Annotated in this window: 52 protein-coding genes (2 of these 52 running past the window's edge); 28 read left to right on the top strand and 24 right to left on the bottom strand. The window is 36.0% G+C overall.

What is annotated here, in order from left to right:
* The 5 genes from AC2A1G_RS08500 to AC2A1G_RS08480 form a co-directional block, all read left to right on the top strand.
* A protein-coding gene (locus AC2A1G_RS08500) for a reprolysin-like metallopeptidase (RefSeq protein WP_484046488.1) crosses the window boundary here: on the top strand, window positions 1-2,323 show its 3' portion. 689 nt of this gene lie to the left of the window's left edge; the window shows 2,323 of its 3,012 coding nt (coding positions 690-3,012); its start codon lies beyond the left edge, outside the window; the stop codon is at window positions 2,321-2,323.
* 106 nt (window positions 2,324-2,429) lie between these two features.
* On the top strand, window positions 2,430-2,810 hold the full coding sequence (locus AC2A1G_RS08495; protein WP_484046487.1) for a DUF5071 domain-containing protein: 381 nt from the start codon (window positions 2,430-2,432) through the stop codon (window positions 2,808-2,810).
* A 274-nt stretch (window positions 2,811-3,084) separates the two neighbouring features.
* Window positions 3,085-5,202: a methylmalonyl-CoA mutase gene (gene scpA, locus AC2A1G_RS08490; RefSeq protein ID WP_484046486.1), complete on the top strand. Its 2,118-nt coding sequence runs from the start codon at window positions 3,085-3,087 to the stop codon at window positions 5,200-5,202.
* Window positions 5,203-5,213: 11 nt separating this feature from the next.
* Entirely contained in the window at window positions 5,214-5,747 is a 534-nt protein-coding gene (locus AC2A1G_RS08485) for a hypothetical protein (RefSeq protein ID WP_484046485.1), read from the top strand.
* 78 nt (window positions 5,748-5,825) lie between these two features.
* Window positions 5,826-6,326, top strand: a complete 501-nt coding sequence (locus AC2A1G_RS08480; protein ID WP_484046484.1) for a hypothetical protein — start codon at window positions 5,826-5,828, stop codon at window positions 6,324-6,326.
* 59 nt (window positions 6,327-6,385) lie between these two features.
* Here the strand turns inward: AC2A1G_RS08480 and AC2A1G_RS08475 are convergent, their stop codons facing one another.
* Window positions 6,386-8,584 carry a S46 family peptidase gene (locus AC2A1G_RS08475; RefSeq protein WP_484046483.1) on the bottom strand — a complete coding sequence of 733 codons (2,199 nt, stop codon included), beginning with the start codon at window positions 8,582-8,584 and terminating at the stop codon, window positions 6,386-6,388.
* 85 nt (window positions 8,585-8,669) lie between these two features.
* Here AC2A1G_RS08475 and AC2A1G_RS08470 point away from each other — a divergent pair, with 85 nt between their 5' ends.
* Window positions 8,670-9,104 (top strand): META domain-containing protein, encoded by a 435-nt coding sequence (locus AC2A1G_RS08470; RefSeq protein WP_484046482.1) that lies wholly within the window; start codon window positions 8,670-8,672, stop codon window positions 9,102-9,104.
* Between the two features lie 89 nt (window positions 9,105-9,193).
* On the opposite strand, the gene AC2A1G_RS08465 is transcribed toward AC2A1G_RS08470, so the two are convergent.
* The 3 genes from AC2A1G_RS08465 to AC2A1G_RS08455 are packed head-to-tail and all read right to left on the bottom strand — an operon-like array spanning window position 9,194 to window position 12,623.
* Entirely contained in the window at window positions 9,194-9,613 is a 420-nt protein-coding gene (locus AC2A1G_RS08465; protein WP_484046481.1) for a hypothetical protein, read from the bottom strand.
* Window positions 9,614-9,619: 6 nt separating this feature from the next.
* Entirely contained in the window at window positions 9,620-12,139 is a 2,520-nt protein-coding gene (locus AC2A1G_RS08460; RefSeq protein ID WP_484046480.1) for a beta strand repeat-containing protein, read from the bottom strand.
* A gap of 4 nt (window positions 12,140-12,143) precedes the next feature.
* Complete coding sequence (locus AC2A1G_RS08455; RefSeq protein WP_484046479.1) at window positions 12,144-12,623, bottom strand: T9SS type A sorting domain-containing protein; 480 nt, start codon at window positions 12,621-12,623, stop codon at window positions 12,144-12,146.
* Between the two features lie 151 nt (window positions 12,624-12,774).
* Between AC2A1G_RS08455 and AC2A1G_RS08450 the strand changes: the two genes are divergently transcribed.
* The gene (locus AC2A1G_RS08450; protein WP_484046478.1) at window positions 12,775-14,778 is read left to right on the top strand and encodes a sensor histidine kinase; all 2,004 of its coding nucleotides are present in this window, start codon (window positions 12,775-12,777) and stop codon (window positions 14,776-14,778) included.
* Here AC2A1G_RS08450 and AC2A1G_RS08445 read toward each other — a convergent pair.
* Window positions 14,758-15,465, bottom strand: a complete 708-nt coding sequence (locus AC2A1G_RS08445) for a LytR/AlgR family response regulator transcription factor (protein ID WP_484046477.1) — start codon at window positions 15,463-15,465, stop codon at window positions 14,758-14,760. The genes AC2A1G_RS08450 and AC2A1G_RS08445 overlap by 21 nt on opposite strands.
* Window positions 15,466-15,688: 223 nt before the next feature.
* On the opposite strand from AC2A1G_RS08445, the gene hflX reads away from it, so the two are divergent.
* The 9 genes from hflX (at window position 15,689) to AC2A1G_RS08400 (ending at window position 25,501) form a co-directional block, all read left to right on the top strand.
* Window positions 15,689-16,903 carry a GTPase HflX gene (hflX, locus tag AC2A1G_RS08440; protein ID WP_484046476.1) on the top strand — a complete coding sequence of 405 codons (1,215 nt, stop codon included), beginning with the start codon at window positions 15,689-15,691 and terminating at the stop codon, window positions 16,901-16,903.
* Between the two features lie 433 nt (window positions 16,904-17,336).
* Window positions 17,337-17,963: a DUF4919 domain-containing protein gene (locus tag AC2A1G_RS08435; RefSeq protein ID WP_484046475.1), complete on the top strand. Its 627-nt coding sequence runs from the start codon at window positions 17,337-17,339 to the stop codon at window positions 17,961-17,963.
* A 15-nt stretch (window positions 17,964-17,978) separates the two neighbouring features.
* The gene (locus tag AC2A1G_RS08430; RefSeq protein WP_484046474.1) at window positions 17,979-19,256 is read left to right on the top strand and encodes a cation:proton antiporter; all 1,278 of its coding nucleotides are present in this window, start codon (window positions 17,979-17,981) and stop codon (window positions 19,254-19,256) included.
* 15 nt (window positions 19,257-19,271) lie between these two features.
* Window positions 19,272-19,982, top strand: coding sequence for a DNA alkylation repair protein (locus AC2A1G_RS08425; RefSeq protein WP_484046473.1), 711 nt, complete (start codon window positions 19,272-19,274; stop codon window positions 19,980-19,982).
* 21 nt (window positions 19,983-20,003) lie between these two features.
* Window positions 20,004-20,666, top strand: a complete 663-nt coding sequence (locus AC2A1G_RS08420; RefSeq protein WP_484046472.1) for a hypothetical protein — start codon at window positions 20,004-20,006, stop codon at window positions 20,664-20,666.
* Window positions 20,667-20,677: 11 nt separating this feature from the next.
* Complete coding sequence (locus AC2A1G_RS08415) at window positions 20,678-22,786, top strand: hypothetical protein (protein ID WP_484046471.1); 2,109 nt, start codon at window positions 20,678-20,680, stop codon at window positions 22,784-22,786.
* On the top strand, window positions 22,787-24,007 hold the full coding sequence (locus AC2A1G_RS08410) for a hypothetical protein (protein WP_484046470.1): 1,221 nt from the start codon (window positions 22,787-22,789) through the stop codon (window positions 24,005-24,007).
* A gap of 19 nt (window positions 24,008-24,026) precedes the next feature.
* Entirely contained in the window at window positions 24,027-24,365 is a 339-nt protein-coding gene (locus AC2A1G_RS08405) for a DUF6122 family protein (protein ID WP_484046469.1), read from the top strand.
* A 65-nt stretch (window positions 24,366-24,430) separates the two neighbouring features.
* On the top strand, window positions 24,431-25,501 hold the full coding sequence (locus tag AC2A1G_RS08400; protein WP_484046468.1) for a calcium:cation antiporter: 1,071 nt from the start codon (window positions 24,431-24,433) through the stop codon (window positions 25,499-25,501).
* A gap of 63 nt (window positions 25,502-25,564) precedes the next feature.
* On the opposite strand, the gene AC2A1G_RS08395 is transcribed toward AC2A1G_RS08400, so the two are convergent.
* A complete protein-coding gene (locus AC2A1G_RS08395) occupies window positions 25,565-25,945 on the bottom strand; it encodes a group III truncated hemoglobin (RefSeq protein ID WP_484046467.1) in 381 nt (126 codons plus the stop codon).
* A gap of 147 nt (window positions 25,946-26,092) precedes the next feature.
* On the opposite strand from AC2A1G_RS08395, the gene AC2A1G_RS08390 reads away from it, so the two are divergent.
* The 4 genes from AC2A1G_RS08390 to AC2A1G_RS08375 are packed head-to-tail and all read left to right on the top strand — an operon-like array spanning window position 26,093 to window position 28,251.
* Window positions 26,093-27,064 (top strand): ion channel, encoded by a 972-nt coding sequence (locus AC2A1G_RS08390; RefSeq protein WP_484046466.1) that lies wholly within the window; start codon window positions 26,093-26,095, stop codon window positions 27,062-27,064.
* A complete protein-coding gene (locus AC2A1G_RS08385; RefSeq protein ID WP_484046465.1) occupies window positions 27,064-27,552 on the top strand; it encodes a YkgJ family cysteine cluster protein in 489 nt (162 codons plus the stop codon). Before AC2A1G_RS08390 ends, AC2A1G_RS08385 begins: the two co-directional genes overlap by 1 nt.
* A gap of 40 nt (window positions 27,553-27,592) precedes the next feature.
* Window positions 27,593-27,970, top strand: coding sequence for a hypothetical protein (locus AC2A1G_RS08380; protein ID WP_484046464.1), 378 nt, complete (start codon window positions 27,593-27,595; stop codon window positions 27,968-27,970).
* A 29-nt stretch (window positions 27,971-27,999) separates the two neighbouring features.
* On the top strand, window positions 28,000-28,251 hold the full coding sequence (locus AC2A1G_RS08375) for a hypothetical protein (RefSeq protein WP_484046463.1): 252 nt from the start codon (window positions 28,000-28,002) through the stop codon (window positions 28,249-28,251).
* Window positions 28,252-28,419: 168 nt separating this feature from the next.
* Here the strand turns inward: AC2A1G_RS08375 and AC2A1G_RS08370 are convergent, their stop codons facing one another.
* The 4 genes from AC2A1G_RS08370 to AC2A1G_RS08355 form a co-directional block, all read right to left on the bottom strand.
* Window positions 28,420-28,785, bottom strand: a complete 366-nt coding sequence (locus tag AC2A1G_RS08370; RefSeq protein ID WP_484046462.1) for an iron chaperone — start codon at window positions 28,783-28,785, stop codon at window positions 28,420-28,422.
* A 188-nt stretch (window positions 28,786-28,973) separates the two neighbouring features.
* Window positions 28,974-30,332, bottom strand: a complete 1,359-nt coding sequence (gene gdhA / locus AC2A1G_RS08365) for an NADP-specific glutamate dehydrogenase (protein ID WP_484046461.1) — start codon at window positions 30,330-30,332, stop codon at window positions 28,974-28,976.
* Between the two features lie 191 nt (window positions 30,333-30,523).
* The gene (gene dprA, locus AC2A1G_RS08360; RefSeq protein WP_484046460.1) at window positions 30,524-31,633 is read right to left on the bottom strand and encodes a DNA-processing protein DprA; all 1,110 of its coding nucleotides are present in this window, start codon (window positions 31,631-31,633) and stop codon (window positions 30,524-30,526) included.
* A gap of 30 nt (window positions 31,634-31,663) precedes the next feature.
* On the bottom strand, window positions 31,664-32,437 hold the full coding sequence (locus AC2A1G_RS08355) for a rhomboid family intramembrane serine protease (protein WP_484046459.1): 774 nt from the start codon (window positions 32,435-32,437) through the stop codon (window positions 31,664-31,666).
* Between the two features lie 233 nt (window positions 32,438-32,670).
* Here AC2A1G_RS08355 and AC2A1G_RS08350 point away from each other — a divergent pair, with 233 nt between their 5' ends.
* Both AC2A1G_RS08350 and AC2A1G_RS08345 read left to right on the top strand, forming a co-directional pair.
* Entirely contained in the window at window positions 32,671-33,603 is a 933-nt protein-coding gene (locus tag AC2A1G_RS08350) for a DUF3078 domain-containing protein (protein WP_484046458.1), read from the top strand.
* A gap of 201 nt (window positions 33,604-33,804) precedes the next feature.
* A complete protein-coding gene (locus tag AC2A1G_RS08345; RefSeq protein WP_484046457.1) occupies window positions 33,805-34,722 on the top strand; it encodes a DUF3078 domain-containing protein in 918 nt (305 codons plus the stop codon).
* Between the two features lie 67 nt (window positions 34,723-34,789).
* Here the strand turns inward: AC2A1G_RS08345 and sufD are convergent, their stop codons facing one another.
* The 5 genes from sufD to AC2A1G_RS08320 all read right to left on the bottom strand — a co-directional run bounded on the left by sufD (window position 34,790) and on the right by AC2A1G_RS08320 (window position 39,668).
* Window positions 34,790-36,094: a Fe-S cluster assembly protein SufD gene (sufD, locus tag AC2A1G_RS08340; RefSeq protein WP_484046456.1), complete on the bottom strand. Its 1,305-nt coding sequence runs from the start codon at window positions 36,092-36,094 to the stop codon at window positions 34,790-34,792.
* A 234-nt stretch (window positions 36,095-36,328) separates the two neighbouring features.
* Complete coding sequence (gene sufC, locus AC2A1G_RS08335) at window positions 36,329-37,072, bottom strand: Fe-S cluster assembly ATPase SufC (RefSeq protein WP_484046455.1); 744 nt, start codon at window positions 37,070-37,072, stop codon at window positions 36,329-36,331.
* Window positions 37,073-37,170: 98 nt separating this feature from the next.
* A complete protein-coding gene (locus AC2A1G_RS08330; RefSeq protein ID WP_484046454.1) occupies window positions 37,171-37,551 on the bottom strand; it encodes a GxxExxY protein in 381 nt (126 codons plus the stop codon).
* Window positions 37,552-37,697: 146 nt separating this feature from the next.
* Window positions 37,698-39,146, bottom strand: coding sequence for a Fe-S cluster assembly protein SufB (gene sufB, locus AC2A1G_RS08325; protein ID WP_484046453.1), 1,449 nt, complete (start codon window positions 39,144-39,146; stop codon window positions 37,698-37,700).
* 192 nt (window positions 39,147-39,338) lie between these two features.
* Window positions 39,339-39,668, bottom strand: coding sequence for a HesB/IscA family protein (locus AC2A1G_RS08320; protein ID WP_484046452.1), 330 nt, complete (start codon window positions 39,666-39,668; stop codon window positions 39,339-39,341).
* A 145-nt stretch (window positions 39,669-39,813) separates the two neighbouring features.
* Between AC2A1G_RS08320 and AC2A1G_RS08315 the strand changes: the two genes are divergently transcribed.
* From AC2A1G_RS08315 to AC2A1G_RS08305, 3 genes are all read left to right on the top strand, one after another.
* Window positions 39,814-40,671, top strand: coding sequence for a GLPGLI family protein (locus tag AC2A1G_RS08315; RefSeq protein ID WP_484046451.1), 858 nt, complete (start codon window positions 39,814-39,816; stop codon window positions 40,669-40,671).
* 112 nt (window positions 40,672-40,783) lie between these two features.
* A complete protein-coding gene (locus AC2A1G_RS08310) occupies window positions 40,784-41,404 on the top strand; it encodes a hypothetical protein (RefSeq protein ID WP_484046450.1) in 621 nt (206 codons plus the stop codon).
* 54 nt (window positions 41,405-41,458) lie between these two features.
* A complete protein-coding gene (locus tag AC2A1G_RS08305; protein ID WP_484046449.1) occupies window positions 41,459-41,890 on the top strand; it encodes a nucleoside deaminase in 432 nt (143 codons plus the stop codon).
* Window positions 41,891-42,001: 111 nt separating this feature from the next.
* Here AC2A1G_RS08305 and AC2A1G_RS08300 read toward each other — a convergent pair whose 3' ends face one another.
* Window positions 42,002-42,760 (bottom strand): type III pantothenate kinase, encoded by a 759-nt coding sequence (locus tag AC2A1G_RS08300; RefSeq protein ID WP_262150441.1) that lies wholly within the window; start codon window positions 42,758-42,760, stop codon window positions 42,002-42,004.
* Between the two features lie 106 nt (window positions 42,761-42,866).
* On the opposite strand from AC2A1G_RS08300, the gene AC2A1G_RS08295 reads away from it, so the two are divergent.
* Window positions 42,867-43,700, top strand: a complete 834-nt coding sequence (locus AC2A1G_RS08295; RefSeq protein WP_484046448.1) for a M23 family metallopeptidase — start codon at window positions 42,867-42,869, stop codon at window positions 43,698-43,700.
* Window positions 43,701-43,770: 70 nt separating this feature from the next.
* Here the strand turns inward: AC2A1G_RS08295 and AC2A1G_RS08290 are convergent, their stop codons facing one another.
* Window positions 43,771-44,193, bottom strand: a complete 423-nt coding sequence (locus tag AC2A1G_RS08290; protein WP_484046447.1) for a hypothetical protein — start codon at window positions 44,191-44,193, stop codon at window positions 43,771-43,773.
* Between the two features lie 588 nt (window positions 44,194-44,781).
* Between AC2A1G_RS08290 and AC2A1G_RS08285 the strand changes: the two genes are divergently transcribed.
* Window positions 44,782-45,687 (top strand): DUF6261 family protein, encoded by a 906-nt coding sequence (locus AC2A1G_RS08285; protein WP_484046446.1) that lies wholly within the window; start codon window positions 44,782-44,784, stop codon window positions 45,685-45,687.
* Here AC2A1G_RS08285 and AC2A1G_RS08280 read toward each other — a convergent pair.
* The 4 genes from AC2A1G_RS08280 to AC2A1G_RS08265 all read right to left on the bottom strand — a co-directional run bounded on the left by AC2A1G_RS08280 (window position 45,606) and on the right by AC2A1G_RS08265 (window position 52,640).
* Window positions 45,606-47,447, bottom strand: coding sequence for a M1 family metallopeptidase (locus tag AC2A1G_RS08280; RefSeq protein ID WP_484046445.1), 1,842 nt, complete (start codon window positions 47,445-47,447; stop codon window positions 45,606-45,608). The two genes, AC2A1G_RS08285 and AC2A1G_RS08280, sit on opposite strands and share 82 nt — an antisense overlap.
* A 109-nt stretch (window positions 47,448-47,556) precedes the next feature.
* Complete coding sequence (locus AC2A1G_RS08275) at window positions 47,557-48,051, bottom strand: DinB family protein (protein WP_484046444.1); 495 nt, start codon at window positions 48,049-48,051, stop codon at window positions 47,557-47,559.
* 212 nt (window positions 48,052-48,263) lie between these two features.
* A complete protein-coding gene (locus AC2A1G_RS08270) occupies window positions 48,264-49,955 on the bottom strand; it encodes a DUF6909 family protein (RefSeq protein WP_484046443.1) in 1,692 nt (563 codons plus the stop codon).
* Window positions 49,956-50,135: 180 nt separating this feature from the next.
* Entirely contained in the window at window positions 50,136-52,640 is a 2,505-nt protein-coding gene (locus tag AC2A1G_RS08265; protein WP_484046442.1) for a toxin-antitoxin system YwqK family antitoxin, read from the bottom strand.
* A 297-nt stretch (window positions 52,641-52,937) separates the two neighbouring features.
* On the opposite strand from AC2A1G_RS08265, the gene AC2A1G_RS08260 reads away from it, so the two are divergent.
* The gene (locus tag AC2A1G_RS08260) at window positions 52,938-55,133 is read left to right on the top strand and encodes a glutamine synthetase III family protein (protein ID WP_484046441.1); all 2,196 of its coding nucleotides are present in this window, start codon (window positions 52,938-52,940) and stop codon (window positions 55,131-55,133) included.
* 155 nt (window positions 55,134-55,288) lie between these two features.
* Here the strand turns inward: AC2A1G_RS08260 and AC2A1G_RS08255 are convergent, their stop codons facing one another.
* The 3 genes from AC2A1G_RS08255 to AC2A1G_RS08245 all read right to left on the bottom strand — a co-directional run.
* Window positions 55,289-56,509: an aminotransferase class V-fold PLP-dependent enzyme gene (locus tag AC2A1G_RS08255; protein WP_484046440.1), complete on the bottom strand. Its 1,221-nt coding sequence runs from the start codon at window positions 56,507-56,509 to the stop codon at window positions 55,289-55,291.
* A 177-nt stretch (window positions 56,510-56,686) separates the two neighbouring features.
* Entirely contained in the window at window positions 56,687-57,331 is a 645-nt protein-coding gene (locus tag AC2A1G_RS08250; RefSeq protein WP_484046439.1) for a 50S ribosomal protein L25/general stress protein Ctc, read from the bottom strand.
* Window positions 57,332-57,387: 56 nt separating this feature from the next.
* Window positions 57,388-57,671: the 3' portion of a ribose-phosphate pyrophosphokinase gene (locus AC2A1G_RS08245; RefSeq protein ID WP_484046438.1), read on the bottom strand. The gene runs 655 nt beyond the window's last position; the window shows 284 of its 939 coding nt (coding positions 656-939); its start codon lies beyond the right edge, outside the window; the stop codon is at window positions 57,388-57,390.

The raw sequence follows: 57,671 nt of genomic DNA, 5'->3' as shown, positions 1-57,671 counted from the left end.
GACCCGTGTAAATGGTATTTTTGAAAAAGATTTTGCTATTAAATTAATTATTCAGGATATACCAGCTATCATTTATACAGATCCTGCTGCCGATCCTTACACTGGAAATTTAAATTTGCAGTTACAGCAAACTTTAACATCTATTGTTGGTAATGCTAATTATGATCTCGGACACGTATTTAATGCTGCCGGTGGCAATGGAAATGCTGGAGGTATTGGAGTTACATGCGTAAATCCTGCAACTGCAAATTCTTTAGCTAAAGGATCTGCATTTACGCAGAGTACTACCCCTACAGGCGATGCATTTGATATCGATTATGTAGCTCACGAAATGGGACACCAACTTGGGGGTAATCATACATTCTCGCATGTTTCAGAAGGCTCAGGAGTAAATATCGAACCAGGTGGTGGTACTACTATCATGGGATATGCAGGAATCACAGGTGACAACGTACAGAATTTCACTGATGCATATTTCCACTATTCTTCTATCAATCAAGTTCTTAATAGCTTAGACAGTAAAATCACCTGCGGAACTTCGCAGGATATTACAACCAATACGGCACCGGTCATTTCTGCACTAACAGCTTACAGTATTCCTAAAGGAACAGCATACTACCTTGAAGCTTCTGCGAGTGATGCAGATCCTGTAAAATATACATGGGAACAATACGACAGTGTAGATTCTTATCATTCTATTTCTGGAGACAGCGGTTGGGGGTTTAACACTCATGGAGCATTAACAAGATCTTATTTCGGTACAGCAAGCGGAAGAAGATACTTCCCCAGTCTACCAAGTGTTATGGCAGGAAATCTTACCGATAAAGCTAAATGGGAAACTGTTTCTTACATTCCTAGAGTTTTAAGCTATGCTGTAACAGTAAGGGATGAAAACGCACAAAGACCAATGCTTGTGTCTGCAGAAACTACCGTAAATGTTGGAAATGATGGCCCTTTTAAATTTTCCGGCTTAACAACCTCAACAGTGCTTTACAATAATGCAAGCAACACGATCACTTGGGATGTTGCCAATACTACTGCAGCTCCTTACAATACAGCTAATGTAAAAATAGAATATACAACTGATCTTGTAAACGGTGCAACTTGGACTGAGCTGATAGCTTCTACTCCAAATACAGGAAGTTATACCGTACAAATGCCGGCAAGCTTAACAGGCGCTGTCAAATTAAGGATTTCTGCTAACGGAAATATATTCTATGCTGTATCTCCTCAAATATCAGTAGGTTCAGCACCTACTTCATCAACAGCTGCACCTACCGGAGTTTCAGCATTAGCTACTGAAATTCTAAAAACAACCGCAAGATTATCTTGGAACAGTGTATCAGGTGCTACTTATTCTATAAATTATAGAAAAGTGGGAGAAACAAACTGGACAAATGCAACAAGCACAACCAGCTCTGTACTGCTTAGTGGTCTTGAAGATGAAACTAACTACGAGGCACAGGTTGCAGCAGTTGTTAATACTGTACCAGGTGCTTTTTCAAGTACATACACTTTCAAAACAAAAGGCTTAACTACAGGAGTAGATTACTGCTTAATGTCAACAGGTGGAAATAGTTTTGCAAGCTTTGCTTACAACAGTGGATTAGCACAAATGAATGTTGCAAACCTTACTTATTCACAGCTTACGTACGCTACAATATTTAGCTCTTACAAAGATTTTTCTCAGGATTTAACCAAGCAGATTAATCTTACAAAAGGTGCACAATACACATTAAGCTACTATAATGTAGGGAATATTGCAAATTACAATGACAAGATGGAAGTATGGATTGACTTTAACCGAAATGGTGCTTTCGAAGCTTCAGAAAAAGTTGGATCCGTAACTACTGTACCTCCAACTACAAATGGTCAATACACAGGTTCATTTACATTTACTGTGCCTGCAACAGCTTATTCTGGTGACAAAACTTTAAGAATGAGAGTAGCTAATACTTTCTTTAATGCAGCTACAGGCCCATGCGGAACAGCCTCAGTTCCTGTATCCGGAGGTGGTGTAATTTCTCAGGGGTCATTTAAAGATTTCTCAGTTAAAATCTCAGAAGCTTTATCAACCAATGAAACTGTAGGAGGCCCGAAATCGGAAATAGAAATTTATCCTAACCCTGCCGATACTTTTGTAGAAGTTAAAAACCTTAAAGGTAAAGCTGAATACAAAATTTACAGTGCAGAAGGTAGATTGGTTTTACAAGGTAAAATGGACGACAACAGAATTAATGTAGCGTCTCTTGTAAAAGGTATGTACGTAATTACCATTACAGACAGCAATAAAACTTATAATACGAAACTTATCAAAAAGTAAGATTTTCTTAATATTATAACAACAAAAAACCGGATTCTTTCCGGTTTTTTGCTTTGTTGGGAAAAATATATGTTTGTAAAATAAGTTTAGCCCAAAGAAAACAAAAATGAATATTAAAGATTTAGTACCCAAACAAAAAGACGACGATCAACACATTGAAAAACTTAAAAATCTTTCATATGAAGAAGTTAAGCCCATTATTCCAGATTTGTTAATATGGCTTCAAGATATTAATTGGCCAATCTCGGGCGATGTTGCTGATGTTCTAAAGCCTTTTGCCGACAAACTGACACCATATTTCACGGAGATTTTCAAAACCAATGATGGCTTATGGAAATTGTGGATTTTAACATTTTTTGGTAGAGAAACTACAGACGAAATTTTATTAAATGAAATTACCCGAATTGCAAATTTCCCCACCAAAGACGAAATTGATGACGAGGTTGATTTGGAAGCACAGGCAATTTTAAATGGAGATTACAATTAAGTCTGTCAAATATTAAAATTCAAAAGCGGTTTTGTAACAAATGCAAAGTCGCTTTTTATTTGACACATCAGTCACATTACGTTTTCTATTGTTTGAAAATATTTAGAAAACACAAGAAAATCAAAGATTTTCAAAGGCAATTGTGTTCTATTCTGTAGAATTATTTTAAAAATTCTCTGTGACTAATGTGTTTAAAATTATTCTTTTACATTGAAAATCAGTACCAAAATATTAATCCAAAAATGCTTACTTTTAAAATCTTAAATCAGAACTCATGAGAAGGGAAATTCAAAATAAAAATCCCCAATTTACCATATCAGAAAAACTTCTGGAAGTTTATCAATTCGAGAAAGACGGACTTGAATTGAAGTCAAAATACACTTCAGAAGATATTAAAGACAAAACCATCAGCGACTCTTCACCTGGAATTGCTCCCTTTTTACGAGGTCCTTACTCTACAATGTACGTTCAGAAACCGTGGACTGTCCGTCAGTACGCCGGATTTTCAACGGCTGAAGAATCCAATGCTTTTTACAGAAGAAATCTGGCAGCCGGACAAAAAGGACTTTCGGTAGCATTCGATTTGGCGACGCACAGAGGTTACGATTCAGATCACGCACGAGTTGTGGGCGATGTGGGAAAAGCCGGGGTTGCGATTGATTCTGTTGAGGATATGAAGATTTTATTTAATGAAATTCCTTTGGATCAAATCTCAGTTTCGATGACGATGAACGGGGCGGTTTTGCCGATTTTGTCTTTTTATATTGTTGCTGCAGAAGAACAGGCAGTTTCGCAGGATAAACTTTCAGGAACCATTCAGAATGATATTTTGAAGGAATTCATGGTGCGTAACACTTACATTTATCCGCCGACACCTTCCATGAAAATCATTGCTGATATTTTTGAATATACTTCGAGAAATATCCCCAAATTCAATTCAATTTCTATTTCAGGTTATCACATGCAGGAAGCTGGAGCCACGCCGGTTTTGGAAATGGCTTACACTTTAGCTGACGGTTTGGAATACGTAAGAACCGGAATTAAAGCCGGAATGAATGTCGACGATTTCGCCCCAAGATTATCCTTTTTCTGGGCAATCGGAATGAATCATTTCATGGAAATCGCAAAAATGCGTGCCGCAAGATACATTTGGGCGACATTATTAAAACAATTCAACCCTCAAAATCCAAAATCTTTAGCTTTAAGAACCCATTCTCAAACTTCCGGTTGGAGTTTAACGGAACAGGAGCCTTTTAACAATATCACAAGAACTGCCATTGAAGCTTTGTCTTCAGCTTTAGGAGGAACACAGTCTTTACATACTAATGCTTTGGATGAAGCCATTGCACTACCCACAGATTATTCGGCGAAAATTGCGAGAAATACTCAGATTATTCTCCAGCAGGAAAGCGGAATCTGCGATGTCGTAGATCCGATGGGCGGAAGTAATCTGGTGGAAGCCATGACTCAGCAGATGATTGAAGAAGCCATGAAATTCATCGATGAGGTGGAAAAAGAAGGCGGAATGACGAAAGCCATCGAGGCGGGAATTCCAAAGATGAGAATTGAGGAAGCTTCAGCAATAAAGCAGTCTAAAATCGATAGTGGTGAAGAATTCATCATCGGTGTCAACTCTTTTAAATCAAATTTAAAACAGATGCAACTGGAGATTTTAGATATTGATAATTCCGAAGTTCGCCGAAAACAAATTGAAAGACTGGAATCAATTAAATTAAATAGAAATCCTGAAAATGTTGAGCAAATTTTAAATGAAATCCGTGAATCGGCAAAGACCGGAAAAGGAAATCTCCTGGCATTATGCATCGAGGCGGCACGCCGAAGAGTGACTTTGGGTGAAATGAGTGATGCGATGGAAGAAAGTTTCGGACGGTATAAAGCCAACATCAGAACCATACAGGGAGTTTACGCTATGAATGCAGGTAAAAACGAATACTTTGGAAAAGCCCTTGAGTTAACCCAAAAATTTGAAGAAGAGGAAGGCCGCCGCCCAAGAATTATGGTGGCAAAAATGGGTCAGGATGGTCATGACCGTGGTGCAAAAGTAGTTGCAACTGCTTTTGCCGACATGGGATTTGACGTGGATGTCGCACCTTTATTCCAGACCCCGGAGGAAGTAGCGAAGCAGGCTGTTGAAAATGACATTCACATTTTGGGCGTTTCTTCGCTGGCTGCCGGTCACAAAACTTTGGTGCCGCAGGTTGTTGAAGAGCTGAAAAAACTGGGAGCAGAAGATATAACGATTGTTGTTGGTGGTGTAATTCCACAGCAGGATTATGAATATCTGTATGCCAATGGTGCTGATTTTATTTTCGGCCCGGGAACGAATTTGCCGAAGTGTGCGGTGGATATTCTGAACAGGTTTTTAGATTGATATTTGACGTTATGGAATATGTGCCTGAAAGTTTTCTTGGAAAATCATTTGAAGAACTGCAAGATATTTTAGTGTTGAAAGAATATGCTTATTCTTTTGTTAAAAATAATATTTCAGATCCATATTTTTGTTTTGAAGCTTATCTGCCTGAAGGAAGACTGAGTGTTTTAGGCATTAAAATAGAACATTCAATTGTATCTTTTATGGCAAATAAATGTTCTAATATCATTGCATTAATCTCAACCCAGCAGGCAATAAAGATTTCATCGCTGTTGCATGATTTTTTTTCAGATAATTTTAGATTTGTATCAAAAGAGGATTTAATTGAATTGGATAACAGTGTTTCTTCAAAGCTTATCAAAGGAAAATTTGTAGAATTTGAAATCAGGCATAAGCCATTTGATTCCAATAAGAAATTTGATCTCAATCATTTTGAAAATTATAATTTGATCTCTGCTTTTTTAAATGATTACAGAGTAATAATTGAGTCCAAAGGACAAAAGTATTTGTTAACCATATTTCCTTTGAAGAGCCTTTCCGAATAAATTTTTAATATTTACCTTACTTTTAATAATCCGTTTGCACACCATTTGCATGTACAGCCATAACCAAAACAAAATATTATGGCTTATACAGTAATTTCAGTATTTCCGCCGGCAACAGATACCGAGGAAGTAAAATCGCAATTAAGGAGTGAGGGATTTTCAGATGATAATATTATCGTTTCGAAATCCAAAGTAGATGCAGATTCTGCAAATGATCTTGAAGATGACGAAAATACAAGACATTTTTGGGATCACATGTTCGCCAACGACACCGAAATGCTCGATGCCTACAGCAAAAAAAGCAGAGGAAACACCACTATTGTTTTATACACCAACAGCTACGATGAAGCACAAAGAGCAAAATCAATTCTTGACGGAAAAGGCGCTATTGAAATTGTAAAACAGCGTGAAGGCGAAACCATTAGAAGAGACGTTCCAGACGATATCCCACAAGATGTAGAAAGAGGAATTATAGCAAAGGCAAAACACAACCTATATTTCCTTGGTTCAGAAAGAACATCTACATCTGTAAGTCAGGGAATGGATGACAGAATGGATAATTTAGGATCTAAAGATTAAAAAAAGAAAAGACCGATATGCAACAAACATACCGGTCTTTTTTATTGAATAAATTCTGATTACTTCTTCTTTTTTGCAGGAGCTGTAGTCGGAACTTTAGATTTCCCTGTATCTGCAGGAGTGTTTTCGTCTTTTACTAATTTAAGCTCGTCAACGATTCTTCTAGCACCTGCGTACTTGTCGATTGTCCAAAGTACAAAACGAACGTCTACGCTGATGGTTTTCTGCCACTCTTTTTCGAAAACGATGTCTCCGCTTAAAGCTTCGCTGTTTCCGTCGAATGCGATTCCGATCAGGTTTCCGTCGCCGTCGATTACCGGAGAACCAGAGTTTCCACCTGTAATATCGTTGTTCGAAAGGAAGTTTACAGGAAGGTAACCTGCTTTGTCAGCATACATTCCGTAATCTTTTGCTCCCTGAAGTGCTAAAACTCTTTGTGGAAGATCAAATTCTTCGTCTTTCGGTTTGAATTTCCCTACTAAACCTTCCATTGTAGTATAATAGTTTTCTGTAACTCCGAAATAGTTTCTGTCGTCTCTCAAAGGCAATGTATCGATTTGTCCGTAAGTAAGTCTCATTGTTGAGTTTGCATCCGGATAGAATTTTTTCTCAGGCATAGCCTTCATTAATCCCGCTAAGAAAAGTCTGTTATTTTTAGCGAAATTATCATCAATTTTTACAAATCTTTCAGCTGAAGCTTTTTGATCTGCCATAATTCCTTTAGCGATTTTCAATAAAGGATCTGCATCCAATTTCACTCTGTCAGGATTCTGAAGGAAGTTGGTAGCTGAAGTTTTATTAGCAAAAATCGAAGAATATGCGATATTAGAAAGGTTTTTAGCATCAAGAGCCATTAACGTAGGCGATGCAACATCTGCATTTACTTTTGTCTGGTAAAGATTTACCATCGAATTCATCATTTCGCCCTCAAGTTGAGTATTGATACTTTCGTAAGTCTGCTTAATAGCATCTTCTACTTTAGCTTTCATCGCAACTCTTCCAGCTAAATCCTGTGCAGCATAGCTGTTCAATAAGCTTGAAAGCTGAAGTGCTACTGAGAAATATTTTGAATTTCTTGTTAAAAGAGAAGCATAGTTTCTTTCAACATTTCTGTCTGAAGTTTGTCTGTAGTAAGTTTTAATTTCGTCTAAAACCATTTCATTCTCGATATTTGCAGGTTGCACTGCCCATGTTCTGAATGTATTTTCCACATTTTGCTTGTCTGTAATTGTTCCGTTTTTGATTACGGCATCAATTGTTCCCTGTCTGTTTTTCCAGTAATTTGCTACTGAAGCGTACTGAGAAGCGTAAGCCAACTGTGTAGTTTTGTCTTTATCCATGTACTTCTTCATTACATCCATCGCCAGTTTTGAAGCAGCTACCCAAGCCGGATAGTCTTTATTCACCATCTGATCGATACCGTAAGAAGTAAGGTAACGGTTTGTTCTTCCAGGATATCCTAAAATCATTGAGAAATCACCAGGCTTAATTCCTTTCAAAGAAACCGGAAGCGAATGCTTAGGCTTCAAAGGAACGTTGCTTGGAGAAAATTCTGCAGGATTTCCTGCTGCATCAGCATAAACTCTGAAAACTGTAAAGTCTGCAGTATGTCTTGGCCACTCCCAGTTGTCTGTATCTCCACCAAATTTACCTAAAGATGATGGCGGCGCTCCCACCAATCTGATGTCTTTATAATCCTGATATACAAAATAATAAAACTCATTTCCGTTGAAGAAATCTCTTACTACAACTGTATACTTTCCATTTTCTGAATTTTCTGTCTGAATTGCTTTGCTTTCAGCATCAATAACTGCTTTTCTCTCAGCAGCAGACATATTGTTGTTTAGTTTTGAATTGATTCTTTGCGTAGCATCATCCATTCTCACCAAAAATCTTACGTATAGATCTTTAGCATTAAACTCGTCTTTGTCTTTCATTGCCCAAAAACCATCTTTCAGATAATCTTTGGCAGGCGTTGAAGCAGCAGCTACAGCACCATAACCACAGTGGTGGTTGGTAAAAATAAGACCTCTGTCTGAAACAATTTCTCCTGTACAGAATCCTCCAAAGCTTACAATAGCATCTTTAAGACTTGAATTGTTTACAGAATAAATCTCTTCCGGAGTAAGATGAAGACCTTCTTTCTGCATGTCTACACCATTAAGTCTCTTGACAAGCATCAGAAGCCACATTCCTTCATCAGCTCTCATCTGAGCGAAACTCAGTAAAAAAGTGAATAGTAAAAATATTCTTTTCATTTTCTAAATAATTTTTGTGTGGCTAATTTACTAATTTTTATGCTATATAACCTTTAAATGGTATGAAAATGGACATATAAAGCGAATGAAAAAGATAATATCAATATTTATCGGCTTTTTATGTTTAGGATTGCTGGTAAACTGCTCATCAGCACAGATTAAAAATGAGCAAATCCAAAGACAGTGGATGCTGGTTTCATTTAAAAATTTCACCAAAGAAGAATTGGTTAAAAGTAAGGCTGAAATTAATCTAACAGCTGAAAATAAAGATAAAAAAGTTCAGGGTGGCGCATTCATGGGTTGCAACAGAATGTTTTTTACGGCAGAAATAAAATCTAAAAATAAGATAGAAATTTCAGGATTAGGTTCTACTTTAATGGCTTGCGAAAATATGAAACTGGAAGATGAATTTTCTAAAGAATTTAAAAAAGTGAAAAATTATCAGATTGAAGGTCATTTTTTAACGCTGTCTGATGAGGATGGCAATCAAATGAAATTTGTAGCAGCCGACTGGGATTAATTTAGTCAAAGTTTAAATAAAAATAAGTCCGTTTTTAAGGCGGACTTATTCATGAAAAGAAAAATGGTTATTAGTTTTTGTGTTTAGTTTTAATTTTTTGGAATCGTTTTTTTAATGTCGTAGATTGTCATATCTGCGGTCATTACAACTCCGTTGGATGCTTTCGAAGAAACATTTTTTACTTCAGATTGTCTGGCTTTTCTTCCGGGGATTGAGGCTAAAATTTCTTCTAAACTTGCATCACCAGGCACCATTTTGCCGGAATTACTTTTATCTGCTTCAGGTTGAGAAGGCTGTTTTTTTTCAGAAAGACCCTGCTCAGATGCCAAAACTGTAGAAGGATTTTTATTTTGATTTTCTTTTGCCTCCTGCATCATTTTAGCCTCAAATGCTTTGGATTCTTTATAAGATTCTGCTTCCTGAGTCAGATCTTCATTAGACTTTTTATTTTCCTGAGCGTAAATATTTAAACTTAAAGCCAGAAATGCGATGATATATAGTGATTTCATAATAGTTTATTTAATGTTTACCAATACTTTAATTTTTCCGATTCCGTTTTGATCGTAGTCCTGAAGGGCTTTTCCGATCACCTGTCCAATTTTTACTTTTTTAGGATTGCCTTTCATTGCTATTCCGGATTTTGAAGAGGTTACAATAAAATCGCCTCTCTTGATTTTTCCGCCTTCGAGACAGACTTTTGTAGGAATTACACCCACTACCCCCATTGGAACTTTACTCATCAACTCAGAATCTATATTTTCTTCTGTTAAAAGAACACCTGGTTTTGTAGCATAAACTCCAGCCACCAAAGTTGAATATGGTTTTGATGATTTCTCAACCGTTCTGTCTGTGTCTGTTGAAATAACAAGAATATCTCCCGGTTCGTATTCTGAAGTGTTTCCTTCCACATCGAATGCTTCCGCCAAATCGGCACCACTGTTTTGAGTTCCCCCGTTGAAAAAACCTTTTCCGGTAGCATCAATTCTGGCAACATTCGCAGGTGTACTTCCTGCTCTGAATAACGCGATATTTCCTCCGCTTCTCTGCTCTGCAGTGATTACAGGATTTGTATTTGCTGTATTGAAATTTGTAAACCTTGCAGCACGACCGGTCGAAAAATTGGGAGTCCAGCCGTATATTGCTGAACCTGTTCCGTCTGCGGTTGCTTCTACACCGTCTCCAAGACCACTTGCATTAGCTGTTATTCCGTTTCCGTTTCCATCAGCAATGGCTATTAAAGCAGGACCGTTTCCTGTCGGATTTGAAGCATGAAAAATTCCGCCGTAACCTCCTGTTCCAGATGAAATACCGTATACACCGGCAGTACCGAAATTAGCAAATATTGAATTTACTTCTCCTTTTACAGCAGCAGAAGTACCTGATGTTCTGTCGACTTTAAAGTTTCCGGCATTTCCATTTCCAATTGTTATTGCGGTTACCACATCGTTAGTATTTGCTGCATTAAAATGTCTGAATTCTGCAGCTTTACCCAGACCGAAAGATGGTGTCCAGCCGTAGATTGCACGCCCTGTACCATCAATATTGGCTTCTACACCATTTCCGTTTTTTCCGGCATTGGCTGTGATGGCATTTCCGTTTCCATCAGTGAGAGCTACCAAAGCAGCACCGTTTCCTGTAGCATTTGAAGAATAAAAAAGACCTCCGAATCCTCCGGTTCCGGACGACACCCCAAATATACCAGCAGCACCAAAATTTCCAAAGATGGTTTTTACTTCGCCTCTTACCGCTGCACTTACGCTGTTTGTATTGGTATTAAGAAAGGAAGAAACATTCCCTAATGTGTTATCCGGAATATTTCCGGCACCGTTTGATTCTACCTCGAAAGTATTTCTATCGTTATTAGTATTTGTATTGACAAAGCGTCCGGCTCTACCTTTCCCGGCATTAAGACCTACCTGACCAAATACACCGACGCTGGTTCCTGTAGTATTACCTGAAACAAACCCCCTTACACCATAACCACCGCCGTCATTTCTACCTACTACAGCACCTGCAATATCACTTGTGTTTCTACCTACTACTGCTTCACCCGCTCCGTTATTATCAGCAATCACCCCGGCAGAAGTCTGTGCAGAAGTAATTCCGTGGATGGCAAAACCATTTCCCGTATTACTTACAACACCAGCTCCCGTACCTGTAGTAGATACATTCACTACCGTTCCGTTTCCTAATGTATTGGCATTAAGAACATTATTGTTATTGGCATTATTAAAAATTGAAATACTAGCCGCGATTCCGTTTGTACTTGTTGAGGTAAGCCCCGTTCCGGTATTACTGTTTGCATAAACACCAGTTCCGGCACCAGAAGAATTCCCATACACTCCCAGACCACTTGGCGTTACACCATAAACTCCCCATCCGCTTCCTGCCTGAGAACCCCAGGCTCCGATTCCTAGACCCCCTGTTCCGTTATTGATACCTCTTACTGCAGAAGAAAAACCTCCTGGAGCTGTATTACTTACGACACCTCTCACTGCTGCAACACTTGATGTTGTAGTATTATTTGTTCCTTCCAAAGAAGTTCCGTCACCATCATTAGTTAAAGAAAACAGAGTTGCAGCGTTATTTACAGTTGCTGCATAAGGCAAGGCTAAACCTCCTCCGGAAGTTCCCCCTGCTGTTTTGGCATACATTGCATACGGCACACTTAAAAGTTGACTCGTACCTGCTATTGAATAAGCTGTTCCCCCCGATGGATCCGTTTCAGTTTTAAGATAATAATTTCCTGAAGCCCAATTGATAGAGGCAAATGTTCCGGATAAAACAGTTCCTGAACCAATTTCTAAGCTTACCAAGCCGTTGGCATTGGTGGTTCCGGTAAGTCTTTCAGAGAAAACTACAGTTCCTGTTGGCGTGCCTTGTAATACACTTACACGCACAGCGATATTTTGATTTAAAAGAAGTTGTCCTCCCGAATTTCTCATTACAGCCTGATAGCTCATTTTTTCAGGAGCCTGAGCAGACACCAAAATGGAGCCCAGCAAAAGCCCAGCTGTTAGTAAAATTTTTTTCATGGTATTATTTTTTGATTATTTTGAATGATTTTATGCTTCTTCCCTTGGCTGTAATTTTAAATAAATACATTGCTGAAGGAAGTGATGAAAAATTAAATTCAGATTTTGAATTCTGAATTTTCTCTGTTCTTAAAAGTTTCCCTGAAGAATCGAAAAGCTGAATTTCAGCATCCTTATAATCTTTTAGAGGAAAATCCAGATAAATAAAATCCTGAAACGGATTTGGGTAAAGTTTAATGTCCTCAGTATTTACCGTAGCCTCGTTCACAGCCAACGTGATGATCTCATAGCTTTGCTGCACCCCTTCCATCATCGGCAGGCCGCTGCCTTTCTGATTAAAATCGATTTGCCCTACACTGTAAGAAACCGAACCGTTGCTTCCCGAAGCGTTCGTTCCTGTGGCCAGAACAGCTTTCTGAGCTTGAAGACCGACTCCAGAAAGCACGAAAAGAGGAATTAGTTTTAGATTGTAGAAAATATTCATGGTTATTAGTTTTATGATTATAAATGTGTGTTTTGGTAGGGCTAAATTAGTATTCTGATAAAGTCATTTTTCAAATAATAGATAAACGACCTAAAAAATCGACTAACGACAGATAAAATGTTTGTACCTTAGTAAAAACTAAGACATCCCTATGAAGTTCAGATTGTTATTGCTGCTTTTCATTCCTATACTGTATGTTTCTCAAGCTTTTTCTAATGCAGAAACCTACAGAAAAGCGTTGTCCGGAAAAATATCGGATGAAAAGAGATTTGAATTGCAGGAAAAACTCATGAACAGCTACAAAACCTATAATCCCGACAGCTGTTTTTTTTACACCATCAAAAATTTAAACCTTATCAAAAAAAACAAATGGAATGATAAAAAAGGAAAAACACTTCTCGGGCTGGTCAGCTATTACACAGAGAAAAACAGAACTATTGAAGGTTTCAAATACAATAAAGAATCTGAACAAATCAACCTGAAAAATAAAGACAATTTTTCTTTAGCTGATAATTATTATCTGTACGGACGGCTTTTTCACCTCAAAGCAGATCACAAGAATGCGGTTGCCAATTATCTGAAAGCAATAGATTTCGGAAAAAAAAGTGAGAACTTCTGGATCGTGAGTGGAGCTTACAGAAGTCTTGCCTTTCTTTATCTGGATGAATCTGATGAAAAAAAAGCCTATGAAAACATCAATAACGCTATAAAATCTGCCCAACAGGCAAAAACTACAGAAGCTTTAGGCTTCAGCTACGGCGTTTTAGCAGAGATTGAGAGAAGTTTAAACAAAAAAAAATCTGCTGAGAAGAATTTTATCCTGGCCAATGAGTATTTTAAACAAAATCAAAATGAGTACGGCAGGGCTTGGCTTTTGACCAATTGGGCAATTCTTGACGTTTCGGATGTTGACAAAAGCTATAGAATGCAACAGGAAGCTCAGGAAATATGGAACAGAATTTCTCCCAACCATTACATGTCTGTTGCCAATCATTACAACATGGGATTCTCTTATATGGACTTTTACCTAAACTTTTCGGTTTACAGCAAAAAACATGGATTTTCTAAAAAACAATTGCTAGAAAAGGCATTAGAAGAATTTAAAATAAGTAAAGAAATTGCCCAGAAAAACAACAATCAGCAGTGGGTAATGTTCAATTATCTCGGAATGTCTGAACTCTATCGGATTACAAAAGACATCGATAATTACGCAAAAAACATCAATGAATATTACAGTATAAAAGATTCCGTGTATTCGCAGGAACGAAAAAATGAAATGGCAAAACTCGAAAGCAGGAAAGTTGTTGAACAAAAAAACAAAGAAATTGCTTACAACAAACTTGTCATCAAAAATAAAGAAAGAGAAAAATGGCTTTATCTTTTAGGTTTAGCTTCAGTTTTCATCATTGTAATCTTGCTTTTCTTTCTGTACCGACAAAGCAAAAAAAATACAAACAGACTGACGAAACTTAACGAAGAACTTGAAACTGCCAATAAAACTAAAATTAAATTTTTCGGAATTTTAAATCACGATTTAAGAAGTCCTGTTGCAGGGCTTATTCATTTTTTACATCTTCAAAAAGAAGCTCCGGAAATGATGGATGCCGAAACCCGTTTGCGGTTAGAAAACAAAACCATCGACACTTCAGAAAAACTTCTTCAGCAGATGGAAGACCTTCTTCTCTGGAGCAAAGGGCAAATGGATCATTTTTCGCCGGAAATTACCGAAATTGAAGTGAAAGAAATTTTTGAGGATATCAAAAACAACTTTACATGGACCGAAGACATCACTTTTAAATTTGACTTGCCGGAAAACATTACAATCAAAACAGATCCCGAATACCTTAAAACCATTACCCGAAATCTGACCAACAATGCCGTAAAAGTTTTAGAAGAAAAAGAAGGTGATAAAACTATAATCTGGAAGTCGTATGAAGAAAACAATTTTGCCTACCTCACCATTTCAGACAACGGAAAAGGTGCTTCACAGGAAAAATTCAAAGCACTTTTTGATGACAGTGTTGCCATCGGAATTAAAAAAGGACTTGGTTTGCACCTCATCAGAGATATGAGCAAAGCCATCGGTATCTCTCTCAAAGTGCATTCTGAAAGCGGAACAGGAAGCGAGATTTCATTAAGGATTAAAAAAATCTAAATTAGCTTTAAAAGCTCTGCCGATAGGAAGTTTTATCTGCTGTACGATTTCAATTTCGTGAGCGGTTTTTTTTCTGATATGATGTTTGGGAATTGCAAAACTGCGGTGAATTCTCACAAAATTGCTGAAATGCTCTTTTTGTAAAAGGTTACCGATGGAATCTAAAATGCAGTGTTTTTTATCTGCCGTAATAATTCTTGTATAATCTTTCAAAGCTTCAAAGTAAAGAATATCGCTGATTTTAATCTGGGAAATCTCGTTTCCATCTTTAATTTTAACGGTGTTTTCACCAATCATTGCATCAAAACTTTCAGATTTTTCTTTCATTTCAAAAAAATCGGCAAGCTTTTGCATGGCATAATCAAAACGGGCGGCTTTCAAAGGCTTGGAAATAAAATCCAAAGTATCCAGTTCAAAAGTATCGATAGCATATTCAGGATGGGAGCTGATGAAAATACAGGCAGGAACGTTTTTCAGTTTTTTTCTAAGTTCAATCCCGTTCATTTCCGGAAGATCAATATCCAAAATCAAAAGATCTATTTCTGAAGATAAAAAAGAAATAGCCTTTTCGGCGCAGTCAAAAATAGCCGATACTGTAATCTGAGGATAGCTTTTCAGATGTTGCTGAAGAACCAGCCGATCGAGCTCGTCGTCTTCTACAATTATACATTTGATTTCCCTTTTCATCTTATTAGTGTGAATAATTTTAACTGAAAACAATTTAAAAACTAAAGATAGTCAATAAATCAGGAATAATTAATTTAAATAAAATCAATTTTACGGAAATTCACATTGTCATTTTCAGGCTAAAAACTCTTCATATCTATCCAAAAGCAATTTTACAAAGTCTTTTTTGCATTTCCAGATAAAAAATATTATCTTGTAAATCTTATAAATTATACAGAATTTAATGTTAGAAAAGAAACAACATAATTACGAAAAGGCAGTTTTGGTGGGCATCGTTACCCAAAACCAGGACGCTGATAAATTACAGGAATACATGGATGAGCTGGAGTTTTTGGCTCACACAGCTGGTGCTACAATAGACAGACGTTTCACTCAAAACTTAACCCAACCTGATTCTAAAACCTTTGTAGGAAGCGGAAAAGCTCAGGAAATAAAAGAATACGTAAAAGAAAACGGTATCGGAACCATCATTTTTGATGACGAATTATCTCCGTCTCAACTTAAAAATCTTGAAAGAGAAATAGAGGTTAAAATCCTAGACAGAACCAATCTTATTCTTGATATTTTTGCTCAAAGAGCACAAACTTCTTACGCAAGAACGCAGGTAGAACTGGCGCAGTATCAATATTTGCTGCCCCGATTAAGCAAAATGTGGTCTCACCTAGACAAACAAAAAGGGGGAATTGGGATGCGTGGTCCCGGTGAAACGGAAATTGAAACCGACAGAAGGATTATCCGAGACCGAATCACTTTGCTGAAAGATAAGCTTAAAATCATCGACAAACAGATGGCAACCCAACGAAACAACCGCGGAAAGGTGGTTCGTGCAGCTTTGGTAGGCTACACCAATGTTGGGAAATCTACTTTGATGAATGCTATTTCTAAATCTGAGGTTTTTGCTGAAAATAAACTGTTCGCAACGCTCGACACGACTGTAAGAAAAGTGGTGATTGGTAATTTGCCTTTCCTTTTGACAGATACCGTTGGATTCATCAGAAAATTGCCGACTCAGCTGGTAGAATCTTTCAAATCTACTTTGGACGAGGTACGTGAGGCAGATCTTTTGATTCACGTTGTAGATATTTCTCACGAGAGTTTTGAAGATCACATCGAATCTGTCAACCAGATTTTAATGGAAATCAACGCCCATCAAAAACCGATGATTATGGTTTTCAACAAAATTGATGATTTCAGCTATGAAAAGAAAGACGAAGACGATCTTACCCCATCTTCAAAGAAAAATATTTCATTGGAAGAGTGGAAGAAAACATGGATGGCGAGATCGAAATACCCTACCGTTTTCATATCAGCTTTAACGAAAGAAAACTTCCCTGAAATGAAAAAAATGATTTATGATGAGGTCATGAAAATTCATATTTCGAGATTCCCGTACAATGATTTCCTTTTTGAATACTTTGATAATGACGAGGAAGCTTAAAATAAATTAAATTTCGTTATGAGAACCGAACTTTTTAAAAGCAAAGTATTCTTTTACATACTCCTCATTATTATTGGAGTAGATGTTTTTAATGGTCTTTTACAAATATCAAAAATTTCTGAAAGTCTTGGCATTAATGTTTTGAAATGGTTGAAACTGACAATCAGTTTTGCGGCTCTGCTCATGTTTTTTTTGAAAACGAACTTCAATCATCAGATTTTCAAACTTTATATTTGGTTTATAGGAGTTTTATCTCCCCTATTCATTATACTTTACAATTTGAAAGATTTAATATTTTACGGAGTCAATTCAATTACGCCGGAAAAATTACTTGAGAACGGATTTGCATTATTCTTTGCTCTCATCCTATTGTTTTTTTATAACCGATTTAAAGTGGAACATCAACAGGCAAAAATTTAAGTAAAATCTCATGATGAAAAAATATTTCGTTCTTTTTCTGATCTTTGGTTTTGGGTTGTTTTCTGCTCAGAAATTTAATCTCGACCTAAAAAGTATCGGGAAAAATCTTGAAAATAAAAAATCAAATTTCAATTATGACAAATTGATTTTTAAATACAAAGGTCTTCCGAAATCTTTAGACAGTCTGGAGGCTCAACATTTGTATTACGGCAGAAATTTTCAGAAAACGGTTTCTACTTCAAGCAATGAATTCAAAGGTCTTGCAGATGCCTTCAGAGATAAAGACGTTGATAAATCTATCAATCTCGGGAAAGAAATCTATGGAAAAGACCCAACAAATCTTGATGTTTTATTGATTTTGCTTCGCGGCTATGAGATTAAAAAAGACATCAACAATTTTTCTCATCACATGAATCAGCTCAGAAGTCTTACCGATGCCATGAAAAGCTCTGGCGACGGAAAATCTGAAAAAACAGCTTACGTTGTAAATTCTGTGGGCGACGAGTATATCCTTCTCAATATGCTCAACATCGGACAGGATTACACAAGAGGCTCTCAGGCAGCAGACGGCGCAATGTATGACGTTTGGCAGAAGGGGGACCAAAAACTATATATAAAAGTTCTGTACACAGGCTTTTAAACTTAAAATATTTTAATGGAATTATATTATTCATTTTCAGCACTTATCGTTTTAGCATCAATATTCGCTTACATCAATTACAGGTTTTTAAAACTTCCGAGCACCATCGGAATTATGGTTATTGCCATTGTGGTTTCTATCATTCTGGTTTTATTTGGTGAAAATTTTCTTCCAAAAACATTCGGTCATCTCAATGATCTGATGAACAGCATCGACTTTACAGAAGTTCTGATGGGAGCCATGCTGAATTTCCTTCTTTTTGCGGGAGGAATTCACATTAACATCAATGATTTAAAGGAACAGTTCCGGCCGGTTCTGATATTTTCCACCGCGGGAGTTATTATTTCAACTTTTATCGTCGGCTTCGGAATGTTTTATCTGTTGCCTTTGGTGGGTTTAAAAATACCGTTTATCTACTGCCTGGTTTTCGGAGCTTTGATTTCTCCGACTGATCCTGTAGCTGTTTTAAGTGTTTTAAAACAGGCGAATGTCTCGAAATCTTTAGAAACAAAAATTGCCGGAGAATCACTTTTCAATGACGGTATGGCAGTAGTCGTTTTCACAGTTGTTTTACAGTTAGCCGTAGGAAAAGAGGTTGATTTAGGTATTGAAAGTATCGGGATTTTGCTTCTTCATGAAGCTGGTGGAGGTTTGCTTTTGGGAGTTGTATTAGGTTGGATTACTTCCAGACTGATGCGTGAAGTGGATGATTATATCATTTCGGTTTTGGTAACGCTGGCCGTTGTAATGGGTGGCTATCTTGTTGCAAGACAGATGCACGTTTCAGGCCCTCTGACGATGGTGGCAGCGGGATTATTTATGGGTAATTTTAATGTTAAATTTAAAATGAAATCGGTCACTCAGGATTATTTAATTAAATTCTGGGAATTGATTGATGAAATTCTGAATGCGGTCTTATTCCTTTTCATCGGTTTTGAATTATTGATGATCAAAGATTTAAATCATTTCGTTATTCCCGGACTGATTGCGATTGTTGTGGTACTTGTTGCAAGATTTATTTCCATTTGGGGACCTACGAAATTCATGTCTTTCAGAACGAGATTCAGTCCGCAGACGATTAAAGTTCTTTTCTGGGGCGGAATTCGGGGTGGTGTTTCGATTGCTTTGGCGATGTCGATTCCGAAAGGCGAATATCATAACACTATTTTAAGTATCACCTACTGCGTTGTAGTATTCTCAATTATCGTTCAGGGACTTACGATTGCGAAAGTTGCCAACCCTAAACAGATTGCGAAAGAAGAGCAAGAACAGGAAACTACTGCTTTAGACTAAAAACCTTGACTGCAAATGATTGAAGATATTAAAAACGCACTTTCCGAACTTTCTATTCCCGAAAAAGCTGCTTTTTTTCCTAAATTTTTTAAAACCGGAAAGGGAGAATATGGTGAAGGCGATTTGTTTTTGGGCGTAAAAGTTCCGGATCAAAGAGCGGTGGCGAAAGAGTTTTATGCTAAAATTTCTTTACATGAAATTGCTGAACTTTTATCATCAGCCTATCACGAACATCGGTTGACGGCACTTTTTATGCTGATTTCTAAATTTGAAAAAACTAAAGATTCGTCTGTAAAAGATGAAATCGTTCAATTCTATCTGAATAATCTCAAGGGAATAAACAATTGGGATCTGGTAGACACGAGTTGCTATAAAATTTTAGGTCGCTATGCTTTTGAAAATCAAAAAGATGAGCTGCTCATTAAACTTTCTGAGTCTGAAGATATGTGGCACAAAAGAATTGCCGTTGTAGGTACGATGCATCACGTAAAAAAAGGTAATTTTGAGCTGACAAAAAAATTAGTCCTGAAAAACCTTTTGCACAGTCACGATCTGATGCACAAAGCAAACGGATGGCTTTTGCGGGAAATGGGAAATAAAAATGAAACGGAACTGATCAATTTTCTAAATTCGCATTACAAAAAAATGCCAAGAACCAGCCTTCGGTATGCGATTGAAAAGCTGGATGAAAGTGTAAGACAGGATTATTTAAAAGGCAATATTTAAATTGAAAACACTACAATCAATATGAAATTAAAATATTTTCTATTCCTCATTCCTTTGTTGGTAATGAGCAGTTGCTTTGATATTTTAGATAAAGTCAACATCAAAGCTGACGGAAGCGGAGATTACACTTTGATTCTGAACGCCAGCAAAAGCAAAACACGTATCGCTTCCCTTTCCAAAATGGAAACTGTTAACGGAAAAAAAGTTCCGAAAAGATCTGAAATTGAGTCTAAAATCAATCAGGCTGCACAGATTTTTAAAACCACTCCCGGAATTTCAAATGTGAAAACTTCGATGGATTTTGACAATTACATCATTAAACTCAGCTGCAGTTTCAAAAAAATTGAAAACATCAACGCCGGACTGGAAAATTTAAAGGTAAAAAACATCATCGGGAAAATGATTCCTACGAATATGTACAGCCAAAACCTTCAGAATAAAACGTTTACAAGAAATAAAATCAATACTTTTAAAGAAGATTACAACAAACTGAGCACGGCGGATAAAGAAGTTTTTGCAACGGCAAAATATGTTTCTGTAATGCAGTTTGAAAATACAGTCAAATCCCAAAGCAACAGTGTTTACCAGCTTTCGCCCAACAAAAAAGCTTTGAAACTTGACGGAAATATTCTTGATTTCATTCTTCAGAAAAAACAACTTCAAAACAACATCCAATTTCAATAACTAACGACTTCATGAAAAAATATTTATTAAAAACACAGAAAATTTTCTTCCTTCTCTTCGCTTTTGGATTCATTGGAGCCCAACAAAGCTCGAAGTTACCGAAAGATGCTCTGTTTTATATGGAAATCAACGGGAAACAGCTTAATAATAAAATCAATTGGGCTAAAGTAAATCCGTTTTTCAAAGAGCTTTCAAAAGATGATGATAAAAAGACTGCCTCATGGAATGACTTTTCAAAAACAGGAATAAAATACGATGCCACACAGTATCATTATGCTTCGGCGAATGATTCTATTTATGCGTACACGACCTATTTTACTTTAGACAATAATTTAAAATTTAAAGAGTTCATCAATTCTGTAAAGAAAAAAGGTCAGGAAGTAACCAAAAAGAACAATTACGAATTTGTAGACATCGACGACAATATTTTTGTAGCATGGAACGACAAAAAAGCGGTTCTGAAAATGATGAACTACAGCAAACCGTACGATTACGATGTTTATGCAGACAGTGCCGTGGCTTATGTAGACAGTACAGCAGTTGCAGTCGATAGTGTTGCAGTAGCCGCCGATTATGAAGAGGAGCCAGAAAAACCTTTTGATTATAAAGAAGAAATTCAGAATTTAAAGGATGAAATTATCTACATCAAACAAAATATAAAAGACAATAACGCTGAAATTTCAAGACTTCAGAAAGACATTAAATATCTTGAAAAACACAAAAAATATCCTGAAGAAAAAGCAGTTCAGGAAGCAATAAGAGATACAACTTATAGAGAAGGCAATGATGAAGAAGTTCCGCCACCACCTCCAGTTGGACCACGAAAATCCGGAGAGGAGGAAGACGAAACGGAGGAAATGGACGACTACGATTACGCAGCCGAAGCGGTTGCCGACTCTCTTTACATGAAAGAAATGGATTCAATTAATATTGAGACTTTTAAAATGGTAAAGAGGTTTGCTGAAGCAGATTTCGACAAATATTTCAGTTCAAATCTTGAGCTTGAAGTGGCTAAAGATATTTTGAGTTTCAGAGACAGCAATTCTGATGTGTTTATTCATACAGATTATGGTAAAATATTTGGGTTAAAATCTTACAGAAGCTTTTACAGAGAGTTTGATATTGAGAATCTTGTCGGGAAAATGTACAATTCAAATTCTTCATACAATCTTTATTTTGACGACGATAAGGTAAGGCTCGTCAACAATTATCAGCACAAAGACAGTAACATCAACAACAGTTTTGCAGCAGTCTACAAAGGGAAAAAGAATAAAAAACTGACGAATCTTATTAATGACAAAAGCATTGGATATTATGCTTTGAACCTCAATGGTTACAAATATTTTGACCTTATTTATACCTTATTCGAAAATACCGGCGACGGAAAATATCAGAAAGAAATCCAATTGATGATGGAAACTGTGAAAATCGTTCTGGATGAAGAAGCCATCTCAAAAATTGCTCCCGGAAACGGAATTTTTGTTTTGAACGAACTTAAATCTAAAAAAGTAGATTACACAGACTACGAATATGATGAGGATTATAACGAAAAAGAAGTCAAAAAAACCAAAGATGTGATGGTTCCGGATTTCACATTTGCATTCGCTACTGAAAACGAAAAATATTGGAACCGTATTTTTGATATGCTTATTTCTAATAAAGATACAAAGGAAAAATTTATCAAAGAAGGCGATTTCTACAGATTTAAAGAAGGCACAAATCAAGGCCCGATTGACCAACTTTATTTCACTGTAAAAGATGGAATCGTTTATCTGACGACTGCAAAGGAAAACATCAACCCGAAATCTCAGACTGAAATTTCTAAAAAATGGATGAAAGATTCTGAGAAATATGCCGTTTCAGGAAGATTCAATCTTCAGAAGTTACTCATTGGTCTTGACCAGGAATTTAAAGATTCTTCTGAAATTAAAATGCTGAATCTGATGAAGAAAAATGCCGGCGAATTTAATTATAAGAGTGAAGTAAAAGGCAACAGCATTCAGACTGAGATTGATTACAACATCAAAACTTCAGCAGAAAACAGCCTGATGTACTTCTTTAATCTGGCTGACGAAATCTATAAAATCACAGAATCTGAGAAGAAAAATCACACTTTATAAATGAGGAAATGGCTTCTTTTTCTGGTACCCATTATTGTACTTGTGGCGGTGTATTTTGGTCTTTATCATAAAAATAAAGAACTGAAATACATCCCGGAAGGTGCAGATGCTGTCGTTTTGATTGATGTGAAAAATGTAACACGAAAGTATTTAGCAGAAACACTTTCTCATCCATCAGTATGGTTTAAAGACGGAAAGAAAAAGAATAAAATTCCCTGGAAAGATTCCGGAATTAAAATCCCTGATTTTGTGCAGTTGTTTCATCTTAAAAACGAAGACTTGACAAGCTGGAACACTGTTTTAGAGATAAAAGACAAAGAAGAATTCTTATTATTTCTAAAAGACAAAGGATTTCAAAAGAAATCGGAAAATCTTTACAGCGACGGAAATTTTAGCTTAAAAATTAACGGAGAAATCTGCATTATCGGCACATCAGAAAAATCACTTTCAGAAATTGAAAAATCATTAAAACCAAACAAAAATCTTTTGAATGCTGATGATTTTACAGATAATGGAGTTGGAAGTTTAGCAATAATTGATGGTAAAATGATTGAAAAATACTCAATCAATCTTGAAAATAATTTTATTGAAATCTCCAATTTCCCGGATTCCAAATCTGCTGAAAATTTTCTTTCTGAAAGTTTAAAATCAACCAATTTCGCTTCGGCTCAGCTTGATCAGAAAAATATTAAAATCATTTCGAAACTTTTTAAAACTGATCTTTTTTCTCATCCGGAAATCAATTCAATCGAAACCAATGTAGATTTAAAACAAGTCACAGACACCATCATCAGTTATGATTACGACGACAATTTTAATGAGGTTGAAAAAATCAGCTATCAGAAAATCGTTCAGCCACAATATCTGATTCAGATTAAAACCAAGAATCCTGATGCTGTTTGGACTTCTTTTGAACAAAAGAAATTCATCAATACTCACAATCAGTTTACAGCAATACCTTTTCAGCCGAACAAAATTTCAAAAAACATCAATGGAATTTTAATTAATTCTATCTCTCATCCTGAAAATAAAAATAGCTCAAAAGAGAATTTCATCTTCATAAAAAATAATCCTTTGCTGCTTTCTTCATTTAAAAGTCTTTCTCCTAAATCCAGGAAAAAGGCAGGCGAGACAGAATCTGTTTTCTATTTAAACAAAGAAAATCAATATCTTCTGAGACTCAATTTTAAAAATGGTGAATTGCCATTAATTCTAAGATAATTTTAAAAACCTTTATCTGATGAATGCTGATGACCTCTCACTTATTAAAACTTTCACACACTATTTTCTACACCTGATTTTTCCGGCGTTTATCTCTTATCTATTCTTCAGAGAAAACTGGAAAAAGGCTTATTTAATAATGCTTGCAACGATGTTGGTAGACCTTGACCACCTTTTTGCAAATCCTGTTTTTGATCCTGACAGAATGAGCGTTGGTTTTCACTTCCTTCATTCTTATCCTGCGATTGCGGTGTATTTTTTGATGCTTTTTTTCAAAGGAAATATTCGGATTGTTGCTGTCGGTCTGCTTTTCCACATGTTGACCGATTATCAGGACTTTGTGTTGTGGCCACATTAAAATTCGATTAATATTCTCTTTTAACAATCACAATCCCATAGATTATTTGTATTTTAGAGACAGTTATGAAGCTAAAAGAATTTTTACACTATACTTACATTTTCCCTGTCCTGGCAGTAATTTATTACTTCCTTGGATTCATGGGAACCGGTGTTATATTTGATGTCATTGCCGGAATTTTGTTAACAGGAAGTGTGCTTTCTGCTGTGCATCATGCCGAAGTTGTGGCGCACAAAGTTGGCGAACCTTACGGAACCATCATTCTTGCGCTCTGTATTACAATTATAGAAGTCGCGTTGATTGTTTCACTGATGGTAGCAGGTGGCGAACAGGCCATTACGCTCGCCAGAGACACAGTTTTTGCAGCAGTGATGATTATTCTGAACGGAATTATCGGTATCTGCGTTTTGGTGGGTGGTGTAAAGTATTTCGAGCAGTATTTCGCAAGAACCTCTGCAACGACCTATTTAGTGAGTATTGTTTCTATTTTGGTGATCACTTTGGTTCTCCCGAATTTTACATCAAGCGTCAACGGACCTTATTATAACAATGCACAACTGATATTTGTTTCTATTGCGTGTCTCGTTATCTATGGTGTATTCCTAATGGTGCAGACTGTAAGACACAGAAGTTATTTTGTGCCGGCAGACGGTACTGCTGAAGAGTATTTTATTCCGAATAAAGCACAGGCCATTATCAGTTTTGTATTTTTGGTCATCTGCCTGGTAATCGTTGTTTTGCTGGCAAAAGGTCTGTCTAAAACCATTGAAGATCTGGTACAGAGTATGGGAGCGCCGAAGTCTCTGGTAGGAGTAATCATTGCAGCTGTAGTTCTCCTTCCCGAAGGACTTGCGGCGATTCGGGCAGCGAAAAATAATCAGATACAATCTAGTTTAAATTTAGCGTTGGGATCGGCTTTGGCGAGTATCGGTTTGAGTATTCCTGCGATTTCTGCGGTGAGTATTATGTATGACATTCCGCTTGTTTTAGGTTTGGATAAGAAAGATATTATTTTACTTACGCTATCCGTATTTATCGTGATGTTATCCCTGAGCAGAGGAAAAACGAATGTGCTCTACGGAACGGTGTTGCTGGTGAATCTGGCAGCGTATATTTTTACTGTTATTGTACCTTAATCACTAATTCTAAAAATTCATCCGCATGAATTTACGAAACTCGCATCCCGTATCTCAAAACTCTTAAAGTTTTCTTGCCATTTCCATTTTGTAAGCCATCAGTTTGGCTATATTTTCCGACTTTGTAATCGCCATATCTGCATTTTCTCCACTGAAATTTTCTTCTATGGTTTGCTTCCAAAGTTTTAACCATTGTTCGAAATGATGTTTTTCCATGGCTTCCAGTTGATTGATTGGAAAATGTACAGCCATCGGATTTCCTTTGTAAGTCATTTGTCCAAACAAAATGCTTTCCCAGAATGAGTACATTTTCGGTAAATGTTTTTCAAAATCAACCTTCACAATGTCTTTGAAGAAAAAGCCAATTGCGTTGTCCTTAACCACCTTTTCGTAGAAAGAATTAACTAACATTTCGATATCTTCGCGGGTTTCTAAACTTTTCATCAGATAAAAATTTAACAATCAAATTTAGTTTAATTCTAAATCTTAATGGAGAGCTTCTGATTGATAAAATTCATAAAAACAATATTTTATCTTTGCAGAATACTTGAACTTTTAAGCTAAAAAAGAAACACAACTGATCTGATTAAAATGTCAAAAGGTTTTAAAAAAAGGATTCGACAAAAACACACCGAAAACAGTGGCTTCGGAAGTCGTGCATCGGGAAGGTTTATTAATAAAGATGGGCTTCCAAATGTAAAAAGAAGAGGAGTAAATGTCTTTAACAGGCTCAGTTGGTATCATACCATGCTGAATTTATCGTCATTCCGTTTTATCACTTATCTGGTTGTGATGTATATTCTCATCAACCTTGTTTTTGCATCTATTTATTATTTAATCGGTGTAGAGCATCTTACAGGAATTGATAAAAGTGATCCACTCAATGAATTTATTGACGTGTTCTTCTTCAGTTCGCAAACCTTTACAACTGTTGGCTACGGAAGAATTGCACCTGTAGGATTTATGGCAAGCTTGGTCGCTACTTTTGAGGCGTTTTTAGGATTACTTACCTTTGCCATTGCAACAGGTTTGTTTTATGGAAGATTTTCAAGACCCAGAGCTTATCTTAGATTTTCGGATATTGCTGTAATTGCTCCTTTTCAGGATGTTACAGCACTGATGTTTAGGTTGGCTCCCTTTAAAAATAATGCTTTGACTGATGCAGATGTTACACTCTCTACAGCCATTGAGGTGAATGAAGGAGGAACTGCTAAAAGTAATTTTTACCGTTTGGAAACTCAATTAAGTAAAATCAATACACTTTCTTTAAACTGGACGGTTGTTCATAAAATTGATGAAAATTCTCCTTTTTATGGATTTTCTGCTGCTGATTTTAAGAATACGAATATTGAGATTATTGTTCACGTAAGAGCATTTGATGAAGTGTTTTCGAATACGGTTGTTCAAAGGTCGTCTTATGTATCGGAAGAGATTATTTATGGAGCAAAATTCACCGCAATGTATTATCCTGATAGAGAGAATGATTCTACAATTCTGGATCTTGATAAAATTAATGAATACCAAAAAGCAGAACTTCCTGTTCTTGACATAGAGAGACTATAATGAATTTAGAATCATATAAAAAACAAGCTTTACAGAAACAAAAAGAACATAAAAAGTTTTTGGATGGTTTAAAAAAGAAGACGCCCAAAAATCTCGATTATGTTGTGCAGGAAACGCATGAAGAAGTCTTCGAGAAAGTTGACTGCCTTCAATGTGCCAATTGCTGCAAAACGACTGGACCTCTTTATACCGAAAAAGATATTGAAAGAATCTCAAAGCATCTACGAATGAAACAGGCTGATTTCGAAGCGAAATTTTTGCGTGTAGATGAAGACAATGACAAAGTGCTGCAGAATCTTCCGTGTTTTTTTTTGAACCAAGATAACACTTGCTCAATATACGACGTCCGTCCAAAAGCTTGCAGAGAATATCCTCATACCGACCGGAAAAAGATTTATCAGATCAATGATTTGATGATTAAAAATACAGTGATATGTCCGGCAGCGTTTGAGTTTGTGGAAAAGATGATGACAAATCTGGGTAAGTAAATACTAAAGTGATTTTTCGGGAGTTATTACAAAAATACCTATGAGAACATTACTGATTCCCCTATTGATTTTCACATTTCTTTTTAGCTGTAAAACAAAAACAACTGCACCTGTTGCCGATGAAAAAAATCAGAAGAGAGAATTTAAACGCAATTCTTCATTTATTTTGGAAACTGAGAAAGATCTTGATATCACTGATAAAAATTACATCATTTACATCAAGACGAATTTTGGAAGCAGGCTTATCAATTTAGATTGTAACAGTGATGAACTGCAAGAAAAATATGTTTTATTTAAAAAGGATGAGAGGTCCTACATTCAGAAAGTTGCCGGTGTCGCAGTTTATTATCCTACACAACTCAGATCAAATGACATGATCAATTCATACATCAGCTCATTTTCCGAATTAAAGAATTAAAGAATGAAAGAGTTAAAGATTTTAGAACAGTGCAAAAATATCAGATCATTAGCTTTCATAGCATTCTCAAAAAGTACATTTTCGCAGTTGAGCAAAACCATCCTCTTATTATCTCGTTCCCTGAATATGATCTTAAAAAGGAAGAAGGTGATGAGAAAAACGCAAACTACGAATACAATAAAAACTTAAAACTTTTCAAAATTGACAGTTTGCTGAATTCTGAGATTGACGAACTCAACAAACAGAATGCTTTTAAATTCAGAAAATGCCAGAAGGATTGATATCAATCTTCACACGCCTGGCAATCTGAATCTAAAAAATATGGTGTTGGATGATGGATGCAAGGGTGTAAGGGTGATGGAAGATAAGATAGCAATCCTACGGACTGCGCCTATTCTCCGACCTCTATTCTTTCTACACAGATACGGCTCCTACGGAGCCGCCCCAATTTATTTCAACTGATTTATTTCAGATATCTTAAACTTAGCCATTCGTTCAATCAAATCCAAAGGCAAATCTTTATCTAAAGGAAACTGAACTGCACCTTTCGAAAATTTATAATTTCTCTCCACAAAATCTTTTTCAAAAAATTTAATGCCGTCTGAGGCAGGATAAAATCCAATGTGCTTTTTGTAAGCCGCAAAGTAAACCAAAGGCTTTTTCTTATATCTGAACGCAGGCATCTGATAACCGATATACTCCTCCAAATCAGAAGTTTGTGCGTGAATGGTTTTTCTCAACAACTCAAGCTTCACTTGAACTTCTTCGGGAAAGAGAAGAAAATATTCCTCAAAATTGGTAAATGCGTTTTTCATAGATTCATTTGTAGTGTAAATTTAAAAAACTTTTATTAAAGCTAAAAGCCATCTGCCAGAAGCCAAATAAAAAAAGCATTGAACTGGACATTCAATGCTTTCACTTTCACTATTACTTTTTTCCCATTTGTAGTCCCGGGACAGGCTTTATGAAAAAAGGCCGGGAAAACTTCCCGACCTTTATATTTTTATACTACACCTTGAGCCAACATTGCTTCAGCTACTTTTACGAAGCCGGCGATGTTTGCACCTTTTACATAGTTTACATATCCGTCTTCCTCTTTACCGTAGTCTCTACAAGCTTTGTGGATTCCGATCATGATTTCTTTCAATCTTGCGTCAACTTCCTCAGAAGTCCAGTTCAATCTGATTGAGTTCTGAGTCATTTCTAAACCTGAAGTGGCTACACCACCTGCGTTTGATGCTTTCCCAGGAGAGAACAATACTTTGTTTTCAAGGAAATAATTGATTGCTTCTAATGTAGAAGGCATGTTTGCCGCTTCAGTCACGCAAAGACAACCATTTTCAACCAAAAGTTTGGCATCTTCAAAATCCAGCTCATTCTGAGTTGCAGAAGGAATTGCTACATCACACTTCACTTCCCAAGGACGTTTCCCAGCATGGAAAACCGCTGATGGATATTGTTTAACATAATCCTCGGCTCTGTTGTTTCCAGAAGCTCTCAATTCAAGAAGGAAATCGATTTTTTCTCCGTCGATACCATCTTTATCATACACATAACCGTCAGGGCCAGAAAGCGTAACCACTTTTCCGCCAAGCTCATGTACTTTTTTGATAACTCCCCAAGCCACATTACCGAAACCTGAAACAGAAACTATTTTATCTTTAAATGTTTGTCCGATTGTTTTCAGCATCTGCTCTGCGAAGTACACAACACCATATCCTGTAGCTTCAGGACGGATCAATGAACCTCCGTAAGCAAGACCTTTACCAGTAAGAACACCTGTGAATTCATTTCTTACTTTCTTGTACTGACCGAATAAGTATCCGATTTCTCTTGCTCCTACACCGATATCTCCCGCAGGAACGTCAGTTTCAGGGCCAATATGCTTGCATAATTCTGTCATGAAAGCCTGGCAGAAACGCATTACTTCCATATCAGTTTTACCTTGAGGATCAAAGTCTGAACCACCTTTACCACCTCCCATTGGAAGAGTTGTCAAAGAGTTTTTAAATACCTGCTCGAATGCTAAGAATTTAAGTACAGAAAGGTTTACAGTTGGATGGAAACGGATTCCTCCTTTGTATGGTCCAATCGCAGAGTTCATCTGAATTCTGAAACCTCTGTTTACCTGAATTTCTCCTTTGTCATCAACCCATGGAACTCTGAAAATAATAATTCTCTCAGCTTCAGCCATTCTCTCAAGAAGCTTCATGCCTGTATATTCTTTTTTGGTCAAGATAAATGGAATTACTGTGATAGCAACTTCTTTTACTGCTTGTAAAAATTCCGGTTCGTTTGGATTTTTCGCTTCAATTTTGGCGATAAATTCCTGAACTTTCTGGTCAATATTATATTGTTCCATATTAGGTAGGGTTGAATATTATGTCAACAAATTTAATTTTTTTTTCAAGATTCACAATAGCTTATTTAATATTTGCTGATAATTCAATAATAATGATTGGTAATATTATTAAACTGATAATATCAATCTAAATTTTATTAAAAATTAAATGTTATATCTGAAATAATGAAATATTAAGAAATCGTTAATTCTTAAATTGCCAGAAATTGTCTCCCCGAAAACGATTTTACTTTTCCTAAAAGCTCAAGTTCCAGTATTATGGGCAATAATTTATGAGAAGGCAAGGCAATTTTCTCTGCTAAATCGTCTAAAGTGACATGTGGGTTCGCTACAATGCTCGAGTAGATTAATTCTTGACTTTCAGACATTTGAATTGTAACTTTACTGTGTGGAAACAGTTCCTCCATGATGTCTTTAGAATCATTAAAACCGAGCAAATCCAGCAAATCTTTGACCGTCGAAATTGAAGTTGCTTTATTCTGAAAAATAAGGTGATTACAACCCTGACTGTATCTGTCTGAAATTCTGCCAGGAAGTGCAAAAACATCTCTGTTGTAAGTATTTGCAAAAGTTGCGGTGCTTATAGAACCACCACCAAAAGCTGTTTCTACAACGATTGTAGCAGGAGAAATTCCGGCAATAATGCGGTTTCTCTGAATAAAATTTTCCCGATCCGGTTTTCTTGAAGAGTTAAATTCTGTAAGCAATCCACCGTCCTGTTCCAGAATCTTGTCTGAAAGTTTCTTATTTTTTGAAGGATAAAAGGTGTGAAAGCCATGAGCAAGAACGCCAATTGTAGAAATCTGATGATTCAGAGACTGCTCATGCACTTCTTTATCAACACCCAAAGCCAAGCCACTTACCGAAATGAAATGGTGAGATTTTGTTTCTTCAAAAAAGTCTTCTATGAATTTTTTGCCGTAAGAGGTAATGTTTCTGGTACCGACAAGACTTACGGTTTTGAGTTTCGTGTCAAAATTTCCTTTCTGATAGAGAATTGCGGGAGCATCGTCACATTCATTCAACAAAAACGGAAGTTCGTTCTGATGTCTGAGATTTATTTTAATTAAATTTTTCTCACAAAACGAAATTTCTTTTTCGGCAAATTTTAAATGTTGAGAGTTTCCGATATCCGAAACGGTTTTCAGACCAATGCCATCGGTTTTGCTTAGCTCTTTTTTTGAGTATTTCCAGACATTTTCTGCAGTTCCGAAGCGGCGAACCAGTTTTAGAAAGTTGATATCTCCTATAAAATTGCACTCACGCAGCGCAATAGAATACAGTTGCTCTTCTGTGTACATTTGTGTTTTATTTTTATCAAATGTAATAAATTATGATTTATTTTTTCTTAAATCTTCCAAGTAATCCCAAATATCTTCTCTTTTCTGATAAGGTAGTTCCAGAAAGTCGTCGGGATGGTTTTCCTTATATTCCTGCCAAAGTTTATCATCCTTTTCGCTGTAATAATTCGGAAATTCCCAAATAAATTTTTTCTTTTTCTCGCCAGATTTTTTAAAAGAATACGCCAGAACACTTCCTACAATTGCACCGGCGGAGTGTGCCTGCCACGAGATTTTACTTGGCTCAAGCATTTCGCTGAACATTTCTTCCGGAAACATTCCCCAAATCAAACTTCCATAATACAAAACAACAAGTAATGAGATGGTAAGCAATTTCATATTCCATCTGAAAACTCCGCTAAAAAACAGGAAAAATGCAAGAACATATACTACTCCACTCGCACCGATGGTACAGGTGTAGGCATATTCACCTGTCAGAATATCAATCGGAGGAAGCACCCAAACCAAAAATCCTGCTAACAGCCAACCAATCACAAAAACTTTATTGGCAACTTCCGGATAAAACTGATACAAAAGAAACATTAAAATCGCAATCGGAATGGAGTTGCTTACAATATGATCAATACTCCCGTGAAGAAGGGGCGCGGTTATAATTCCCAAAAGCCCTTCTGGCAACAGCGGAATAATTGCACCGAAGCAGTTGTCAAAAAAGCCGTTCATCTGCAGCAAATAACCAAACCACATTGCAGCCAGCATCAAAAGCGGATAAAGCAGTGCCTTTTTTGAAATTATATTTGTAATCATACTTCTTAGCTCACAAAACGAAAGCCAAGCATAAATTTCGGAAATTTTGGCTTTTATTTTAAATTTTTAAATATAAATAAGACAGAAAGTTATGAATTATCAAAACGTTTGAAGTTATGTATTAATGATTTTGAAAAATTTAAATTTATCTCTAAAGTATTCTGCAATAGTCTGCCACAGCGGTAAATTTATATATTCTTATTTTTGCACCGAACAAATTATTAGTTACGAATATGAGAAAGATTTTTCTACTATTTTTGATTTATACGGGGTTCCAGATGAGTGCCCAGGTGATTATCAGCGATTCTGCAGCAGTTGACACAATAAAAAAACCAAGATATTGGTCTATTACAGGGCAAAATGCAGTAATGTTTAATCAGGCAGCATTCTCCAACTGGGTAGGTGGTGGAGCCAATAATGTGGGTTGGCTTGCAAGTGTAAACGAAAATTTCACTTACGAAAAAGGCAGAAATCTTTGGGAGAACGTCATTATATTAAATTACGGACAAAATACTACGCAAGGCTTAGGTACAAGAAAAACTCAGGATGTCATTAATATTTCATCTAATTATGGTCGTCAGTTTTCTAAAAGCTGGTATGTTTCTGCAGGAGCGAGCGTTCAAAGTCAGTTTTCACCAGGATATGAGGATGGAAATAATCCTTCAGCAAAGAAAATCTCTGCATTTATGGCTCCGGGATATGTGAACGCAGGTTTGGGTATCACGTATAGACCCAATGACAATCTTACAGTAACAATGAGACCTGCTAACGCCAGATTCACTTTTGTTTTAGATAAAGAATTGCAGCTTGCCGGAACTTACGGTTTAAAAGCCGATGGCGACAGTTTCCTGATGCAGTTTGGTTTCTACGGAAATGCAATTTACAAGGTAAAACTTATGGAAAATATTGAAATGATCAATACCGGAAATATTTTCTCAAATTATCTTGAAAACCCGGATCACATGGTTCTTTCTTACAACATGCTTTTAAAGATGAAAATCAACAAGCATATTTCTTCCAATATCACTTTAGATTTGCTATATAATCATAATCAAATTCAAAAAACGCAGCTGAAACAGACTTTAGGAGTGGGTTTTGCCTACAATATTGATAACGGCGTAAAAAGATCTGACAGAAAAGATAATCAGTTTTGGATTAAGAAATAGATTAAATAATATAGTACAGAAAGTAATTCAGATTTGGATTACTTTTTTTATATTCAAAATTGTGATTTTTGTAATTTTACTAATTCTTATTTACGATTAATTATATTTTTAATACCTTTAGATAAACATAAATGACATCTATTTGTACAAATAGTGTTTGATTTTTCAATGAATAACAAACCATTTTAAAATAAATTAATCATGAGAAAAATTTTATTACCACTTTCCATTTTTGTGGGAATCTTTGCTTCTGCTCAAGAGATAGAACCCGCCGTTGTTGACACAGTAAAAGCATGGTCAATTCAGGCTCAAAACACTTTAATGCTCAATCAGGCTGCCTTTTCAAACTGGGTTGGTGGTGGAGCCAATAATGTGGGTTGGCTTGCTGGAGCAAATTATAATCTTACTTACGAAAAAGGGAAATATCTTTGGGAAAACATTATTGTTTTAGGTTACGGACAAAATAATACACAAGGAATCGGAACCAGAAAAACCCAGGATGTAATCAATCTTTCTACCAATTTCGGAAAAGAGTTTGTGAAAAACTGGTATCTTTCAGCAGGAGCTAGTTTGCAATCTCAATTTGATGCTGGTTACGAAGATGGAAATAATCCTGCAGCCGCAAAAATATCCAATTTTATGGCTCCGGGTTATGTGAATGCCGGTGTAGGTGTAACGTATCGTCCGAATGATAATTTTACGATGACTTTAAGACCTGCGAATGCAAGAATGACTTTTGTTCTTGATAAAGATTTACAAAAAACAGGAACTTATGGTTTGAAAAATGATGGAGATTCTATGTTATTCCAGTTTGGTTTCCTGGGAACAGCAATTTATAAAGTGAAATTGATGGAAAATATTAATCTGATTAATACAGGTTCGGTATTTTCAAATTACCTCGATCATCCGGAAAGACTGGTACTTTCTTATGGAGCTGTTTTGAATATGAAAATCAACAGATTTATTTCTACGAATGTAACTGTTGATGTAATGTATGACCATAATCAAATTCAAAAAACACAGCTGAAACAAACTCTTGGAGTTGGTTTTGCGTATAATATTGATAATGGTGTGAAACGTTCTGAGAAAAAAGAAAATCAGTCCTGGCTAAAGAAATAATTAAATTTCTATAAAAGTAAAAAAGCACTTCGATTGAAGTGCTTTTGTGTATATGCAGTTTCTGAAATTAAAACTCAATACTAACTTCCAATTTTTCTGTCAGAAGTTTAGAAATTTTATCTTTCAAAGGTTCAATGTCGATATTTTGCATTGCGTCATTAGCAAAGGCAAATAACAATAAAGCCTGAGCTTCTTTTTTAGAAATCCCTCTCGCTCTTAGGTAAAATAAAGCATCTTCATTCAACTGACCAACAGTACAACCGTGAGAACATTTCACATCGTCGGCGAAAATTTCCAACTGAGGTTTTGTATCGATGGTGGCACCTTCGCTTAACAAAACATTGTTATTTTGCTGATAAGCATTTGTTTTCTGGGCAATTTTATCCACAAAAACTTTTCCGTTGAATACACCGTGAGATTTATCCTTAAAAATCCCTTTGTAGTTCTGATAACTTTCACAGTTCGGCTGATTGTGGTGAACCGCCGTGTGATGGTCTACCAACTGATCTTTCCCGATAATAGTGATTCCGTTCATGAAAGAATTGATATTCGATCCGTTTTGAATAAAATCTAAATTATTTCTTACCAGTTTTCCACCAAAAGAGAAGGTATTTACTGTTGTTAAGCTGTCTTTTTCCTGCTTTGCAAAAGTGCTGTCTACCAAATAAGAAGTATCGCTGTCATTCTGCAATTTATGCCAATCTGCTTTTGCATTCGGATAAGTGAAAATCTCAGTTACAGAGTTTGTAAAAACATACGTGCTGTCAAAATTATGATGACTTTCAATTATTTCCACCTTCGCACCTTCTTCTACAATCAATAAATTTCTTGTATTGTAAAAAGTGTTTTCTTCCTGATTCTGAGAAAGATAAAAAACGTGAATTGGTTTTTCAATGACAACATTTTTCGGTACTTTCAGGAAAAACCCGTATTTACAATATGCTTGATTTAAATTTGTAAAAGCTAAATCTTTCGCAGCAATGGTATTAAAATATTGATCGAAAACATCTTTATGATTCTCATCATTCAACGCATAATTGAATGATAAAAACTCTGCGTTTTCAATAGAAATTTTAGAAAGCTCTTTATGAAGCTGACCGTTTACAAAAACAATCCAGTCAAAATTTTCTTCACCAAAATGTAACTCATCAAGCTGTTCTTTGGTAATATTGTGACTTTCTTTCGGAAAAAAATTGTAATCTTTCTCGATGATTTCTTTGATGTTGGTATATTTATATTCTTCGTCTTTTTTGGTAGGAAAACCAAGTTTAACAAACTTTCCTAATGCTTCAACTCTCGTTTCATCTAAAAAACGGTGACGAAGAGTTCCAAGAAATTCGCTGTGATTGTTTAAAATTTGTTCTGATAACATATTTGAGATTTGAAGTTTGAGATTTGAAATTGTGAATGTGTACTTTTACAGGACTTTCACTTCTTTTAATTTATTGGCTTTACAGTCTGAAATTTCAGACAAATAATAAATCCTTAAAATCTGATTTTTAAAATCTCAAAACCTTCATTTTTAAGTTTTATAACTGTTTTACTATCTAATTTCAAAATTATTTATTGCTCTCACAATATCAAATTTCAAATACCAAATTTCAAATTAATTAAGTAGCCAGTCGTAACCTTTTGCTTCTAATTCTAATGCTAAAGATTTGTCGCCTGTTTTAATGATTTTTCCGTTCGCTAAAACGTGTACAAAATCAGGCTCAATATAATTTAGCAATCTTTGATAATGCGTAATCAAAAGAACTGCATTTCCTTCATTTTTAAACTGGTTTACACCATCTGCAACGATTCTCAAGGCATCGATATCCAAACCTGAATCGGTTTCGTCGAGAATTGCCAGTTTAGGATTCAGCATCATCATCTGGAAGATCTCGTTTCTCTTCTTCTCACCTCCCGAAAAACCTTCGTTCAATGATCTTGAAAGGAAATCTTTTTTAATTCCCAGTTTTTCAGATTTCTCACGAATCATTGCCAACATTTCCTTTGCAGGCATATCTTCCAATCCGTTTGCTTTTCTGTTTTCGTTCACAGCTGCTTTGATGAAGTTTGTTACAGAAACTCCAGGAATTTCTACCGGGTACTGAAAAGAAAGGAAAACCCCTTTATGAGCTCTCTCTTCAGGAGCATCTTCAATAATGTTTTCGCCTTGAAAAAGGATCTCTCCTTCAGTAACTTCGTAATCTTCTTTCCCTGCAATAACAGATGAAAGAGTTGATTTACCAGCACCGTTCGGACCCATAATAGCGTGAACTTCGCCTGGTTTGATTTCAAGATTGATACCTTTTAATATCTGTGCGCCATCTTCAATTCTGGCGTGTAGGTTTTTAATATTTAACATTCTATCGTTATAATTTATCGCAAGGTTAAACAAGTTTTATTTAATTGCGGATATTTTTAAGTTATACCAAGGCGTTTCACTTATTTTCGAAATACAAGTTAGTCAAGACCATTTGCAATTCTTTTCACACCATCTTTAAATAACTGAGAATTAAAATTCAATAACATTCCCAGTCTATAATTTCCCAATCTTAAATAGTTTTTCAATTGAGAAGCGTGAAAGCTGTTTAAACTTTCAACGGATTTAATTTCTAAGCCTACTTTGTTTTCAATAAGCAAGTCCATTTTAAAAGCTTTAGGTATCAGTAATTCATCGTAACTAATATCTAAAAACTTTTGTCTTTCTACTTTTAAACCAGATTTTTGAATTTCATAATGTAAGCATTCCTCATAAACACTCTCAAATAATCCAACTCCAATTTGTCTGTGAATTTTTAATCCGCTTTCAAATACAATCTTTGAAATTTCATTTTCTGTCATCTGTTTGTTTTTCGCAAAGATAAACAAGTCAAATTTCAAAAATGAAATTAAATCTGTATTACTTCTTTAAGCTTTAGCGGCTTTGTTTTACTTTAAAATGTCTTCAAACAATTTAAAAAAACTTTGTCTCGCTTTGCGTTTAAAGATTACCCTACAGAACCCTCTAAAGAAATTTCCAACAATTTCTGAGCTTCAATAGCAAATTCCATTGGCAATTTATTTAAAACTTCCTTGCTGAAACCGTTCACGATTAAAGCAATTGCTCTTTCTGTATCAATACCTCTCTGGTTACAGTAGAAAATCTGATCTTCGCCAATTTTAGAAGTTGTAGCTTCATGTTCTAATTGTGCAGTTGGATCTTTAATTTCAATGTAAGGGAAAGTATGGGCTCCGCACTCGTTACCCATCAATAATGAATCACATTGTGAGAAGTTTCTTGCTCCTTTTGCAGAAGGCATTACTTTTACCAATCCTCTGTATGAGTTTTGAGATTTTCCTGCAGAAATTCCTTTGGATATAATCGTTGATTTTGTATTCTTACCGATGTGAATCATCTTTGTACCGGTATCTGCATACTGATGATTGTTGGTTACAGCGATTGAGTAGAACTCACCGATTGAACCGTCACCTTTCAAAATACATGAAGGATATTTCCATGTAACAGCAGAACCAGTTTCCACCTGAGTCCATGAGATTTTTGCTTTGTACTCGCAAAGTCCTCTCTTAGTTACAAAGTTGAAAACACCACCTTTACCTTCTTCATTTCCAGGATACCAGTTTTGAACGGTAGAATATTTAATTTCAGCGTTATCCATTGCAATCAATTCTACAACGGCTGCGTGAAGCTGATTTTCGTCTCTTGACGGAGCGGTACAACCTTCCAGATAAGAAACGTAACTTCCTTCATCAGCAATCACAAGTGTTCTTTCAAACTGGCCTGTTCCCGCCTGATTGATTCTGAAATAGGTAGACAATTCCATCGGACATCTTACACCTTTTGGAATGTAGCAGAAACTTCCGTCAGAAAATACTGCGGAGTTCAATGCTGCATAAAAATTATCGCCTCTCGGAACTACTTTTCCAAGATATTTTTTTACCAAGTCCGGATGATGTTTGATCGCCTCGGAAATCGAACAGAAAATAATTCCTTTTTCTGCCAAAGTATGCTGAAAAGTTGTTTTTACAGAAATTGAGTCAATCACGATATCTACAGCGACATTTGAAAGTCTCTTCTGCTCTTCGATATTGATTCCTAACTTGGCAAAAGTTGCAAGCAACTCAGGGTCAACCTCATCTAAGCTTGCCAATTCCGGCTTAGCTTTTGGAGCGGCGTAGTATTTTATTGCCTGGAAATCCGGTTTTTCGTATTTAATGTTTGCCCATTCAGGTTCAACCATTTTCAACCAGATTCTGAAAGATTCCAAACGCCATTCTGTCATCCATTCCGGCTCTTCTTTTTTAGCAGAAATAGCACGAACGATGTCTTCATTTAAACCTGTAGGGAAATCTTCGTAATCGAGTATCGTTTCCCAGCCGAATTCGTACTTTTTATTTTCTAAATCGACTCTTAAGTCGTCTTCAGTATATTTACTCATAATTAGTATTCAAAATCCAAAACTTTGAATTTCTGAATTAATTTTAACTGTATTAAATGTAGAAACTTTAATTATTATAAAGTCTCCTGCCTTTTTTTAAAAGCTATTGCTTTTTTTAAAACCAAATCTTTCGGTCTGATTTATATACAATTGAGCGTCATCTCAATTTTGAATTTTAAACCTCAATATTAATTAAAGAGAAAAACTCTCTCCACAACCACAGGTTCTGGATGCATTAGGATTATTAAAAATAAATCCTTTCCCGTTCAAACCTCCGGAGTATTCTAAAACAGTGCCTGCCAGATAAAGTATTGCTTTTTTCTCAACAACGATTTTTATCCCGTTATCTTCAAAAATCTGATCAGTTTCGTTTTTTATATTATCAAAACCAAGTACATACTCTAATCCTGAACATCCACCACTTTTTACTCCAACTCTTATATAATCTTCAGTAGGATTGAAGCCGTCTTCTGTCATCAGTTGAACAGCTTTCACCTTTGCCTGATCGCTTACTTTTATCATTGTTTCTATTTAGAATGAATTTAGTCTGCAAATTTACGACTAATAATCAGTAAATAAAAATCGGTGTTTTTATTTTTAACTATTTTTATCATTGATAAGTTTAACTTTGTCAAGAGATTAATATCCAACCTTAAAATTAAACAGAATGAAAAAATTTTTCTTCTTAACGGCGTGTTTTACGGCATTAAGCATAAATGCACAGGTAAACCGCTTTGTATATCAGGTAACCATGAAACCTGATGCTGAAAACAAAAGTGATGTAAAAACAGAAAGCGCGTATCTGGACATCTCTGCTGAGAAATCCCAGTTTTACTCAGAAAACCGTATCAAAAGAGATTCTGTTATGCAGGCAATGTTCCAAAGTGGGGGTGCTAGAAATTTCAACAGAGAACAGATGGAAAGCCTCAGATCAAACATTGATTACACCATAGAGAAAGACAAAAAATCTCAAAAAACAACTTTTAAAAACAGAATCGGGCGAGATATCTATTCTTACGAAGAAGACCGACCTCTCAACTGGAAAATGCTCTCTGAAACTACTAAAATTGGAGATTATAAAGTACAAAAAGCCGAAACTGACTTTGCCGGTAGAAAATGGACAGCTTGGTTCACAACAGATTTGCCATATCAGGACGGGCCATATAAATTCTCTGGACTTCCAGGTTTGGTAGTAAAAGCAGAAGATGATAAAGGAGAATACTCTTTTGATTTAATGAAAAACTACAAAATTGCAGATTTCCCAGCCATGAATCAGTTTGGAAATACAATGAAAGTAAAACGTACTGATTATGCAAAGCAGCAGGAAAAATTCAGAAAAGATCCTGAAGCATTTATGAGTGCACAAAACACTGGTGGCGGCGGTGGAATGGGCAATGTACGAATTGGCGCTCCACAAAGCAGGGGCGGTGGTGGAAATCAAAATTCTGCCGAAATGAGAAAAAGAAGAGAAGAGAGAATGAAAGAGGAAATAAAACGCAACAGCAATCCGATAGAATTAAATTAATATACAAACCGAAGTTTTTACAAGCTTCGGTTTTTTGTTTTTGCTGAATTTTTAAGCTTTAAATTAAGCATATTCAACCCATTTTTGTTTATATTTACATAAATAACCACTTGTGAAGTATTTTATTTTCTTTTTTATAAACCTTTCGGCTACGCTTTTTTCTCAGCAGACAGAAGATTTCCGCTCTGTGAAAACCTATTACAATCAACATAGAAGCATGCTGAATCAAGAGTTTAAAAAGAAATTTGATAAAGAACAAAACACTTTCGTGAAAGTAGGAATCAAAAATGATTTCCAGCTATTTATGAGAAAAATGGACAGTATTGAAAATATAGCTTTGGTTGGAGCTTTGCTGAAGACTAAAAATCTGGAAGATCTTGGACGCTTCAAATCAGTAAAATCAGATATTCAAAACAATCAGGAAATTGCACAGAAAATGGATAAAAATGCAGATTATCCTGGCGGTATCAATGCTTTGAGACAGGAGGTAGCCAATCTTTTTTACTCAGACGGAGTGTATACTGATGTAAAAGATCTGAAAACACAGGTAGCTTTTATCGTAGAAAAAGACGGCAGCATCTCGCATGTAAAGGCAGAAGGCGAGAATTTCACTTTCAACAGACAGGCTGAGATTGCTTTGTACTCGGTTGTAGAGAAGTTTTCTCCGGCTTACATCAATGGAAATTCTGTACGGTCCCGCTTTAGACTTCCTTTAAGTTTAAAATTTGATTAAAATATCACTCACAGTTCCCTTAAAGTGTTAGTTTTGTACTAAGCTTTTATTTTTATGTTTACCGACGAATATTTTATGAAAATGGCTTTTCAGGAAGCCGAAATGGCTTTTGAGAAAGACGAAGTTCCGATTGGCAGCGTTGTAGTTTGCAATGACAGAGTAATTGCGAGAGCTCATAATCTAACTGAAACTTTAAACGATGTTACCGCCCACGCAGAAATGCAGGCCATCACCTCAGCCGCCAATTTTTTAGGTGGAAAGTACCTCATTAACTGCACTTTATACGTTACATTAGAACCCTGTGTCATGTGTGCAGGAGCATTGAGCTGGTCACAAATCTCAAAAGTGGTTATCGGTGCCAGAGACGAGCAGCGCGGATTCATCAACAAAAACCTCAGTCTTCATCCCAAAACAGAGATCGTCTCCGGAATTATGGAAAACGAATGCTCAGCGATTGTAAAAGAGTTTTTTAAATCGAAAAGATAAACTAGGTTAAGGTTGAGGCTCAGGTTTAGAAGAAAATCATCGCAACCTTAACCTTAACCTTAACCTTAACCTTAACCTTAACCTTAACCTTAACCTCAACCTCAACCTAAGCTAAATATCTTTCCCCAAAAAATACAATCCCTTCAAAGTGTGAAGCCGATCTGCCAAATGTATTTTGTCCGTCAATGGTTTGTAAACATGGGAAACGCCACCGGTGGCGATAACGAAACAGTCGTCGTTGACTTCATCATTAATGCGGTCTATAAAACCTTCCACCATTCCTAAAAAACCGTACACCATTCCGCTTTGCATGCAGGAAACGGTATCTAATCCTAACACAGATTTCGGCTTTACCAGTTCTATTTCCGGAAGCTGAGCGGTCTGACTGATCAGTGAATTCAAAGCTGTCACAATGCCCGGAGCAATGATAACGCCCAGACATTCGCCATTTTCAGCGACGCAGCTTGCAGTAAGGGCAGTTCCAAAATCGAGAACGATTTTTTTTCTGTCCGGATACATATTGTGAGCTGCCACAAGGTTAGCATAAATATCAGTTCCCATTTGTTTTGACTTCGCAACAACCGCTGAAGGTGTATTTCGGTCTACCATGATGGGCATGATTCCATGGATTTTTCTTATTGCTGAGCTTATTTCCCTCGTCAGCTGTGGGACTACAGAACCAATGATGATTTTTCCGATTTTTTCAGGATCAACTTTATAGGTTTGATAAAGAATCAGCATCTGGCCGTGAAGCTCGTCGGCTGTACGGTAAGGTTTTGTATTGATGACCCAGGAAATTTCGCAGTTGTCACCGTTAAAAAGTCCGAATCTGATATTGCTGTTGCCAACGTTGATTACGATTGAATTCATTGAAGATCTTTTCGGGGGTAAATTTAACAATTAAAATAAATAGAGCGGTTTAATAATTGGAAAATGGTTTATATTTATATTTTTTGAAACACATTACAATTCAATTATGAGAAAACTTTTAATCCTCATCCTCATCAGTCAGTTTACAATACTGTTTTCGCAAAAAAACATCAAAATGTACAACGAAAGAAAAGGCGACTCTCTCACTTTCTACGTTGACAACAATGAAATCTATCCTGTATCATTGGTATTTAACGGTCAGCCGGAGGTAGAAAACCTGAGAAAACCCGATGTATTTAAAACCACTCAGGTTATTCCCGGGAAAACCAGCAGATACCGCGTTACCTATTTTGTAGTAAATGATAAAAAGAAAGGCTGGAATCTGAAAAAAATGCCCGGTTACCAGTCTTACATCGGAGACATTACCATAAAGCAATACGACAAAAACTACCAATATGATCTGCCTTTCGGGAAAGGAAAAGCGTTTTGGATTCATCAGGGATATAACGGCACATTTTCGCATCAGAATGAAAATTCATTAGACTTTATCATGCCCGAAGGCACCGAAATTTTAGCGGCCAGAGACGGCCTGGTGATTGATATTGTACAACATAATGACAAAAGCTGTCCTACAAAAAACTGTGCTGCCTTTGGAAATTATGTATCTGTTTTACATCCTGACGGTACTATTGCGCAGTATTTTCATTTAATGCAAAACGGAGCCAAAGTGAAAGTAGGTGATACTGTTACCAAAAGCCAACCTATCGCCCATAGCGGTAATACCGGCTGGAGCAGCGGGCCACATCTTCATTTCGTCACATATCTCCCGAGTTCCACAGGCGAGAAGCAGAGAATTACGGTGAAAACTCTTTTTAAAACCGGACATGGTGATAAGGTGGAATATCTGGAAGAGAAGAAGTCTTATGCGAGAGGGTATTAGATTTTAGATTAAAAGAGAAAACAGTTAATATAATTCAATTACTAACTGCAATACCACCTTTTAATAAGCATTACTTATGATATAACTTTTCAAGCATTAGATAATTACCTTTCACGAAATGCCCGAGATACATTAATGACATTTCAAAATCAACCGAGCTTACATCATCTAAAACCATTTTTTCTTTATCACTTAAAAGACCAAAAAGAAATCTTACTTTTTTAGGTCTTTTATACCAAAGAGAAAATTCGAGTTCTTTATTTTTACTGAATTCTGCCGTTAACCCAAAACTTCTTTTATTGGATAAACAAATAAAGTCCAATGATGGATTGTAATAAACAGAATTTTCTTTTAAGCTGTCTAATAACATTAATTGATCTTCCCATGGATAATTTTTGGCAATACTCATAACTTCATTTGCAGAAATTATTTCATTTCTGTGCTCAATTTCCTTTTGATTGGGATAACAGATAGAATACTTATAATTCATCATAACTTATTCTGGTTAGTTCAATTTTCAAATATACCGTTAAAGACTAACCTATTAATTATAACAGAGTCTAATCTTCAAAATAAAATAACACTTGAAAGTATTAGGCTTTTATTAAATACTACTTCTTTACAGGGAATACAATAAGTTGGCAAATTTCTTTTCTTTAATTTTTGCCGCAATTTAAAATTATCACCCCCTATCGTTACTTTCCGAAAAATCAAATTATTTTTTATATTTGTTTTGAAAACAAACACAGATATGAAAATTACCCTACAAAATTCCGCAAAGATGCAGGCTATTTTAGGTTTAAAACCTTCCTCATCACCAGAATGTTTATCCTTTCTAAAGGTTTTAGTTTTTTATTTAATTCAAATCAGTTTTAATTCAAAGGTAAAAGTTGCGAGAAAACCCGTGGCATCTCTGCAATGACAAAATTACTTAGTGAGAAAGTGCAGCACACGCGTGCAACAAGCTTTCTCATGATAAGAAAAGGCATTACACGTGTGCTTTAGACTTTCTCACCCTGATAACACCTCATTACAGATGTGCCGGAAACTTTCTCAAGAACACATTAAAAAACATTTAAATATGAATTCAATCCATTTACCAAAACTTCGAAACGCAGAGTATCTGCAGTTTATGAAAGATTATGCAGCGATCATCCATCTAAACAATCCTGCAACTTTACAGATCGACGAAAAACTTTCCGCTTTTGAAACCAGGAGCAGGGAATTGGAAGATTTATTTAAGAAAGCCCTCGCCAGCGACAAAACGAAAACCGTTCTTGAGCTGGATGAAAGACGGGACAATGCCATTAATGGAATAAAAGGATTTGTAGAAAGTCACATCTACCACTTTGAATTTGAAACCAGAAAAAACGCCCGGCTTCTGCAGGATAATCTTACCATCTATGGCAGTGGAATCGCCCGAATGAATTATCAGTCTGAGACCACAACCATCAATAATATTTACAGAGACTGGACCTCTAAACCTGATCTGATTGATGCCGTAACTTACCTTAATCTCGAATCATGGCTTAATGAGATGAATGATGCGAATACTCAGTTTAATGATCAGTTTCTTGCCCGAACGCAGGAATATGGAAACGCCAATCCTGAAACCATAAAGTCGAAGAGGGAGGAAACAAATGCAGCATATTACGTTTTACGCGACCGTATTGATGCACTGCACACCCTGGCAGAAAGTCCGCAATCGCCTTACAGTGCAGTAATCAATCAGCTGAATGCATTGATCGATCAGTACAATGTTTTGTTAACGAAAAGAGAAAAAGGTTACCACCTGAAGAGGCGAAGTAATTTTTTGATTTTAAAACAAATCCCCGAAGAGGTGATCTTCGGGGATTTGTTTGATATCGCCCTTTCAGGGATTTTCAATTTAATTCTAATTCAAAATTATCTTAAATCAATAAAATTATCCGTCGGATTTACATCCGCCATTCTTTGGCTCAAATCAATTCCCAACATAGATATTTGAGATTTTGAGTAAGGAATGGTAAGTGTGTATTCTTTCTGCGTCCATGGCCAGTATTTTTCTGTTTTGAAATCACCGTAGCCGTCCTCCTGTTTCCAGCTGCGGGTCATGTTCATCGGGATCTGGTAGGTCACGATTTTATTGTCTTTCGTCATTATGCTGAAATCAACAGGCATCGGGATCTGGCTGTTGTTAACTAAAGTTATCGTTGTAGATTTTGAATCGTATTTCACGTCTTTAATTCCGTAGTCGATAGTTTTGGTTGTATTGATCCAGTAATGATGAAACCATTTCAGATCCATCCCCGAAACTTTCTGTGCAATGTGGAGGAAATCTCTGTCGGTAGGATGTTTCATTGTCCACTGATCAAAATATTGCTTCATTATTTTTTCTAAATTCTGCTCACCTACGATGTAGCCCAACTGAACCAGATACAATTCACCTTTGACATAACTTGCAAAACTATACGCCGTACCGTTGTCATGGTGATCGCCCAACCAAACTGCAGGCTCTTCGATTCCTCTTTTTACAATATTTCTGTAGGCATCAATTTTCTCCACAAATGGGTTTGGCCGCTCGTCTTTTGGAGGAAACAGCTGGTGCATCACGATGCTTTCGGCATAGCTGGTGAAACCTTCATCCATCCACGGTCTCAAAGGTTCGTTGGTGGCGAGCATCTGCTGGTACCAGGAGTGCGAACCTTCGTGAACCATCAGTCCCATTAAATCTTCAACACTTCCTGCTTCACCTAAAATCATAGTACACATCCCATATTCCATTCCGCCATCGCCACCCTGGATGAAAGCGTAAGAAGGCCATGCATACTTTCCAAAACGGGAATTCATAATCTGGAAATATTTCGTCACATAAGGCTTTGCCTCGCTCCAGACTTTGGTTTTATCGTTTTTCTGATATACGAAAAACACTTTCGGACCCTGAGGAACATCGAAACTTTCGACAGAATAATCTTTGTCTGCCGCCCAGGCGAAGTCGAGCATATTTTTAGCTGACCATTTCCATGTAGCTTTGTTTTTATCGGCTTTTATAGTGGCTGAAGCATCGTAACCTTTTACTTCTGTAGGATTTAAAAGTGTTCCACCCGCTCCAACAACGTAGTCTTTGTTGATTTTAATGGTCACATCAAAATCTGAAAACGGAGCATGAAATTCTCTTCCCACGTAATCGAAAGTTGCCCAACCATCGTAATCGTATTCAGCGATTTTTGGATACCATTGAGACATCGTCATATCAATACCTTCACGGTTGTTTCTTCCTGCTCTTCTGATCTGTTGAGGGATTACAGCGTCCCACTCCATGGTAAAAGTGGTTTTGGAATTGGGTTTTAAAGGTTCATTTAAATACACCTTCATCACCGTTTCCTGAATTTCAAACTTTAGGTTTTTGCCGTTTTGTTTGATCCAGTGAATATTCTGTGCACCTTCCTGATCTTTCGGAATTGAAGCCAGTCTTGAAACGCCGTCTTTCTGTAATCTTGAATCACCGTTTTTTCCCTGTCCGGCCACTCGCTGATCCATCATTGAATTAGGTTTAAAAGCATTCCAGTACAAATGGAAATACACGACATTGAGCTCGTCGGGAGAGTTGTTGGAGTAATTTAAAGTCTGATTTCCTTCGTAGGTAAATTTTTCTGCATTGACATCAATATCCATTTTGTATTGGGCAGCCTGCTGATAATAAGCTTTCTGCTGCGCATGAAATTGTGAAATGATCAAAGCAAAGAGTATTGCAAACGATTTTTTCATTGAAGATTTTATTTTTTTTAAAGGTAAGTAAATTTTTAGTTTCGCACGGATTACACAGATTTTCACAGATGAGTACGGACTTTTTAAACCTAAAATGCAACTGTACCAATCAGTGAAAAGCATCAGTGTTGTTTGCGTTGAAATGAATTATTTTTTTAATCAAAGTAATCTGTCCTAAATGATAATAGCAATGCTCGATCATTCCGTCCATATTTCTGAGATAGGTGTCATATTTTTCATCGACAAAAACTTCACTCAATTTGGAATCAGGCATCTGTTCCAATAATGTTGCGAATTTTTCAGAATCGTTCCAGAATTTATTTAAAAGAGATTCCCATTGCTCTTGGGATTCAATTGGCTGAAGATCAAAACTGAATCTGTCTTTAATTTCCAGTTCGCCACCTTCGAAAACGTTGAGAATTCCGGCGATGTAATAATCGATATGAAAAGTGAGCATGGCGATGGTGTTGAGATTGGCAATTTTTGTGTTTGCCTGCTGCCAAGTTACATCTGAAAGCTGATCTTTAAAATTGGTATTGGCAATCCATTTTCCATCCAATACAACTTCACGGAATCTTTTGGCTAATTGTGAGGGTGTGCTCATTGTTTTGTTTTTTTAAAGATAACTATTTTTTGAGTTTCGCACGGATTGCACGGATTTTCACAGATTATTTTAAGAAACAGCAAATAATTATTGCCACAAATTCACGAATGAAACTGTTGTAAGTAACCTTGACAAGGTTGATAGTCATTCAAAAAAAATCCTTCAAGGTTTTTGAAACCTTGAAGGATTATGTATCAAACTATAATTGAAAATTATTTTTTAGAAGAAATTTCTTTCTTGCCGCTTTGAAAAATCTTTTCCAGAATTCTTAAAGTGATCAGATAGGTTGGTTTTACACCTGTCAGTCCTAATCCGCCTGAAGAAAGTGTAGCTCCCGTTTCCAAAGGATTATCAGAAGCGTAGTACGCGTAACTTACAAAAAGATCCGGCGCAATGTGATGTCTGATTTTTGACGCGACCTGAATGGCTTTTTGGTAATGCGCGCCTTCCATTTCAAGTCCGATGGCTTTCCACGAAGTGTTCATAAAGTAAGAAAGAATATCTCTGTTCTGAAGCGATGTGCCCAAAACGGTAATCATCGGTCCTTCGAAAGCTTTCAGTTCGTCATCTTTGAAATCATCAAGTTTCAAAGCATTTTCAAATGGATAATTATCTGCAGTTCCTTCAAAAATATGCGAAGTCGGAATCATGATGTCGCCTTTTCCGCCGGCAAGAATTCCCGCTTTCCCCATGATGGAAACAGATTTTACTTTCATCATGTACACTTCACCTTTTTGCTCGAAAGGTCTCAGCAATTCATCCATCACCTCAAAGGCCTGTTCGCCAAATGCGTAATCGAAAACCAAAACAACATCGTCTCCGGTAAATTTAGTATCACTGAAAGGCGTGTTTTTCAAATCAATTTTGCTTAAATCGATGATCTGAACGTCGATATTACTGCCGCTTCGGTCGTCAATGTAAATCAAGCCCTGCTCCTGAGAGTATTTTAATACCTTATCACGAAGATCTTTCTTATTGGAAATTTCCTGATAAAGTTTGTAATCTACTTCTTTAGTCTGTTTTTTCTTCAATGCATCATTCCCGAAAAGCATGTTTTTCACGGAGTGCATATTCGCAGAGATGATGTGTAACGGACGCATGTGAAGATCGTTTTCAAATAAAACTTCTTTCACTTTGTGAGCCCATTTTTCACCGAAATAGTGATGACCAACTCGTTCTTTTAAAATTGCACTGAAATAAATTTCGCGCTCACGGCTTTGTTTGGCATCTTCCAAACTCACTTTTCCTAAATGGTAAATGATTTTGAATAATCTGTCCGGATTTTCATCGTCACCGAAAGTATTGTAGGCATTTAAAGTTTCATCAAAAGTTCTTCCTATTAAAGAAGAAAGATGAATCAATGCAACTTCCTTTTCTCTTCTGCTAAATTTTTTCTCGCCTTTCACCACTTCCTCGATTATTTTGAACGCTCTTGTCGGCTTCCAGTTTTCATCCTGAATAAATGCGAGATTGCGGATTTTATCAGCTTCTATAAATAAGAATGTTAAGTGGGTAAGAATATCATAGATTTCAGAACGACCCAAAAGAACTTCGATGTTCATCTGATGTTCGTCGATACGGTAACAGTTTCTTCTTCTCTTTTTAGGCACGATTGGCTCGAAACTCCCTTTGTCAAAGCCTTCGTCTGATGTAAGATGTATGAAAGCACATTCTTCTATACCTTCCGGAAGTCTGTCTAAAACATACATCAAACCATCCAGCTCCAACTTGCTTGGAACACTCATGGTACCGTAAATTTCGGGATTGATCGTTTTCAACAAACTTCTAATGCTTTCACCGGAAACTCCGCTTGGCTTGAAAAAACCTCTATAAAACAGGTGTCTCATAGAAATGTATAGTCTTTCAATTGCCTCGGTGGTTTCTCTTGCTCTAGAATTTGTCATATATTAAATTTTTTATAAAAAGTCTCGCAAGTTACGAAAAATAATTATAACTTTTTAAGTTATTTGTTTTCAGCGACTTAATGGTTTAATCTAAAAACCTAGTTTATGGATTTAATTGTTTTTAAAATTAACACTTATTGAAATACTTAAAAAGAATATCAGAATAAGTTTTATTCATATTTAATCTAACATTTCCAGTTTATTTATTTCATCTTTTATTTTACTGAAACTAACTTTTCCTACAGTTTTTATCAACTTTCCATTTATATACAATTGTAAAGTGTAGGTGTTATTTTGAGTTGGAGTAATCACAATCCCATCTGTTGGTTTACCTTCAGAATCATATTGAACACCAGCAATATTACGGTTCTCGCCTGTATCATCCAGGAATGTATTGTTGAAAATTTTTTCTGACAATTCGTTAAAGTTTTCTTCAATATTTACTGACTCGTTTACAGTCATATAAACTTTATAAAATAACTCATTTCCTTCGCTTGTCTCGGTGTACTCATCAAATGTATTCATCATTTTAGAAATTACTTTACCGTTTTCTTCATAATAAAGAACAACCCGCTCTTTGTATTTTCCTTCTAAATAACTTTTCCTTGTATCGTCAAGCATTTTACCATCGATGGAAAGTTGTTTATTGAATTTATTTTTGGTTTGTTCGATTTTAATTTCAGCTTTTCTTTTGGACTGCATATCATTGATTTCAATGGTATTATTTTTCAGTTCAAAATGAATTCTGTTGAAATAATGCATCGCAAACAAATCCCAGTCGAAACTTTTCAAGACTCCATTTTTCCAGTATCTTGAAATGAATTGTTTTTCTTTTAAAACATATTCAACACCATCGAAAACCTTTCCGTCTTTAAAAGTTGATTTGATGTCGTAATTCTGATGTCTGTAATTATCCATATTTTTCAGATAATCATTTGAATATTGAAGTTTTAAAATTCCGTTTTCAAAATAATTCACCTGCTTAAACTCTCGACTATCTTCAGTTATAAAGTAGCCTGAAAAAGGTTTTCCGTTTTTTAAAAATCCTTCGTAAAATTCTTGCGGTTTTTCTGAAATCGTAAAAGAATAGTTTTTGATTTTTGCGGAAATTCCATTTTCATAAAACTTCTGTTTTTGAATATCTTCCTTATTATATTCATCTTCAAAAAAAGTTTCTTCGACAATTTTTCCATCTTTGAATACAGATGCTTTTTCTTTTTCAATCAAGATTCCATTGAAAGGTTCATCATTTTTGTATTCTAAAGTACCAAGAACTTTCCCGTCTTTATAAAAAGTGGTCAACCCGTTTAGCTTTCCGTTTTGAATTGTATAGGTTTTTTCTAAATTATCTAGTGAATAATTGAAGGCCTTTTGCAATCCGGTTTGTTTGAAATTTTCAACGTTAATCAGTTCAAAACTACCTGAAATAAATTGTTTTTCTTCAATAAAAGTTCCGTTAAAAGGTTTTCCGTTTTTATAAATTCCTTTAGCGATGATGTCTCCATTTTCATTTTTTGCAATTACCTCGCCTTCTTTAAGCTCATTTGTATAATTCAGAGTGACGAATGCATCATTTATCTGTTCGTCAAAATTCCCATTGAAAGGTTCGTTTTCTCTGTAAATCCTCTTAATTTTCAAAGTTCCGTTTTCGTTAAAAACAATTTCTTCGCCTTCTTTTAATCCGTTTTTATAGTTGGTTTCAAAAGCGATATTTCCTTTAGAAAAATACATAATCTCTTTTCCCGACTTGTCTCCTTGTACAAAATTTGAAACAGATTTTAGTCCGTTTGCGAAATTATTCTGAAGATAAAATTCATATTCAGAACCGTTTTCGATACCATCTCCGTAAACTTCGAAATTTTTCTCATTTAAAGTTTGAATTAGCTTTCCTGATTTGTCGTAATCTTTTCTTGACAGAGGCTTAAAATCATACAATCCAACTTCATAAACCGTTTCCTGAGCCAATTGTTTTGAATTTGCCCAAAATATTTTCTCAGTAACTGTTTTTCGGTTTTTTTTACTCTCCGCAAGATACTTATCTTCATATTCGCCTAGTGGCACAGTCATTTGCAGTTGCCTTCCATCTGTGCTAGGAGGAGCAGGAGGTGGTGGTGGCGGAACCATTCGTATTTCATTATCGGTCACCTCCTCTGCGCCCTGCATCATATCCACTTGCTCAATTTTTGAACTGTAATCATTACTGTGTTTTACTTTCTCAAAACTGCCACTTTCCGGTTTTCCTTCAATGTAAATACCTTTCATTAAAACAGATCCGTCTGTGCTGTAAATTATAGTTTCTCCGTGTTTCACACCTTTTTTATACTGAACTTTTTTACGGAGTTTTCCGTTTGGATGATGATACAATAAGGTAGTATTCTTCGTGTCATTGCGATATTGTCTGAAATTTTCGTCATTGCCATCTTTATCGTACCAAACAACATCCCCGACGTAGGATTCATCATTACTTTTTAAAGCATAGCCTTCAAATTGTGGAGTTCCGTCAATAAAAAAATCCTGAATCAAAACCAATTCATCAACTTCCTTTAAAGGCATTAATCGATAATACGAAGCATTCACTTTTGTTGTGATTTCCCAATTTTTATCATAATATATAGGATCGGTTTTTTGGCCAAAGAGCGCTTTGAAAAACAGGAATGAAAAAATGAATATTATTTTTTTAATCATTTTAGTTTGATTTATTCAAAAGTAAGGATTTTAGATTAGAATAATTTTCATAAAGAAACGACGAACTTTGATTTAATTAAAAAACACTGGCAAAGACTTTCTTCAGTCAATTATTATTTCTGCTTAAAAATTCAATTTAAATGCTTAAATAAACCAATTTTACAAAAACACCTATCAAAAACAAAGGGTATCATTTATTTAAAATTAAATTAACGTTTAAATAATTGTAAAAAAACAGGGGTATTTTATTTTCAATTCATTTTTTTTGTAAATTTGCACCGTAAAAATCAAACCCATATGTCAACTTTAAGATTCAAAGCGTTAGAAACTTTACCATTTAAGGACTTTAGAAAAGATAATTCTGTAGAAGTTCCTATTAAATTGTCAGAATTATTCTGTCAGAATGTTTTCTCTGAAGAAACGATGAGAGAATATTTAACGAAAGAAGCTTTCCAATCTATTTTGGATGCGATGAAAAAAGGAACTAAAATCCAAAGACACATCGCAGACCAGGTTGCTGTAGCGATGAAAGACTGGGCGATGAGCAAAGGTGTGACACACTACACACACTGGTTTCAGCCATTAACAGGAACAACTGCAGAAAAACACGATTCATTTTTCACTCCAATTGAGGGTGGTAGAGCAATCGAAAGATTCAGCGGAAACTTATTGATTCAGCAGGAGCCGGATGCATCTTCTTTCCCGAATGGTGGTATCAGAAACACTTTTGAAGCAAGAGGTTATACAGCATGGGATCCTACTTCTCCAGCTTTCATTATGGGAACAACTTTATGTATTCCTTCAATTTTCATCTCTTACACAGGAGAAACTTTAGATTACAAAGCACCTCTTTTAAGAGCATTGAACGCTGTAGACGAAGCTGCAACAAACGTAATGCAGTATTTTGACAAAAATGTAACGAAAGTAACTCCTACTTTAGGCTGGGAGCAAGAATATTTCCTTGTTGATTCAGCATTGTATCAATCCCGTCCGGATTTAGTTTTGACAGGCAAAACTTTGCTAGGACATTCTCCTGCAAAAGGACAGCAGTTGGATGACCATTATTTTGGTTCAATCCCAACAAGAGTAATGAACTTCATGAAAGAGTTGGAAATTGAATGTATGAAATTGGGAATTCCGGTTACAACAAGACACAACGAAGTTGCTCCAAACCAATTCGAGCTTGCTCCGATGTTTGAAGAAGTAAACGTTGCAGTTGACCACAACTCTTTGTTGATGGACGTTATGGCAAGAATTGCACATAGACACCATTTCCATATTTTGTTCCACGAAAAACCATTCGCAGGAGTAAACGGAAGCGGAAAACATAACAACTGGTCTTTGGCAACTGATACAGGTGAAAACCTATTAAGCCCTGGAAAAAATCCTAAGAAAAATTTACAATTCTTGACATTCTTTGTGAATGCTATTAAAGCTGTTCATGAATATGCTGACTTATTAAGAGCAAGCATCGCTTCTGCAAGCAACGACCACAGATTGGGTGCTAACGAAGCTCCACCGGCAATTATTTCTGTATTTATAGGAAGCCAGTTGTTCAGAGTTTTGGAAGAGCTTGAAAAAGTAACTGAAGGGAAACTTTCACCAGACGAAAAAACAGATTTAAAATTAAATGTAGTTGGAAAAATTCCTGAGATTTTGCTGGATAACACCGACAGAAACAGAACTTCTCCGTTTGCATTTACAGGAAATAAATTCGAGATCAGAGCAGTAGGTTCTTCTGCAAACTGTGCAGAATCTATGACGGTAATGAACACGATTGCCGCAAAACAGTTGAACGATTTCAAAAAAGAAGTTGATGCTTTAATTGAAACTGGTCTTAAAAAAGACGAAGCAATTTTCAATGTTTTAAGAGAATACATCAAGCAGTGTAAAAACATTATGTTTGAAGGCGACGGATATTCTGACGACTGGGCAAAAGAAGCTGAAAAAAGAGGCCTTAACAACTGGAAAACTACTCCTGAAGCTTTGAAGCAGGAAATGAACCAAAAGTTTGTTGATTTATACGAAGAAATGGGAATTTTCAACCACAGAGAAGTGGAGGCAAGAAACGAAATCAAATTGGAAAAATATTCTACTGTAATTGATATTGAAGCAAGAGTTTTGAGCGACATCGCAAGAAATCACATTATTCCTTCTGCTTTAAAATATCAGAACAGACTGATTGAAAACGTAAAAGGTCTTAAAGACATTTTCGGAGATGAAGAATTTAAAACACTGGCTAAAGAGCAAATGAGTTTGATTACCAATATTTCTGCAAATGTTTCTAAAATAAAATTAGGCGTTGAAGATCTGATTACTGCAAGAGAAGCAGCAAAAGCAGTTTCTGACAGCCAAACGCAGGCAGAAGATTACTGTACAAAGGTAATCCCATTATTCGACGGAATCAGAGAAGCATCTGATGACCTTGAAATGATGGTAGATGATGAGCTTTGGCCAATGACAAAATACAGAGAAATGTTATTTACAAGATAACATCTGTAAAGTTCCATATTAGTGAAAAATTCCCCGCCTCACGGCGGGGAATTTGTTTTTTATAGAAGTTTGATTTGATGGATTTAAATAACCCTGCCAGCGTTTCGAACGCTGGCAGGGTTGATTTTTAGATATCTAAAATATAAGCTTAAAAATTAAGCCAACATTCTTTGTGCTTTTTTAACGCCCTCCACCAAAAGATCAATCTCTTCAAAAGTATTGTAAACTGCAAAACTTGCGCGTACCGTTCCGGCGATATTAAACAAATCCATAATTGGCTGGGTACAGTGATGCCCTGTTCTTACGGCAATGCCCATTTTATCGAGAATCATTCCCACATCAGAAGAAATTCCGACCCCTTCTAAATTAAAGGAGACAACTCCGGTTCTGTGTGCATTTTCTCCGTATACTTTTAAACCTTCGATTTCCAATAATTGTTTCTGAGCATATTCCAACAAAGCATTTTCATGATTCTGAATGTTTTGTTGACCAACTTTATTCATAAAATCAACTGCAGCTCCCAGCGCAATATTTCCGCCAACATTTGGTGTTCCTGCCTCATATTTAAAAGGCAAACCTGCGTAAGTTGTTTTGTCAAACGAACAGATGGCGATCATCTCTCCGCCTCCATGGAAAGGTGGCAAATTCTCAAGGATTTCCTGTTTTCCGTATAAAATTCCGGTTCCCATTGGGGCGTACATTTTGTGACCTGAAAAGACAAAAAAATCGCAATCCATTTTCTGAACGTCAATATTAAAATGCGGAGCCGACTGAGCGCCATCAATTACAATATAAGCGTCTGAATTAGCTCTGGTTTTGGCAATAATCTCCTCAATTGGATTTACAATACCTAAAGCGTTAGAAACCTGATTTACACTGACCACTTTAGTTCTTTCGCTTAAAAATTGATCTAAATAATCTAACTGAAGAATCCCATTTTTATCCATTGGAATCACTCTTAATTTTGCTCCGGTTCTTTCGCAAAGCAACTGCCAAGGAACAATATTCGAGTGGTGTTCTAAATAAGAAATGATAATTTCATCGTCCTTTTTTAACTTTGATGTTAAAATATAGGAGATAAGATTTAAACCTTCGGTAGTTCCCTTGGTAAAAATAACCTCAAAATCATGTTTAGCATTAATGAATTTCTGAACTTTCCTTCTTGAGAGCTCCATTTCTTCAGTAGCTAACTGGCTTAAGGTATGAATTCCACGGTGTACGTTGGCATTAAGTTCTTTATAATAACTTTCCCAAACTTCAAGAACTGAATTTGGTTTTTGAGATGTCGCTGCATTATCTAAGTAAACCAATGGTTTACCGTTCACTTCCTGATTTAAAATAGAAAACTGACTTCTTATTTCCTGAATGTCAAACATTGCATGTAGATTTTAGTAATGTTCCAAATTAGAACGGTTCAAATTTACGGCTTTTTTTGCATCTTATTTAAATGGTAAATTGTGAAAGGTTTCATAAAATAATCTAACCGAAAATTTTAGGCAATAAAAAAAACCTGCCATAAATGACAGGTTAATGTATTTCGAGTAAGAAAATTCTTATTCTGCTGAAGCTTCAGTTGCTTCAGGAGCTGCTCCTTCTTCAGTTGCAACTTCTTCGTCCTCATCATCATCCTGAGCTGCCGCTCCACCTTTCGCTGCATTTCTAGACATTTTAACAGCTACAACAACTGCATTGTCTGGGTGCATGAAAGAATATCCTTCCGCTTTGATTGTTCCAACATAAAGTTTGTTACCAATTTTAAGAGAAGTAATATCAACAACTATCTCGTCTGGCAAGTTTGCAGGAATAGCTTTTACTTTTAACTTTCTGAAAGTCTGACGTAAAACACCACCAGCTACAACACCTTTAGAACGACCTGTAATTCTTACAGGAACTTCCATAACAACTGGCTTATCGTCAGATAATCTGTAGAAGTCTGCGTGAATAATCTTGTCTGTAATTGGGTGGAACTGAATATCCTGAAGAACTGCAGGAATTACCTGTCCGTCAACTTCAATAGATACCGTGTGTGCTTCAGGAGTATACACTAAACCTTTGAACGCTTTCTCTAATGCAGAGAAATTCAATGGCTCGCCACCTCCGTAAACAACACAAGGAACTAATTCAGCATCACGTAAAGCTTTTGTCGACTTTTTGCCCACGCTTTCTCTTTTTGTACCTTGAATTGTAATAGATTTCATTTATAAAAAATTTAAAAAATTGTTTTAATTTTAATTTGCAAATAATTAATTATCAATTAGATAACAAATTTACTGCTAATCGATTGATGCTCGTGCACCATCTTCATAACATCAGCAAATAATGGGGCGCAAGATAGCACTTTTATTTTAGTTGACAAATTAGTTTTCACAGGAATTGAGTCAGTTACAATAACTTCCAGCAATTGTGAGTTTTCTATATTGTCGTAAGCCTTACCGGAAAGCACTCCATGAGTTGCCATTGCTCTTACAGATTTTGCACCTTTTTCCATTAAAATATCCGCCGCTTTGCAAAGTGTACCTGCAGTGTCGATCATGTCAT

Source organism: Chryseobacterium sp. HNCC26DJ240, from assembly GCF_057180485.1.
The sequence above is the reverse complement of the archived record's forward strand: the minus strand, read 5'-3'. Positions and strand labels throughout refer to the sequence as shown.

Bases quoted from the DNA above. Each gene is read 5' to 3' on its own strand.
- AC2A1G_RS08495 (WP_484046487.1), top strand. From the start codon at position 2,430: ATGAATATTAAAGATTTAGTACCCAAACAAAAAGACGACGATCAACAC.
- scpA (WP_484046486.1), top strand. From the start codon at position 3,085: ATGAGAAGGGAAATTCAAAATAAAAATCCCCAATTTACCATATCAGAA.
- AC2A1G_RS08485 (WP_484046485.1), top strand. From the start codon at position 5,214: ATGGAATATGTGCCTGAAAGTTTTCTTGGAAAATCATTTGAAGAACTG.
- AC2A1G_RS08480 (WP_484046484.1), top strand. From the start codon at position 5,826: ATGGCTTATACAGTAATTTCAGTATTTCCGCCGGCAACAGATACCGAG.
- AC2A1G_RS08475 (WP_484046483.1), bottom strand. From the start codon at position 8,584: ATGAAAAGAATATTTTTACTATTCACTTTTTTACTGAGTTTCGCTCAG.
- AC2A1G_RS08470 (WP_484046482.1), top strand. From the start codon at position 8,670: ATGAAAAAGATAATATCAATATTTATCGGCTTTTTATGTTTAGGATTG.
- AC2A1G_RS08465 (WP_484046481.1), bottom strand. From the start codon at position 9,613: ATGAAATCACTATATATCATCGCATTTCTGGCTTTAAGTTTAAATATT.
- AC2A1G_RS08460 (WP_484046480.1), bottom strand. From the start codon at position 12,139: ATGAAAAAAATTTTACTAACAGCTGGGCTTTTGCTGGGCTCCATTTTG.
- AC2A1G_RS08455 (WP_484046479.1), bottom strand. From the start codon at position 12,623: ATGAATATTTTCTACAATCTAAAACTAATTCCTCTTTTCGTGCTTTCT.
- AC2A1G_RS08450 (WP_484046478.1), top strand. From the start codon at position 12,775: ATGAAGTTCAGATTGTTATTGCTGCTTTTCATTCCTATACTGTATGTT.
- AC2A1G_RS08445 (WP_484046477.1), bottom strand. From the start codon at position 15,465: ATGAAAAGGGAAATCAAATGTATAATTGTAGAAGACGACGAGCTCGAT.
- hflX (WP_484046476.1), top strand. From the start codon at position 15,689: ATGTTAGAAAAGAAACAACATAATTACGAAAAGGCAGTTTTGGTGGGC.
- AC2A1G_RS08435 (WP_484046475.1), top strand. From the start codon at position 17,337: ATGAAAAAATATTTCGTTCTTTTTCTGATCTTTGGTTTTGGGTTGTTT.
- AC2A1G_RS08430 (WP_484046474.1), top strand. From the start codon at position 17,979: ATGGAATTATATTATTCATTTTCAGCACTTATCGTTTTAGCATCAATA.
- AC2A1G_RS08425 (WP_484046473.1), top strand. From the start codon at position 19,272: ATGATTGAAGATATTAAAAACGCACTTTCCGAACTTTCTATTCCCGAA.
- AC2A1G_RS08420 (WP_484046472.1), top strand. From the start codon at position 20,004: ATGAAATTAAAATATTTTCTATTCCTCATTCCTTTGTTGGTAATGAGC.
- AC2A1G_RS08415 (WP_484046471.1), top strand. From the start codon at position 20,678: ATGAAAAAATATTTATTAAAAACACAGAAAATTTTCTTCCTTCTCTTC.
- AC2A1G_RS08410 (WP_484046470.1), top strand. From the start codon at position 22,787: ATGAGGAAATGGCTTCTTTTTCTGGTACCCATTATTGTACTTGTGGCG.
- AC2A1G_RS08405 (WP_484046469.1), top strand. From the start codon at position 24,027: ATGAATGCTGATGACCTCTCACTTATTAAAACTTTCACACACTATTTT.
- AC2A1G_RS08400 (WP_484046468.1), top strand. From the start codon at position 24,431: ATGAAGCTAAAAGAATTTTTACACTATACTTACATTTTCCCTGTCCTG.
- AC2A1G_RS08395 (WP_484046467.1), bottom strand. From the start codon at position 25,945: ATGAAAAGTTTAGAAACCCGCGAAGATATCGAAATGTTAGTTAATTCT.
- AC2A1G_RS08390 (WP_484046466.1), top strand. From the start codon at position 26,093: ATGTCAAAAGGTTTTAAAAAAAGGATTCGACAAAAACACACCGAAAAC.
- AC2A1G_RS08385 (WP_484046465.1), top strand. From the start codon at position 27,064: ATGAATTTAGAATCATATAAAAAACAAGCTTTACAGAAACAAAAAGAA.
- AC2A1G_RS08380 (WP_484046464.1), top strand. From the start codon at position 27,593: ATGAGAACATTACTGATTCCCCTATTGATTTTCACATTTCTTTTTAGC.
- AC2A1G_RS08370 (WP_484046462.1), bottom strand. From the start codon at position 28,785: ATGAAAAACGCATTTACCAATTTTGAGGAATATTTTCTTCTCTTTCCC.
- gdhA (WP_484046461.1), bottom strand. From the start codon at position 30,332: ATGGAACAATATAATATTGACCAGAAAGTTCAGGAATTTATCGCCAAA.
- dprA (WP_484046460.1), bottom strand. From the start codon at position 31,633: ATGTACACAGAAGAGCAACTGTATTCTATTGCGCTGCGTGAGTGCAAT.
- AC2A1G_RS08355 (WP_484046459.1), bottom strand. From the start codon at position 32,437: ATGATTACAAATATAATTTCAAAAAAGGCACTGCTTTATCCGCTTTTG.
- AC2A1G_RS08350 (WP_484046458.1), top strand. From the start codon at position 32,671: ATGAGAAAGATTTTTCTACTATTTTTGATTTATACGGGGTTCCAGATG.
- AC2A1G_RS08345 (WP_484046457.1), top strand. From the start codon at position 33,805: ATGAGAAAAATTTTATTACCACTTTCCATTTTTGTGGGAATCTTTGCT.
- sufD (WP_484046456.1), bottom strand. From the start codon at position 36,094: ATGTTATCAGAACAAATTTTAAACAATCACAGCGAATTTCTTGGAACT.
- sufC (WP_484046455.1), bottom strand. From the start codon at position 37,072: ATGTTAAATATTAAAAACCTACACGCCAGAATTGAAGATGGCGCACAG.
- AC2A1G_RS08330 (WP_484046454.1), bottom strand. From the start codon at position 37,551: ATGACAGAAAATGAAATTTCAAAGATTGTATTTGAAAGCGGATTAAAA.
- sufB (WP_484046453.1), bottom strand. From the start codon at position 39,146: ATGAGTAAATATACTGAAGACGACTTAAGAGTCGATTTAGAAAATAAA.
- AC2A1G_RS08320 (WP_484046452.1), bottom strand. From the start codon at position 39,668: ATGATAAAAGTAAGCGATCAGGCAAAGGTGAAAGCTGTTCAACTGATG.
- AC2A1G_RS08315 (WP_484046451.1), top strand. From the start codon at position 39,814: ATGAAAAAATTTTTCTTCTTAACGGCGTGTTTTACGGCATTAAGCATA.
- AC2A1G_RS08305 (WP_484046449.1), top strand. From the start codon at position 41,459: ATGTTTACCGACGAATATTTTATGAAAATGGCTTTTCAGGAAGCCGAA.
- AC2A1G_RS08300 (WP_262150441.1), bottom strand. From the start codon at position 42,760: ATGAATTCAATCGTAATCAACGTTGGCAACAGCAATATCAGATTCGGA.
- AC2A1G_RS08295 (WP_484046448.1), top strand. From the start codon at position 42,867: ATGAGAAAACTTTTAATCCTCATCCTCATCAGTCAGTTTACAATACTG.
- AC2A1G_RS08290 (WP_484046447.1), bottom strand. From the start codon at position 44,193: ATGATGAATTATAAGTATTCTATCTGTTATCCCAATCAAAAGGAAATT.
- AC2A1G_RS08285 (WP_484046446.1), top strand. From the start codon at position 44,782: ATGAATTCAATCCATTTACCAAAACTTCGAAACGCAGAGTATCTGCAG.
- AC2A1G_RS08280 (WP_484046445.1), bottom strand. From the start codon at position 47,447: ATGAAAAAATCGTTTGCAATACTCTTTGCTTTGATCATTTCACAATTT.
- AC2A1G_RS08275 (WP_484046444.1), bottom strand. From the start codon at position 48,051: ATGAGCACACCCTCACAATTAGCCAAAAGATTCCGTGAAGTTGTATTG.
- AC2A1G_RS08270 (WP_484046443.1), bottom strand. From the start codon at position 49,955: ATGACAAATTCTAGAGCAAGAGAAACCACCGAGGCAATTGAAAGACTA.
- AC2A1G_RS08265 (WP_484046442.1), bottom strand. From the start codon at position 52,640: ATGATTAAAAAAATAATATTCATTTTTTCATTCCTGTTTTTCAAAGCG.
- AC2A1G_RS08260 (WP_484046441.1), top strand. From the start codon at position 52,938: ATGTCAACTTTAAGATTCAAAGCGTTAGAAACTTTACCATTTAAGGAC.
- AC2A1G_RS08255 (WP_484046440.1), bottom strand. From the start codon at position 56,509: ATGTTTGACATTCAGGAAATAAGAAGTCAGTTTTCTATTTTAAATCAG.
- AC2A1G_RS08250 (WP_484046439.1), bottom strand. From the start codon at position 57,331: ATGAAATCTATTACAATTCAAGGTACAAAAAGAGAAAGCGTGGGCAAA.